This window comes from Methanocalculus alkaliphilus, assembly GCF_024170505.1.
Classification (GTDB): Archaea; Halobacteriota; Methanomicrobia; order Methanomicrobiales; family Methanocorpusculaceae; genus Methanocalculus; species Methanocalculus alkaliphilus.
On record NZ_JALJYG010000014.1, the window covers coordinates 1 to 54686 of the forward strand.

At 56.3% G+C, this 54686-nt stretch carries 59 protein-coding genes and 1 pseudogene; 22 read left to right on the forward strand and 38 right to left on the reverse strand.

Features of this window, described 5'->3' with window-relative positions; genetic code table 11:
* The 14 genes and pseudogenes from J2T58_RS09125 to budA form a co-directional block, all read right to left on the reverse strand.
* Positions 1-149: pseudogene (locus J2T58_RS09125) on the reverse strand (formylmethanofuran dehydrogenase subunit B); the annotation flags it as partial.
* Between the two features lie 180 nt (positions 150-329).
* Positions 330-575: a 4Fe-4S binding protein gene (locus J2T58_RS09130; RefSeq protein ID WP_253489090.1), complete on the reverse strand. Its 246-nt coding sequence runs from the start codon at positions 573-575 to the stop codon at positions 330-332.
* Positions 572-1099 (reverse strand): 2-oxoacid:acceptor oxidoreductase family protein, encoded by a 528-nt coding sequence (locus J2T58_RS09135; protein ID WP_253489094.1) that lies wholly within the window; start codon positions 1097-1099, stop codon positions 572-574. Before J2T58_RS09135 ends, J2T58_RS09130 begins: the two co-directional genes overlap by 4 nt.
* Positions 1099-2208 (reverse strand): pyruvate ferredoxin oxidoreductase, encoded by a 1110-nt coding sequence (porA, locus tag J2T58_RS09140; RefSeq protein ID WP_253489097.1) that lies wholly within the window; start codon positions 2206-2208, stop codon positions 1099-1101. Before porA ends, J2T58_RS09135 begins: the two co-directional genes overlap by 1 nt.
* Positions 2202-3083, reverse strand: a complete 882-nt coding sequence (locus J2T58_RS09145) for a thiamine pyrophosphate-dependent enzyme (protein WP_253489100.1) — start codon at positions 3081-3083, stop codon at positions 2202-2204. The genes porA and J2T58_RS09145 overlap by 7 nt, the downstream gene beginning before the upstream one ends.
* A gap of 56 nt (positions 3084-3139) precedes the next feature.
* Complete coding sequence (locus J2T58_RS09150; protein ID WP_253489103.1) at positions 3140-3709, reverse strand: flagellin; 570 nt, start codon at positions 3707-3709, stop codon at positions 3140-3142.
* The gene (locus J2T58_RS09155; RefSeq protein ID WP_253489105.1) at positions 3710-4252 is read right to left on the reverse strand and encodes a flagellin; all 543 of its coding nucleotides are present in this window, start codon (positions 4250-4252) and stop codon (positions 3710-3712) included.
* Between the two features lie 108 nt (positions 4253-4360).
* Entirely contained in the window at positions 4361-5551 is a 1191-nt protein-coding gene (locus J2T58_RS09160) for an ABC transporter permease (RefSeq protein ID WP_253489108.1), read from the reverse strand.
* A complete protein-coding gene (locus tag J2T58_RS09165; protein ID WP_253489111.1) occupies positions 5548-6219 on the reverse strand; it encodes an ABC transporter ATP-binding protein in 672 nt (223 codons plus the stop codon). Before J2T58_RS09165 ends, J2T58_RS09160 begins: the two co-directional genes overlap by 4 nt.
* Positions 6216-7346 (reverse strand): COG1361 S-layer family protein, encoded by a 1131-nt coding sequence (locus J2T58_RS09170; RefSeq protein WP_253489114.1) that lies wholly within the window; start codon positions 7344-7346, stop codon positions 6216-6218. The genes J2T58_RS09165 and J2T58_RS09170 overlap by 4 nt, the downstream gene beginning before the upstream one ends.
* On the reverse strand, positions 7346-8008 hold the full coding sequence (locus J2T58_RS09175; RefSeq protein ID WP_253489116.1) for a YIP1 family protein: 663 nt from the start codon (positions 8006-8008) through the stop codon (positions 7346-7348). Before J2T58_RS09175 ends, J2T58_RS09170 begins: the two co-directional genes overlap by 1 nt.
* A gap of 63 nt (positions 8009-8071) precedes the next feature.
* Positions 8072-9820 (reverse strand): PAS domain S-box protein, encoded by a 1749-nt coding sequence (locus J2T58_RS09180; RefSeq protein WP_253489119.1) that lies wholly within the window; start codon positions 9818-9820, stop codon positions 8072-8074.
* Complete coding sequence (locus tag J2T58_RS09185; RefSeq protein ID WP_253489122.1) at positions 9817-10224, reverse strand: arsenate reductase ArsC; 408 nt, start codon at positions 10222-10224, stop codon at positions 9817-9819. Before J2T58_RS09185 ends, J2T58_RS09180 begins: the two co-directional genes overlap by 4 nt.
* A gap of 6 nt (positions 10225-10230) precedes the next feature.
* On the reverse strand, positions 10231-11040 hold the full coding sequence (gene budA / locus J2T58_RS09190) for an acetolactate decarboxylase (RefSeq protein ID WP_253489125.1): 810 nt from the start codon (positions 11038-11040) through the stop codon (positions 10231-10233).
* A gap of 127 nt (positions 11041-11167) precedes the next feature.
* Here budA and J2T58_RS09195 point away from each other — a divergent pair, with 127 nt between their 5' ends.
* Both J2T58_RS09195 and J2T58_RS09200 read left to right on the forward strand, forming a co-directional pair.
* Positions 11168-11500, forward strand: coding sequence for an STAS domain-containing protein (locus J2T58_RS09195; protein ID WP_253489128.1), 333 nt, complete (start codon positions 11168-11170; stop codon positions 11498-11500).
* Positions 11501-11517: 17 nt separating this feature from the next.
* Positions 11518-11964 (forward strand): ATP-binding protein, encoded by a 447-nt coding sequence (locus J2T58_RS09200; protein ID WP_253489131.1) that lies wholly within the window; start codon positions 11518-11520, stop codon positions 11962-11964.
* A 3-nt stretch (positions 11965-11967) separates the two neighbouring features.
* Here J2T58_RS09200 and J2T58_RS09205 read toward each other — a convergent pair whose 3' ends face one another.
* Genes J2T58_RS09205 through J2T58_RS09225 form a run of 5 tightly spaced genes read right to left on the reverse strand, consistent with a single transcriptional unit; the run spans position 11968 to position 16104 of the window.
* On the reverse strand, positions 11968-12912 hold the full coding sequence (locus J2T58_RS09205) for a cation diffusion facilitator family transporter (protein WP_253489134.1): 945 nt from the start codon (positions 12910-12912) through the stop codon (positions 11968-11970).
* A 50-nt stretch (positions 12913-12962) separates the two neighbouring features.
* Entirely contained in the window at positions 12963-14096 is a 1134-nt protein-coding gene (locus J2T58_RS09210; RefSeq protein ID WP_253489137.1) for a pyridoxal phosphate-dependent aminotransferase, read from the reverse strand.
* Positions 14093-14500: a 6,7-dimethyl-8-ribityllumazine synthase gene (ribH, locus tag J2T58_RS09215; RefSeq protein WP_253489138.1), complete on the reverse strand. Its 408-nt coding sequence runs from the start codon at positions 14498-14500 to the stop codon at positions 14093-14095. The genes J2T58_RS09210 and ribH overlap by 4 nt, the downstream gene beginning before the upstream one ends.
* Positions 14501-14515: 15 nt before the next feature.
* A complete protein-coding gene (gene ribC, locus J2T58_RS09220) occupies positions 14516-14977 on the reverse strand; it encodes a riboflavin synthase (protein ID WP_253489139.1) in 462 nt (153 codons plus the stop codon).
* Entirely contained in the window at positions 14974-16104 is a 1131-nt protein-coding gene (locus J2T58_RS09225) for a pyridoxal-phosphate-dependent aminotransferase family protein (protein WP_253489141.1), read from the reverse strand. The genes ribC and J2T58_RS09225 overlap by 4 nt, the downstream gene beginning before the upstream one ends.
* Before the next feature lie 52 nt (positions 16105-16156).
* On the opposite strand from J2T58_RS09225, the gene purE reads away from it, so the two are divergent.
* The gene (gene purE / locus J2T58_RS09230) at positions 16157-16546 is read left to right on the forward strand and encodes a 5-(carboxyamino)imidazole ribonucleotide mutase (RefSeq protein WP_253489144.1); all 390 of its coding nucleotides are present in this window, start codon (positions 16157-16159) and stop codon (positions 16544-16546) included.
* A gap of 137 nt (positions 16547-16683) precedes the next feature.
* Here purE and thiC read toward each other — a convergent pair whose 3' ends face one another.
* Entirely contained in the window at positions 16684-17994 is a 1311-nt protein-coding gene (gene thiC / locus J2T58_RS09235) for a phosphomethylpyrimidine synthase ThiC (RefSeq protein WP_253489146.1), read from the reverse strand.
* Here thiC and J2T58_RS09240 point away from each other — a divergent pair.
* Genes J2T58_RS09240 through J2T58_RS09255 form a run of 4 tightly spaced genes read left to right on the forward strand, consistent with a single transcriptional unit; the run spans position 17993 to position 19901 of the window.
* Positions 17993-18595, forward strand: coding sequence for an MBL fold metallo-hydrolase (locus J2T58_RS09240; protein WP_253489149.1), 603 nt, complete (start codon positions 17993-17995; stop codon positions 18593-18595). The genes thiC and J2T58_RS09240 overlap by 2 nt on opposite strands.
* The gene (locus J2T58_RS09245; protein WP_253489152.1) at positions 18588-19013 is read left to right on the forward strand and encodes a GIY-YIG nuclease family protein; all 426 of its coding nucleotides are present in this window, start codon (positions 18588-18590) and stop codon (positions 19011-19013) included. The genes J2T58_RS09240 and J2T58_RS09245 overlap by 8 nt, the downstream gene beginning before the upstream one ends.
* Positions 19014-19022: 9 nt before the next feature.
* Complete coding sequence (locus J2T58_RS09250; RefSeq protein ID WP_253489154.1) at positions 19023-19592, forward strand: flavodoxin family protein; 570 nt, start codon at positions 19023-19025, stop codon at positions 19590-19592.
* 42 nt (positions 19593-19634) lie between these two features.
* The gene (locus tag J2T58_RS09255) at positions 19635-19901 is read left to right on the forward strand and encodes a YunC family protein (RefSeq protein ID WP_253489157.1); all 267 of its coding nucleotides are present in this window, start codon (positions 19635-19637) and stop codon (positions 19899-19901) included.
* Positions 19902-19907: 6 nt separating this feature from the next.
* Here J2T58_RS09255 and pdxT read toward each other — a convergent pair whose 3' ends face one another.
* From pdxT to J2T58_RS09285, 6 genes are all read right to left on the reverse strand, one after another.
* The gene (gene pdxT, locus J2T58_RS09260; protein ID WP_253489160.1) at positions 19908-20483 is read right to left on the reverse strand and encodes a pyridoxal 5'-phosphate synthase glutaminase subunit PdxT; all 576 of its coding nucleotides are present in this window, start codon (positions 20481-20483) and stop codon (positions 19908-19910) included.
* Complete coding sequence (gene pdxS / locus J2T58_RS09265; RefSeq protein ID WP_253489162.1) at positions 20473-21369, reverse strand: pyridoxal 5'-phosphate synthase lyase subunit PdxS; 897 nt, start codon at positions 21367-21369, stop codon at positions 20473-20475. Before pdxS ends, pdxT begins: the two co-directional genes overlap by 11 nt.
* A gap of 125 nt (positions 21370-21494) precedes the next feature.
* Positions 21495-22412, reverse strand: a complete 918-nt coding sequence (gene cbiB / locus J2T58_RS09270) for an adenosylcobinamide-phosphate synthase CbiB (RefSeq protein ID WP_253489165.1) — start codon at positions 22410-22412, stop codon at positions 21495-21497.
* Entirely contained in the window at positions 22388-22936 is a 549-nt protein-coding gene (locus J2T58_RS09275; RefSeq protein WP_253489167.1) for a DUF7524 family protein, read from the reverse strand. Before J2T58_RS09275 ends, cbiB begins: the two co-directional genes overlap by 25 nt.
* Before the next feature lie 9 nt (positions 22937-22945).
* Positions 22946-23131, reverse strand: coding sequence for a methytransferase partner Trm112 (locus tag J2T58_RS09280; protein WP_253489170.1), 186 nt, complete (start codon positions 23129-23131; stop codon positions 22946-22948).
* Positions 23128-24138: an adenylosuccinate synthetase gene (locus J2T58_RS09285; RefSeq protein ID WP_253489173.1), complete on the reverse strand. Its 1011-nt coding sequence runs from the start codon at positions 24136-24138 to the stop codon at positions 23128-23130. The genes J2T58_RS09280 and J2T58_RS09285 overlap by 4 nt, the downstream gene beginning before the upstream one ends.
* A gap of 112 nt (positions 24139-24250) precedes the next feature.
* On the opposite strand from J2T58_RS09285, the gene J2T58_RS09290 reads away from it, so the two are divergent.
* The 6 genes from J2T58_RS09290 to J2T58_RS09315 all read left to right on the forward strand — a co-directional run bounded on the left by J2T58_RS09290 (position 24251) and on the right by J2T58_RS09315 (position 32820).
* Complete coding sequence (locus J2T58_RS09290) at positions 24251-24922, forward strand: S24/S26 family peptidase (RefSeq protein ID WP_253489176.1); 672 nt, start codon at positions 24251-24253, stop codon at positions 24920-24922.
* Between the two features lie 3 nt (positions 24923-24925).
* Entirely contained in the window at positions 24926-26011 is a 1086-nt protein-coding gene (cofH, locus tag J2T58_RS09295) for a 5-amino-6-(D-ribitylamino)uracil--L-tyrosine 4-hydroxyphenyl transferase CofH (protein WP_253489178.1), read from the forward strand.
* Positions 26012-26464: 453 nt separating this feature from the next.
* Positions 26465-28612: a PAS domain S-box protein gene (locus J2T58_RS09300; protein WP_253489180.1), complete on the forward strand. Its 2148-nt coding sequence runs from the start codon at positions 26465-26467 to the stop codon at positions 28610-28612.
* A gap of 59 nt (positions 28613-28671) precedes the next feature.
* On the forward strand, positions 28672-30270 hold the full coding sequence (locus tag J2T58_RS09305) for a sensor histidine kinase (protein WP_253489182.1): 1599 nt from the start codon (positions 28672-28674) through the stop codon (positions 30268-30270).
* Complete coding sequence (locus J2T58_RS09310) at positions 30267-32186, forward strand: YgiQ family radical SAM protein (protein WP_253489184.1); 1920 nt, start codon at positions 30267-30269, stop codon at positions 32184-32186. Before J2T58_RS09305 ends, J2T58_RS09310 begins: the two co-directional genes overlap by 4 nt.
* Entirely contained in the window at positions 32104-32820 is a 717-nt protein-coding gene (locus J2T58_RS09315; RefSeq protein WP_253489186.1) for a PEGA domain-containing protein, read from the forward strand. Before J2T58_RS09310 ends, J2T58_RS09315 begins: the two co-directional genes overlap by 83 nt.
* On the opposite strand, the gene J2T58_RS09320 is transcribed toward J2T58_RS09315, so the two are convergent.
* Positions 32817-33302 carry a chemotaxis protein CheW gene (locus J2T58_RS09320; RefSeq protein WP_253489188.1) on the reverse strand — a complete coding sequence of 162 codons (486 nt, stop codon included), beginning with the start codon at positions 33300-33302 and terminating at the stop codon, positions 32817-32819. The genes J2T58_RS09315 and J2T58_RS09320 overlap by 4 nt on opposite strands.
* 153 nt (positions 33303-33455) lie before the next feature.
* Between J2T58_RS09320 and J2T58_RS09325 the strand changes: the two genes are divergently transcribed.
* Together J2T58_RS09325 and J2T58_RS09330 are read left to right on the forward strand one after the other, a co-directional pair.
* Positions 33456-34772 (forward strand): PEGA domain-containing protein, encoded by a 1317-nt coding sequence (locus tag J2T58_RS09325; protein ID WP_253489191.1) that lies wholly within the window; start codon positions 33456-33458, stop codon positions 34770-34772.
* A 120-nt stretch (positions 34773-34892) separates the two neighbouring features.
* Positions 34893-36932, forward strand: coding sequence for an acetate--CoA ligase family protein (locus J2T58_RS09330; RefSeq protein ID WP_253489194.1), 2040 nt, complete (start codon positions 34893-34895; stop codon positions 36930-36932).
* Between the two features lie 4 nt (positions 36933-36936).
* Here the strand turns inward: J2T58_RS09330 and J2T58_RS09335 are convergent, their stop codons facing one another.
* The gene (locus tag J2T58_RS09335; protein ID WP_253489196.1) at positions 36937-37770 is read right to left on the reverse strand and encodes a nucleoside 2-deoxyribosyltransferase; all 834 of its coding nucleotides are present in this window, start codon (positions 37768-37770) and stop codon (positions 36937-36939) included.
* 76 nt (positions 37771-37846) lie between these two features.
* Here J2T58_RS09335 and J2T58_RS09340 point away from each other — a divergent pair, with 76 nt between their 5' ends.
* Positions 37847-38341 carry a DUF367 family protein gene (locus J2T58_RS09340; protein WP_253489200.1) on the forward strand — a complete coding sequence of 165 codons (495 nt, stop codon included), beginning with the start codon at positions 37847-37849 and terminating at the stop codon, positions 38339-38341.
* On the opposite strand, the gene J2T58_RS11240 is transcribed toward J2T58_RS09340, so the two are convergent.
* The 4 genes from J2T58_RS11240 to J2T58_RS09360 are packed head-to-tail and all read right to left on the reverse strand — an operon-like array spanning position 38342 to position 42500.
* Positions 38342-40252, reverse strand: a complete 1911-nt coding sequence (locus tag J2T58_RS11240; protein ID WP_253489201.1) for an Nramp family divalent metal transporter — start codon at positions 40250-40252, stop codon at positions 38342-38344.
* Positions 40253-40288: 36 nt separating this feature from the next.
* On the reverse strand, positions 40289-40780 hold the full coding sequence (locus tag J2T58_RS09350; protein WP_253489202.1) for a YkgJ family cysteine cluster protein: 492 nt from the start codon (positions 40778-40780) through the stop codon (positions 40289-40291).
* Positions 40781-40794: 14 nt separating this feature from the next.
* Entirely contained in the window at positions 40795-41523 is a 729-nt protein-coding gene (locus J2T58_RS09355) for an SAM-dependent methyltransferase (RefSeq protein WP_253489204.1), read from the reverse strand.
* 29 nt (positions 41524-41552) lie between these two features.
* Positions 41553-42500, reverse strand: a complete 948-nt coding sequence (locus tag J2T58_RS09360; RefSeq protein WP_253489206.1) for an ROK family protein — start codon at positions 42498-42500, stop codon at positions 41553-41555.
* 55 nt (positions 42501-42555) lie between these two features.
* Here J2T58_RS09360 and J2T58_RS09365 point away from each other — a divergent pair, with 55 nt between their 5' ends.
* Positions 42556-42828: a hypothetical protein gene (locus J2T58_RS09365; RefSeq protein WP_253489209.1), complete on the forward strand. Its 273-nt coding sequence runs from the start codon at positions 42556-42558 to the stop codon at positions 42826-42828.
* Here the strand turns inward: J2T58_RS09365 and ablB are convergent.
* Together ablB and kamA are read right to left on the reverse strand one after the other, a co-directional pair.
* Entirely contained in the window at positions 42806-43663 is an 858-nt protein-coding gene (ablB, locus tag J2T58_RS09370) for a putative beta-lysine N-acetyltransferase (RefSeq protein WP_253489212.1), read from the reverse strand. The two genes, J2T58_RS09365 and ablB, sit on opposite strands and share 23 nt — an antisense overlap.
* Positions 43650-44969, reverse strand: coding sequence for a lysine 2,3-aminomutase (kamA, locus tag J2T58_RS09375; RefSeq protein WP_253489216.1), 1320 nt, complete (start codon positions 44967-44969; stop codon positions 43650-43652). Before kamA ends, ablB begins: the two co-directional genes overlap by 14 nt.
* 281 nt (positions 44970-45250) lie before the next feature.
* Here kamA and J2T58_RS09380 point away from each other — a divergent pair, with 281 nt between their 5' ends.
* The 4 genes from J2T58_RS09380 to nadC all read left to right on the forward strand — a co-directional run bounded on the left by J2T58_RS09380 (position 45251) and on the right by nadC (position 48356).
* A complete protein-coding gene (locus J2T58_RS09380) occupies positions 45251-45772 on the forward strand; it encodes a cupin domain-containing protein (RefSeq protein WP_253489220.1) in 522 nt (173 codons plus the stop codon).
* 76 nt (positions 45773-45848) lie between these two features.
* Positions 45849-46607 (forward strand): aspartate dehydrogenase, encoded by a 759-nt coding sequence (gene nadX, locus J2T58_RS09385; RefSeq protein WP_253489223.1) that lies wholly within the window; start codon positions 45849-45851, stop codon positions 46605-46607.
* On the forward strand, positions 46604-47500 hold the full coding sequence (gene nadA, locus J2T58_RS09390) for a quinolinate synthase NadA (RefSeq protein WP_253489226.1): 897 nt from the start codon (positions 46604-46606) through the stop codon (positions 47498-47500). The genes nadX and nadA overlap by 4 nt, the downstream gene beginning before the upstream one ends.
* Before the next feature lie 4 nt (positions 47501-47504).
* Positions 47505-48356, forward strand: coding sequence for a carboxylating nicotinate-nucleotide diphosphorylase (gene nadC / locus J2T58_RS09395; RefSeq protein ID WP_253489229.1), 852 nt, complete (start codon positions 47505-47507; stop codon positions 48354-48356).
* 4 nt (positions 48357-48360) lie between these two features.
* On the opposite strand, the gene J2T58_RS09400 is transcribed toward nadC, so the two are convergent.
* Positions 48361-49194, reverse strand: a complete 834-nt coding sequence (locus tag J2T58_RS09400) for a DUF4349 domain-containing protein (RefSeq protein ID WP_253489232.1) — start codon at positions 49192-49194, stop codon at positions 48361-48363.
* 185 nt (positions 49195-49379) lie between these two features.
* Here J2T58_RS09400 and mgtE point away from each other — a divergent pair, with 185 nt between their 5' ends.
* Positions 49380-50717 carry a magnesium transporter gene (gene mgtE / locus J2T58_RS09405; RefSeq protein WP_253489235.1) on the forward strand — a complete coding sequence of 446 codons (1338 nt, stop codon included), beginning with the start codon at positions 49380-49382 and terminating at the stop codon, positions 50715-50717.
* Positions 50718-50780: 63 nt separating this feature from the next.
* On the opposite strand, the gene J2T58_RS09410 is transcribed toward mgtE, so the two are convergent.
* The 3 genes from J2T58_RS09410 to J2T58_RS09420 all read right to left on the reverse strand — a co-directional run.
* Positions 50781-51572, reverse strand: a complete 792-nt coding sequence (locus J2T58_RS09410; RefSeq protein ID WP_253489238.1) for a methyltransferase domain-containing protein — start codon at positions 51570-51572, stop codon at positions 50781-50783.
* Between the two features lie 167 nt (positions 51573-51739).
* Positions 51740-53764 (reverse strand): sodium-translocating pyrophosphatase, encoded by a 2025-nt coding sequence (locus J2T58_RS09415; RefSeq protein WP_253489241.1) that lies wholly within the window; start codon positions 53762-53764, stop codon positions 51740-51742.
* A gap of 147 nt (positions 53765-53911) precedes the next feature.
* Positions 53912-54686 (reverse strand): tetratricopeptide repeat protein (locus J2T58_RS09420; protein WP_253489244.1); only part of this gene is annotated, 775 nt, incomplete at its 5' end.

Sequence of the window (54686 nt, forward strand, 5' to 3'; positions counted from 1 at the left end):
GCCTGAGCATGAAGGAACTTCTCTGCACCGATGGCACAGGCATGATAGACCTCCTTGATCTTCTTGCCGTCATCGGAGAGCTCGATCTCAAGATCGTCACAGAGCGTCCCGCAGAAGGTGCATATTACATCTGATACGATATTTGCCATAGACTTTCCTCACATCCAGGACCGGCCCAAAAAAAACAGAGAGCAGATGGTGCTCATGACCCGGAACTCCCCGGAGACTGGACCTGGCTTATGTTCGTAAACCAACGAACTGTAAGGATATAGACGAACTAAAAATATTTATACCCTCGTATGGGGGCAGAAGAGAGATTGGGGGGATGATCACCGCTCTTCGCGGTCCATCCGGATTGCCTTTTTGGGGCATTCCTGGGCACAGATCCCACATCCTTTGCAGAAATCGAGATCGATCTCGAAGTCGGCATCGATGCAGGCATCCGGACAGTACATCGCACAGAGGCCGCAGGCGTTACATGCCTCACGATCGACCACCGGCCGGAATGTCCGCCATGTTCCGGTCTTTCCCGCAGCTCCCTGCCGGGGTCTGCTCATCGCAACAGGATCACTCATACCGTCAACTCCTCATATGCAGCCTCAGCCGCCTTCACATTCCGCTCATCCGCAAACATATCACGGATTGCGGCGAGCGCAGATTCATGGGTGATGATACCCATCTTTGCAATCGCCCCAAGCACAGGGGTATTTAAGATCGGGCTCCCCGCGACGACGAGATCAACGGAGAGGGCGATCCCGGTGAGATCGATGGTGAGAGCCTCGACCCCCGGAAGATCAACCGGGTGGGGGCTGTTGATCAGAACACGGCCCCCCGGCTTCATCCCCTGGAGGACATCGACCGCATCCATGATGCTTGCATCGAGGACGACGATGAGATCGGGAGATCGGATCTGGGAGTAGATCTTGATGGTATGATCATCGATACGGACAAACGAGACGACGGGGGCGCCCCGCCGTTCCGCTCCATAGAACGGGGCGGCCGTCGCATGCTTTTTATCAAGGAAAGCCGCCATCGCGATGAGACGGGCGGCAGTGACGCCCCCCTGTCCACCGCGTGAATGGATCCGGATCTCATACATCAGGCATCAACCCCGAACCAGAACTCTTCACCCATCCGGCGATCCCGGACGAACCCGGCGATATCATCATAGGTGACCTCCTGGCCGCCGAGTCCGGCGACGACGGAGTAGATCGAGGCACCCGGATACTTCGACCGGATCTCAGAGGAGAGGACACCGCCATACCCGAATGAGTAACCGCGATCCAGGACGACGAGATCGCGTCCCCCGATATCAAGGTCAGGGAATGGCCTGAACCAGCGGATTCGCATGGATCCTGCCTTGATACCCGCATCCCTGAGAAGATCGACCGCCACTTCGGCCTCCTTGCCGAGTGTTCCGAGTGCGACGATGAGAACCTCGGCATCCTCGCATCGGTACTCCTCGGTCGGGCCATATTTCCGGCCGAACTGCCTGAAGAACTCCTCTTCCGCATCCCGGATGACCGCCGGCGAGTTGCGCATCGCCTTCTCGATCCCCCATCTGAATTTGAAGTGATCGTTTGGCCCGGTCATCGCGCCATAGCCTGCCGGATTCTCCGGATCGATCCTGTGGGGGAGCCGCACCGGCGGGATATAATCGCCCGGCTCCACGGTCTCAAGCGACTGCATGATATGAGAGAGGAGGAACCCGTCGAGATTCACCATCACCGGGAGGAGGATACCATTGTTCTCTGCTATGCGGAATGCCATCAGGGTGGTATCGTATGCCTCCTGGACATCGCCGACAAAGAACTGGAGCCATCCGGTATCCCGCTGTGAGAAGGCATCGGTATGTTCTGCCCAGACATTCCATCCGGGACCGAGGGAACGGTTGATGTTTGCCATCACAATGGGGAGGCGGGCACCTGCCGCCCAGTGGAGCATCTCGTGCATGTAGAGGAGCCCATGGGAGCTGGTTGCCGTGAAGGAGCGGACACCGGTGATTGAGGCCCCGATACAGGCAGTCATCGCCGAGTGTTCACTCTCAACCGGAATGTACCGGGTATCCATCTCACCTGCGGTGACGTACTCTGCGATCTGCTCGACCACCTCACTCTGGGGGGTGATCGGGTATGCCGCGACAACGGCCGGCTTTGCGGCCTTCACCGCAGCTGCAACCGCCTTGTTTCCTGTTGCTACCGTCAGCATTCTCCTGCCTCCTCCTTTGCAAGCCGGGCGAGGTTCTTCTCGACCTGCTGTTCAAGCTCATTCACCTGCTTCTCTGTGATCCCCTTGAACCGGCCCTGAAGCGAGATATACTCCTTCAGCGGGAGCCGCTTCCTCATCGCAGCCTTCGAAGCACCATTGATGGTGAGCTCTCCGTACTTCCTCTCCCAGAGGACCCACATCCCGGTCTTCACCGCCATCTTCCCGACCGTCACCGGCATATCAGAGGGGATACGCCAGCCCGGCGGGCAGGGAACAAGGATATGAATGAACGAAGGGCCGGGCGTGGCAAGGGCGGTCTTCACCTTCTCAAAGAGATCCTTTGGATGCGCCGCAGATGCCGTCGCCTGGTAGGGGATGTTATGAGCGGCAATGATCCGATCGATATCCTTCTTCGTATCGGTCTTTCCACCCGGTGTCGTCGTCGTCCGTGCCCCTATCGGGGTTGCACCCGACCGCTGCATCCCGGTGTTCCCGTATGCCTCATTGTCATAGCAGATATAGAGGAAGTTGGTGCCACGTTCAAGTGCACCAGATAGTGCCTGAATACCAATATCCACCGTACCACCATCGCCCGCAAAGACGATGACGTTCGTCTTCTTTCCTTCACTCGCAAACGCTTCGCTCATCCCTGATGCACATGCCGCAGCGGCAGCAAACGCGATATTATACACAGGAACAGCAAATGCGGTATTTGGGTATATCCCCTGCAGAACACTTGTACAGCATGCCGGAACGACAAGGACCGTATCAGGTCCGGCTGCCTTGAGCACGTACCTGAGTGCAAGCGCAGCGCTGCACCCGGCACATGCCGTTGTGCATTTGAGGAGGTACTCATCCTCTGGTATCTCAGCCATCCGAATCAGGGTACGTTTGTCATTCCTTTATAATGAGGCTTCGGTTTCATGCATCATCAGCCGACCCGGGTATATGTGGTGAGGGAGGGTGGAAAATGGAACGGAATATGAAGCGGGTGGACTCCGGGTGCGATGATCTCAACGGTGAAGCGCGAGTTTGGGGAGAGATCCCATGAGAATACGGGTTTGACCATAAAGACGACCACCTCGCCGGGTTGAAGCACAGGATTCTGATCGTCGCGTATCGGGCGGATGATCGAGAAGCGGGAGGGGGGAGGGGAGGAATTGAAGAGGGGATCATGAGCAGACATCTCTTCGTAATTGTGGAACCCCCTGAACCTGATGGAGACGGTCCTGAGATCCACCGGACGGGATCCCGGTGTGAGCTGAACCGGGATCTCAAGGTGCTCAGCCCTCCTCAGATCATTATTCGTATCAACCGCAAAGATGCTCCCGGCAAGAACAAAGCCCGAGTTTCCCCGATGAACACCTTCGGTAACCTCAGTTCCGACATTCTGTGAGATTGAGAAGCCTGCAGCAAGAATGACCATTGAAAAGGCAGCAGCAATGACGACAAAGGCAATCAGGACGACTGCCGCCTCAAGGCCGGTGAAGCCGTCCTCCACTCATCCCACCTCATAGCGTTTGTTCCCAAGGAGCGTCCCCGGAACGGTGCATGGTATGCTGACCGGAACCCCCCGAGGGGGAATGATGGTGAGGGTGAAATCGTCTCCGGTGGAGAGGCCCGCATCAGTGATGGTCAGCCGGACGCTGAGAAGCTTCCCACGGGAGAGGACCCCCTCAGCCGGATCCCCGGAGGGCCACCTGTAATGAATATCCTTCTTTGGGATCTGGTAGATCATCTCGGTTGTATGGAGCGTGTAGTGGATACCCGACATGGCAACCTCCCCTCCGATAACCTCACAGAAGAAGTTGAGCGATTCCGGGTTGGAAAACGCATCGACACCCAGAATGACCGCCCCGTTCACCACCAGCGAGGAGGGTGTCGTCCCGGCATCCGAGGTGACCTGGCGGGCCTTCTCGGTCGCATAAAAACCTGATCCAAGGACAACATATGAAAATACCGCCGCCACAACGACAAAAGCGATCAGGATGATCCCCGCCTCAAGACCGGTGAATGCCTCTTCATCATCAACAGCAGAGATCAACCCTGTACCCCCCGATGGCAGGCTCTCAGCCGCCACAACATCGGAAAACCCGGCAGTACAATCTGGACAAAGAAGAGATAATGATTGTGTATTTATTCAGACAACCATTCATTCATGCCTGAGAGCTTCGATCGGATCAGCTTCTGAGGCCTTCCATGCCGGGTACAGCCCGGAGAGGATCGAGGTCCCAATGCCAAAAGCCATCCCGATCGGGATATAGATGAGGCTCGAAGGAGCGAGGAGATAGCTGGTATCCTCAAGCATCACAAGGAGGGCAAGGTATCCTCCGGCAACCGAGAGGATGCCCCCGATGATCGATCCCGCGAGGCCGAGGAGGAGGGACTCATAGAAGAACATGCGCCGAATCTCCCGCCTGAGAGCCCCGATTGAACGGAGAACCCCGATCTCCCGGTACCGCTCCATCACCGACATCATCATGACATTGAAGATGGAGACCCCTGCGACGACGAGGGAGATACCCCCGATGGCGATGGTGAAGGTCGAGATCCTCCCAAACGTCTCGAGGATCGTCGCAAGGATGGCACGGGTATCATACACATCCACCTCCGTCTCCCTCCGGTTCAGCGATGTCTCGATGGAGGTCTTTACCGCCTCGATCTCCTCAAGATCACGGACCTTGACGATCACCCGGTCATACCCGTGGGGATTATACCGGGTCTCATACCACCTGTCAGAGACGACGATGGCAGTGTCGGTATTGATATCAAACCCCATTCCCCGCTCCTCCAGGATTCCCGTCACCCTGATCGGTTGTTCATCCGAGCCGATCAGAATCCTGCTCCCTACGTTCAGCGAGTAGGTCTCTGCAAGACGGGATCCGATCATCGCACCGGACGGACCCCGCAGGTACTGGCCGTCCTCCCGTTCAAGAAGAATCGGAATATCGGCTGTCCGCATCCCATAGATGGGGGCAAACCCGGTCTCACCCCCGATCCTGATCCGTTCACCCCCCGAATAGATCGGGATGACGGTATGGGGGGCTGATGCACGGGTGATCCGCTCAAGCTGCCGGGAGGTGATGACATCATCGGTTGAGACCCCCCCGGCGCCACCAGGCCCGCCCCCCATCAGACTTCCGCCGGTATGGGGTACAACGACGATGGTGTCGCCGACCGTCGTCAGGTCTTCTGAGATGGAGAGGACGAGGGAGGAGCCAAGAATACCCATCGAGGTGATTGCAACCACACCGATGATGATACCAAGCATCGCAAGAAGTGATCGGAGCCAATGGAGACGGAGGTTCCGGACCGCGAAGAGGAAGAAGATCGGGCGGTTCATGCGATCCTCCCGTCAACGATCCGTATAACCCGGTCGGCATACTCTGAGGTTATTGGATCATGGGTCACCATGATGATCGTCTTCCCCTCCTCCTTCTGGAGGCGGACGAGGAGGTCCATGATCTGCGCACCGGTCTTTGTATCGAGATTCCCTGTCGGCTCATCAGCAAGCAGAATCTCGGGATCATTGATGAGAGCTCGTGCAATCGCAACCCGCTGCTGCTGGCCGCCGGAGAGTTCAGCAGGGGTATGATCGAGGCGATCCATGTGGATGCCGACCTCGGCAAGGATATTCATACACCGGTCGGTGCATCCCGGATCACCCCCCTTGAGGATGAGGGGGAGCCGGACATTTTCTATCGCAGAGAGGAGGGGGATGAGGTTAAACTGCTGGAAGATGAAACCGAGATGCTCACGCCGGAGCATCGTCAGTTCATCATCGGTCATCTCACCGATATTCCGCTCACCGATGAAGACCTGGCCTTGTGTCGGGGTGTCCAGGCACCCCATCATATTCAGAAGAGTGGATTTTCCGGATCCGGACGGCCCCATGATAGCGATGAACTCGCCCTTCTCGATCGAGAGGGTGATATTACCAAGTGCGGTGACATCCCCACTCCTGAGAGAGTAGATCTTTGAGACGTCCAGAAACCGGATCGCGGGTGTCATCTCTTCTTCTTTCGTGAATAGACGAGTGCTCCTGCGACGATTATGACCGAAAGGAGGATAATTCCGATCATCATCGGAGAGAGGCCGCCATCATGCTCCTGCACCGGCTGTATACCGGATCGAATCGTCGCCATCACCGTCTCCTCATAGAGGTTGCCATCACCATCGCGGTACCGGATGACAAGGGGGATCTCTTCGAGATCCTTTGCGGCAAACGTCACCTCAAAGGAGGAGAAGTCATCGGGATCAAGGGTTCCGACGACATAGACCCGGAACGGATCGATGGGTGCTGCCGGGGCTTTCGTCGTCATCACGACGGACCGTGCAGATTCAAGCCCGGCATTTGAGACATCCCCGGTTATCCGGTATCCGCCTGCAACCGATGTCACCTCGATGTTTGAGACGATCGGATCTGCCGCTTTCTTGGCAATACCCGGAGTGATCGGGATGGTCAGCGGTACGGTATGGGTATTCTGGCCGTTGCGATACTGCACATTGAAGGTGAGATCACCCTCTCCGGTCGGGGTGACGGAGAATGCGGCATCACGTGACTCACCCGGTTCCAGGGATCCGATGAAGAAGGTCGTTGGAACGACATCGGCAACCCCGGTGACGGGGGTGACCGAGACCGAGGATATGGTATTCATTCGTGGGTTGCCGAGGGAGACGACGACATTCTCTTTTCTCCCCTCCATAAAGACATCAGGCCGGGATGAGATCCCCGCATCAAGGGGACGCCTGTCCACCCTGAGAAGGACCGGCTCTGAGAGGGAGCCGCCGCCCATGAAGTTCATGGAGAAGCGGGGGTAGAAGATACCCTCCTCGCCCCGGACACGGATGGTATAGGTAAATGTCATACTGTTCCCGGCACCCAGCATTCCCGAGCCGGTATGTGGGGAGGTGAGGATCTCAACGTTCTGCTCCCCTGTCATGCGGACCGCAGAGAGGCTGATCGGGAGTGTTCCGGTATTCTGAACAGTGACCTGCACCGTTCCGGTATCCCATGGCATAAAGACCCCGGGATCAATGGAGACACCCGTCACCGTCACCTGTGCCGAGCTATCGGCTGCAGCTCCTGTGGAGATGAGGGCCGCACAAAGAACCAGTAGTATGAGATATATCCGCATCAGAGAACCCCGAATGATATGATGGTTATAATCAGGTAGAGACCCACAGGGATAAAAACTGTGTATGCGGCATCCCGCTGGGTCAGCTTCCTGGCATACCGGATCCCTGAGTACCAGATGTTTGCAGCCCAGATCATAAAGACGATCGAGAGGACCGTCTGAAGGAGGGTGTACTCTGCCATCGCAGGCTGGGTCATAAACGCCTCTACGGCGGTATCAATCGCGGCAGGATCCATAAAGTCCCGGATCACCGGGGTGACGATCTGGTCGGCGATCATCGAGAGCCAGACCATGGCAATCCCGACCGATGCGATAAGCGGGGCGAAGCCATATCCGACCGCTTCAAGGACCTTCTTCATCGATCCTTCACCCTTGAAGATCATACTCAGGAGATAGAAGATGACCGATGCGATGATCCAGAATACAATTGCCGAGATAAATCCACCGGCGGCTCCAAAGAAGATGATGATCCCTTCATACCCCTCTGCAATCGAGGCGTACATCGGGGCCATCAGTGTCGTCATCTGATACCCGAGGATCGCAGAGAGGGCTGCATATACAAGGACGATGCCAAACGGAAGCCCGAGTGCAGGCTCCTTTCCTGCCTGCTCTTCAAAGAACTCATCGGGCCGGAAGAGTATTGTCATGATGCTGTCTGCCATAGATTCACCACCAGCACCCGGACAGGGGTGCCTGAGAATGTAAAACATTCGTTACATTTGGACTTAATGCTTCTCATCCTCATGATCGGAGTCGATGGCATAATGGCGCTTCAGAAACCCCCTGACATTCTCAGATTCGATCCAGCCCTGGTCAAGCCTGCTGACGATATCGTTGATTCTCCGGACCTGATCTGAGATCTCCTCTGCATACTCCCCATTACCGAGGATGGTATAGCCTTCGATGACCTGGAGGGGATTTCTGATATGGTCCCCAAGGATCGCAAGCTGGGTGATATTCTCCTCGATCTGCCTGAACGCCTCCTTCTGTTGTGATATAAGCTCCATCCTTTCGGTAATATCCCGGAGGAGCCCCTGGATACCGATGATTTCCCCTCCTTTATACATCGGGAAGAAGGTCGCCTCGATTATTGCTTTCGTTCCATCCTCCCGGAGAAGCGGGAAGGTCAGTGCCTCAATCTTCTCACCCAAAAGGATGGCGTCAAATGCTCTGCTGACCCTCTCCCGATCATCATCCGGAATGAATTCCAAGAGTAGTATTCCTGCAGCTGGCGGGACCGTCATGCCGGCAACCCGCTGAAATGAAGGTGAGAGATACGTCACCCGGCGATCCGGGTCGATGGTGACTATCGGGTCGAAGCTCCGCTCAGTTATTCCACGGTACAACTCCTCCCGCTCCCGGAGCTCCGCCTCCATCCCCCGCTGCTTCTGAAGCTCAGCCTCCTTCATCAGAACGATGGTGACGAGGAAGACACCCCCGATAAGGAGGATTATAAGGATATACATGGGTATCTCAACGATCGGCGGGGGTCTGTTGATGATCGCTGTTCCCGGGGGGAGCTGTTCCGGAGCGATCCGGTGGGCGACGAGAGCCCGGTGGTCGACGATCCCTTTCGTCTCAACCTCTTCGATGATGGGGAGGTCGTCGGGATGAGCACCATCAAGGATCTGCCGGGCAAGATCAGCAGCAATCCTCCCCTGGTCCCTTCCTGTGAAGAAGACTCCCCCGATCACTCCGTCTCCAAGATAATACTCAAAGATACCATACACCGGGGCTTCCGTCCTCGCCGCGATATAGGATCCCACCCTGTCATGCGGGATGAATGCCAGACCATCCGGATCATTGGTCAGTGCCAGGAGGAGGATAACATCCCCCTCGCCATATGATCCGACACGATCCCCAATCCCCGGAATGGACTCTCCTTCGATGTACTCAACAGCCACCGATCCCGGGATCAGGGACCGGACCTCATGGAACGTTTTAAGCGTCTGGGATCCGGTGATACTCTCTTCATTAATGACGACCAGCCGCTTCATTTCGGGATGGAGGGTTCTGATCAACAACAGTGTATCATGGATATTGACCCCCTCGACGACGCCGGTGATTCCCGAATGCCCTTCAATCAGCAGGGGATCATAATGGTTGATCCCGCAGAAGACGATCGGAATTCCGGGGAAGAGTTCTTCCCTGTAATCCAGGAGGAAACGGAGTCCGGCATCATCAGCAACGATGATGCAGTCGGGGGGATCATCATGGTACTTGTACCTGTACATCGCGGCGAGCTGGTCAAGATACGCAGGCGACTCGTACCGCTTCGTATCCATATACTCGGTCCGTATCTGGATCGGGTCCGTTGATGCACCCAGAACCTCCCCGATACCTGCACTGATATCTGTCACCCAGACCATCTCGGGATGATAGGAGTGGAGAACAAGGACCATTTTTTCATCCGCCGAGGCTGCCGGAGAGAGGATGAGCATCAGGAGAAGAAGAGAGACCAGCCATCCTCTCAAAGAAGATTCCCCCTGATCCATGCGGTAATCTCATCCCTCAGAAGACGGAGGGCGGCAAGTTGCTCCCCCTCTTCGCCGGAAAGAGCGGCGGGGTCGGAGAGGGGAACAGAGATAACCTCCCCTGCCGGAGGGAGGAAGGGGGGGACCTCATCTGTCAGGATGATGATACGGTCAAATCGCCGGTCAAGGAGTGCAGAGAGAGGTCCGGGCCTGTGATCCGGGATATTGATCCCCACCTCACCCATCACCCGGGTGACGAGCGGATTGGGCCTTGATGCCGGGCTGATCCCAGCGCTCAGGGCAATGTAGCGGCCAGGTGCCAGGTGGTGTACAAGAGCCGCCGCCATCGGGGAGCGCCCTGCATTCCTGCTGCAGACGAAGAGGATGGAAGGGAGTGCCGCCACCTCTGATCACCCGGCCACCGGCCGTTCAACGGCTGCAAGCTCATGGGAGAGATCCCGGCCCAGTTCCGCCTCAATGAAACCGCCTTCCGATGGAAGGAGCATCATGAAGCGTGGGGTCTCATCAAGGAGGATGGTTGCATCCTCAAGCGAGAAGTCAACGATATGGCCCCCAATCGTCCGATCATCACTGATGAAATGGAGATGATAGCCGGGGACATTCAGACCCCCCATATACTCCGGCAGGAGTGTCCCGACCGCAGTCCCGGAGACGTTGGTATGGGTGGCGATATACTGATCTGCCAGTGCGTCAACAAGGCGTGGATAGGGGCGCTCCTGCCGATGGGGGGCACGGACGGTAAGAGAGGAGAAATAACCATCAATTCGTATCATATAGATCAGGTTCCCTGATCGCACCTCCGCATCGACGAGATCCTCAAAAGCGGCGTACCCGCTCGTCGATGCCCCGGTCAGAATTATATCGGGATCAAAGAAAGAGACCATAGCAAGAGGCGTGAGGAGATCGGATGGTGCAACCCGGACACTCCCGTCCCCCCGTGCCTGATAGACGATCCCATCAACAAGGATCAGCTCACCATCAAGCGAATCGAAGGTTCCAATCCCGGTATCGCCATACCAGACCAGGTCACCGACCGGGATGACCCCATCGTACACACTCTCAAGAAGGGCTTCTATGGTAGAGACCTGGTAGAGCACCTCCCGATCCTCCGGGACGGATGGAGAAGAGAGAAGAGAAGCGGAACCGGCGCCAAGGAGGATGCCGATGATGAGAGTTGCGACGAGGAGGGAATTTCGCATTACTACAAATACACAATCAATGTATATCAACGTTATATATCCCATCACCTTCACAGGAAGAAGACCCTTTTCGACAGGATGCCAGAGAGAAAAGTGCTATCTTCTATCGACGGTAATGATCAGATAGATGCTGGAGATAACCACCGGAATGGAGAATAATATCGGGATCATCAGCCCGTCCGGAAGGCTTGATGCCGTCAGCTCCACGCTCCTTGATGCGGCATTTGAGAGGCTGATTGGAGACGGGGTGAGGATCATCGTCCTCGATGCCGGGAGGCTCCACTATACAAGCTCATCCGGTCTCCGGGTGATCCTCTCTGCACAGAAGCGGCTGAAACAGGCGGGGGGAGAACTCCGGATCGCCGCTCTCAGCCCTGAGATCGAGGCAGTCCTGGCGATGACCGGATTTGCATCCGTCTTCACCATCCGGGAGTCGGTATCCGAGGCGCTGGCAGGGTAGGAGAGGCGATCCAGAAGATGATACAACCCTCTGAGGATGTGGGATCGGTGTATGTGAAGGGGATATTCCGGGCTGATATTCAAAGCCTCCCGGAGATGGTCCTTTTTCTCGAAGGAACACTCTCTTCGATGGGACTCTCAGCCACAGAGATATTTGATCTCCAGCTGGCTGCAGATGAGATCTTCACCAATATCGCCTCCTATGCCTATGGATCGGAGAGTGGTTCAGTGAGTATCGAGGTTATCAGAGATGCGACAACTGTTGTCATCACCTTCACCGATTCAGGCATGCCGTTTGATCCGGAGAGCCTCCCCACCCCGGATATCAGCTCAGGTATAGAGGATCGAGCGATCGGGGGGCTCGGCATCCATCTTGCCCGTCAGCTCACCGACAGGCTCTCCTACAGACGCGATGACGGGAGGAATATCCTCACCATCGAAAAAGCGATAGGGGAGCCGGAGTAACGGCTACTCCCGCCGTGCCGGACAGAGCATCACCCCGCAGTCATTGCACTCCTCATGGCATGGTTCCATGTGAATGGTGATGTGGCTCTTTGGAAATTCAGTCTTCAGATCCGCCTCCAGATGATCGGCGAGATCATGTGCCGTCGTGAGAAGGACATCCTGGTCAAACATCACATGGAACTCGATGAACCGGTCAGGCCCGGACCGCCGGGTCCGAAGACCATGAAAGTTGACATACCGGGTGCAGTGTGCCTTGAGGATCTCCTCTATCCGTACGACATCCTCCTCGGGAAGCCGGGTATCAAGGATCTGTCCAAGCGCTTTTCTGACAAGTTCCACCCCGGTCCTGATGATGACAAGGCCGACCCCGATAGCAATAACCGCATCAAGGAGAAGGATTCCGGTGAAATGAATCAGGATAAGCCCGGCAAAGACGCCCACTGAGGTATAGACATCAGTCCTCAGATGCCAGGCATCACTCTCAAGGGCAATTGATTCGGTTCGTATCGCTATCGCCATCATCCGATGGGAGATGATGATGTTGGCAAGTGCCGAGACACCGACTGCCACAAGGCCAAGGCCGATGAGGTCGGGGTTGAGGGTGCTCTCGCCTGCGATGAGGGCTCCCGCAGCCTCGTAGATAATAAATCCGGCAACGGCAAGGATCAGGACCGCCTCGATGAGGCCTGAGAGCGACTCATACTTCCCATGGCCAAACGAGTGCTGATCATCAGGCGGCCGGGCAGACTTTCTCACCGCAAAGTAGGCAATCGAGGATGCGATGATATCCGTTGCCGAATGGACGGCATCGGAGATGATCGCCACCGATCCGGTGATGAACCCGATGACGAGCTTCAGGATGACGAGGAAGGTATTGCTGAAGACTGCGACAAGGGCGATCCCTGTCTTCTCCCGTGAGGAGTCGTCATGGGGAGGGGAGTCAGACATTGCTATCTCTGGTTTCTGACAGAGCAGGAAAAAGATTTGGGGGGATCCGGTTATGCCCCGCAGATCCGATCCATCGCATCTTCAAGCCGTTCCATCGAGGTTGCATAACTGATCCGGATCCAGCCCGGCGCTCCAAAGGCGGAGCCGGGGGTCGTCGCCACATGCCGCTCCTCGAGCCATTCGGACGCAACAGCGAGATCATCCCCGCCGACATTGGCAAAAGCATAGAATGCCCCGTCAGGAGGTGCACAGGGGTATCCTGCTCTTTGGAGGCGATCGATGACATACCTCCGGCGTCTGGCAAATTCGGTCCGCATCTCCTCGACACAGGCCTGATCCCCGGTCAGGGCGGCGAGGCCGCCATACATCACAAAGGTCGTCGGGTGGGAGACCGAGTGCTGCTGGATCCGGTTCATGTAATTGATCACCGGTGCTGGCCCTGCTGCATAGCCGAGCCGCCAGCCGGTCATCGCATACGCCTTTGAGAAGCCGTTGACCGTCACGGTCCGCTCTGCCATATCCCCAATCGAGGCAAGGGAGATGTGTTCGGCCCCGTCATAGAGGAGCTTCTCATAGATCTCATCCGAGAGGGCGAGGATATCATGATCAGAACAGAGATCAGCGATCATCCCAAGGGATGATCGGGAGAGGATCGAGCCGGTCGGATTGGATGGCGAGTTGATGATGATCATCTTCGTTGCAGGGGTGATCAGATCCGCCAGATCCTCTCCCGGCTGGAATGTCTCCGGATCAAGAGGGGAATGGATCGCCCGGCCGCCCGCCATCTGCACACATGGCTCATAGGAGACCCAGGAGGGATCGAGGATGATCACCTCGTCGTCCTGGTTCAGGACCGCCTGGCAGAGGAGCCGGATCGCATCCTTTGCACCGGCGGTTGCGATGATATCAGCCGATGCGACAGGAATATTGTTCTCCCTTCCAAGCTTTTCTGCTATTGCATCCAGCAGCTCCGGGATCCCGCGTGAGGGGGCATAATGGGTCTCCCCACGCCTCAGTGCCGCAATCGCCGCCTCGGTGATATGCTCAGGGGTCGGAAAGTCGGGCTCACCGATCGAGAGGCTGATGACATCGATCCCCTCGCGGGTCATCTCTTTCGCCCGGTCGGTGATCGCCATCGTTGCCGACGGGGTGATCAACCCAATCGCCGTCGAGAGATGCTTCATGACAATCTCTGGACCAGTTTTACCGCCGATTCGACGGCCCTGCGGGCATAGTCAACCCGTTCCTGTGCCTCAAGACGGGTCATACCCGGACCCGAGATGCCAAGTGCCACCGGCTTCTCAAACTCAAGGGAGAGATCGATGATCTTCCGGGCGGCATGCTGGACGACGATCTCATCATGACCGGTTGCCCCTTCGATGACACACCCGATGGTGACGACCGCATCGACGTTTCCATCCTTCAGCATCTTCTTGATGGCAAGCGGCATGTCATAGGCGCCCGGGACATAGACCCGGTCAATAACCTCCGCACCAAGGAACTTCGCATGCTCCTCTGCCTCGATCTCCATCATGTACGTAATATCGCGGTTAAACTCCGCAACGACCAGTCCAAGTTTTATCGTCATAGTATCATCATCTCCTTACTGTCGTGCCGGGCCGGCATCGGAAAAACCCTGTCTTTTGCCGGTCCCTGCATCCCGTTCAAGCTCCTTTGGATAGAGGAGGAGCTTGACGGCATTCACTGCATGCTCACGGGTCCTCTGTTCAAGCAGCCACGCAAGCTCTTTATCATCCTTCGCCTCGTCCTCGTGGACGAAGACCTCGATGATATGCCTGTTCGTCATCAGCATCGCAAGCTGGAGCCCCTGTGATGCCTCGTGGGCACAGACCTTATCCTTCTCTGCCCCGCCCGGCATCCCAAGCGCCATCACGAGATCACAGCCACGCTCCTCGATCAGTTTCTTGCAGGCGACCGGGAGATCCTTTAATCCCGGAACGGTGTACCGCTCGATTCTGATGCTGGTATGGCGGCGGATCTCATCTGCCGCCGCCGCACCCATATTTGCCCGTGCAAATGTCGTGTCTGCGATCCCGATCTTCATACCAGCACCTCTGTGGCGGCGCTGACGCCATCTCCATCGGATCTATAGCCGAGACGCTTCAGGGTTCCCTGCACCGCCGCAACCGTTGCCAGCACCTCGGAGGGGCCGGTGGCGCCCATCGTCCCGATACGGAAGATCTTTCCTTTCAGGCGATCCTGGCCGCCGGCTATCTCAATACCCATCTTCTTGAGGCTTCCCCGGAGGTCTCCGTCACTGACACCGTCAGGATACTGTATCGCTGTCACCGTATTCGATGGCGAGTGAAGATCGTCGGAGACCGGGAGGAGCGGAAGGCCCCATGCCTCCGCAGCAGCCCGTACTGCGTCAGCAAGCTTCCTGTGCCGTGCGATGCGGTTTTCGATCCCCTCCTCCTCAGCGATGAGGCATGCCTCGCGGAATGCAAAGAAGAGCGGGACGGCCGGGGTGTACGGCGTCTCCATCGGGCTCTTCGATGCGGCCTTCCGGTATGCCTTGAGATCAAGATAATACGGCCGTTTCTCTGATATCCTCTCCCAGGCACGCTCCGAGACCGAGACCGCTGAGAGGCCCGCCGGTGCGGCAAGGCATTTCTGGGAGCCGACGATTGCAATATCAGCACCCCATGCATCACAGGCGACATGCTCTCCACCGATGGAGGTGATCCCGTCCATGATGAAGAGTGCATCGTGCTTCCGTGCAAGCCGGCCAACCTCTGCCGCAGGATTGAGGATACCGGCCGAGGTCTCGTTATGTACCATCGTCACGATACCGGCGCCGTTCTCAAGTGCCTCTGCGAGCGCATCGAGATCATACGGGTGGCCCCATTCGGATTCAATCGCCACTGAAGTTCCGTATCTGCCGCCGATCTCGGCAAGACGCTCACCAAACTTCCCGTTGACGAGCGAGACGATCGTCTGGCCGGAGGCGACGTTGGCGATGGCGGCCTCCATCCCGGCGGTCCCCGACCCGGAGAGGACGAAGAGATCATTCTCTGTCCCAAAGAGTGCCTTCAGCACCCTGACGCAGTCTGCATAGACACCGCCAAACTCCTTCCCCCGGTGGTTGATCGCCTGGCGGGACATCGCATTCCTGACCCGTTCCGGCATCGGGACCGGTCCTGGCATCATGAGTAATAGTTCGTTCTGCATCCTGATCGACCGTACTATAAGAAGATAAACGTCTTAATAGATGGTGAAGCCTATGGTCGACGTAGCTGTCATCGCAGGATCGAAATCAGACGAGGCGATCATTCGCAAAGTCTGCGTAACACTCGAAGAATACGGTATCAGCTATGAAGAGCGGGTTATTTCAGCTCACCGCGATCCTGAGGAGCTCCAGGAGTATATCAGGACAAGTGATGCCCGCGTCTTCATCGGGATCGCCGGAATGTCCGCCGCCCTCCCCGGCGTCATCGCGTCAAAGACGAAAAAACCGGTCATCGGAGTCCCGGTGAGTGGAAAAGTGATGGGCGGCCTCGACGCACTCCTCTCAATCGCCCAGATGCCAAAGGGCGTCCCGGTCGCCTGCGTGGCAGTGGATGGCGGGGAGAATGCCGCACACCTCGCCGCGCGGATACTCGGCGTTGCATGAGGGAGCAGCCGGTCATTGGGGAAGGGGGCATCCCCCTGCCCTATGACCTCTCTGCAGAGGAAACCTAATCCTATATTGGTAAAAAAACCGGAGTCAATAGCCTCTTCCGGAGACCGGGGAGATACTATTGACAAACCCTACTTCTTCTGATCCCCGTCAAAGATCTCCCTTACCATCTTCACGGCACAGAGATCCCCGCACATCGAGCAGGTCTCCCTCTCGCTGTCGCGATCGTGGATGGCACGTGCATGGTCAGGGAAGAGCATCTCGGCATACTGCCCCTCCCAGTCGAGATCACGCCGGGCAATCGCCATGCGTCCCTCTTCAGGGCATCCCGAAACCCCGCCGCGGCGAGAGATATCCCCGACATGGGCGGCGATCCGGGCGACCCGTGTCCCCTCGATGATCTCGCGTTCATCAGGGAGGGCAAGGTGCTCTGCAGGAGAGACCATGCAGAGGAAATCCGCCCCTGCCGATGCGGCAATGGCGCCTCCGATGGCCCCGACGACGTGATCATACCCGGTTGCGATGTCGGTGACGAGCGGGCCGAGCAGATAGAGCGGCGCATGGTCGGTCACCTCCTTGATGACCTTCACATTCCATGCGACCTCATGGATCGGGATATGGCCGGGGCCCTCGATCATCCTCTGAACCCCCGCATTGAGTGCGATGCGGGCCTGCCTGCCGAGCGTCAGGTACTCGGTCGTCTTGGCAAGCCTGTCCGCATCGACGAGTGCTCCGGGGCGCATCCCGTCGCCAAGGCTTAAGGTGACATCCTCTTCGGCAAGGATCTCAAGGAGGTAGTCGAACTCCTGTGCAAGGGGGTTCTCCTCGCCCGTTGCCGCCATCCATGCGACATGGAACGCCCCGCCCCGTGACACGACACCAAGCGTCCTTGGATCGAGCCGGAGTGCCTCGAATGCATCAAGATTCACCCCGGAGTGGAGGGTCATGAAATCAACACCCTGCCTGGCCTGCTCCCTGATGACTGAGAAAAGGATATCGGCAGTGAGATCGGCTGCGGAACCGGCACGGCGGACCGCTTCGTAGATCGGAACCGTTCCAACCGGGATATCGAGGGAGAGGATCTTCCGCCGCATCTCCCGAAGATCACCGGCGGTTGAGAGATCCATCAGGGCATCCGCACCTGCGTCGATGGCGGCGGCAGCCTTGACCATCTCGAGATCGGGATCACATCTCCCCTGTGAGGTCCCGATATTGACATTTACCCTGACGCGGCACCCTTCCCCGATAGGGATCAGACGGGCATTCCGCCGCGGGTTGGCAGGGATGACAATACGCCCTCGCTGAACTGCTTCTGCCATCCTCTCCGGGGAGATACCTTCAGTCCTGGCAACCGCTGTGAGCTCCGGAGGAAGACCAGAGCGGCACTGCCTGATGAGTGCATGCATAAGAACCATCTGTCTGGAGAGCTTATTATCCTGCATGCCCGTCCAGTGGATACCAGGGAGCGGCTGGCAGGCGAACTCCTATCTTATCGGAGACATTCTCATCGATGCAGGGGTTCTCCCGATGGCTCTTGAGCAATACAAAGACCAGATTGAGACGATCATCCTGACACACGGCCACTTCGACCATACCGCCCATCTCGCCCAGATCAAGGCGATGTGCGGCGCAACGGTCTGTATCCATGAGGAGGATGCCGTATCCCTCAGATCCGAGGCGGAAAGCCTCTCGTTTCACTTCGGCGCACGCCCCCCGATGGTCATCCCCGATCGGATCCTCAGCAACGGCGACCAGATCGGGCCGCTCAGGGTCATCCACACACCCGGCCATACCAGGGGAAGCATCTGCCTCTATCATGAGGAGGAGGCGGCACTCATCTCCGGGGATACCGTCTTCCCCGGGGGATCATTCGGGAGGACCGACTTTCCCGGCGGAAACGCCGGAGAACTGAAGCGATCGGTCGAACAGCTTGCAATGCTCCAGGTTGAGTCGCTCTGGCCAGGCCATGAGCAGCCGGTGAAGAGTGGCGCAGGAAGGCATCTCCTCGCCACCCGGCAGTGCCTCCAGTCCTATCATGGATAAGGGGATCTACACCCTCATCCTGAAATCCGAAGGCGCCGATATACGGATTGGGGCGCTGGGTACCCTCGCGATACCCGGAGGGTATCTCATCTATGTCGGATCCGCCCTGGGACCCGGAGGGCTTGGACGGATCAGCCGCCATGAAAAGGCCGCCCATGACGGGAGGCGGCCGCACTGGCATATCGACTATCTCCTCCGTCATCCCTCAACCCGTCTGATCGCATCGGTGGCCGCACCAACGAGCGAACGGCTTGAGTGCACGCTTGCAGATGCGGTGGCCGGAACATCAATACCCGGATTCGGGGCATCGGACTGCCGGTGCAGATCCCACCTTTTTACCCGGGTGGATGATCCGATACCAGAGCTGGCAGCTATCTTCTCGTCACTCGGACTCCTCGCCACGATCAGAAGATATTAGATACCTGAGATGAAGGATACCCCTATGAAGGTACTTGGCATATCAGGGAGTATGCGTCGCGAGGGGAATACCGCGATTCTGGTCCATGAGATCCTTGGGCATGTCGCGCAAAAGGGTGTTCCAACCGAGTTCATCTCTCTCTCGGGGAAGGAGATCAAGCCCTGCATCGGGTGTGAGAAATGCAAGGAAGAGAAGTGCTGCGTCATTAAAAATGATGACTGGCATGAGATCATCGAGAAGGTTGTGGCAGCAGACGTTCTGGTCATCGGATCACCGACCTACTACTTTGATGTCTGCGGGCAGGTGAAGAACCTGATTGACCGGACATACTCGCTCTGGCATGACCGCAAGCTTGCAGGAAAGAAGGCGGTTGCAATCAGCGTCTGTGCGGACAAGGGAGGAACACGGGCACTTGAGACACTTGAGGCGTTCCTCTCGACCCATGAGTATGGCTATATCGGTCATATCATCGGAAGAGGGTTCAATCCAGGGGATGTCCGCGAGGATAGCATCGCGATGGGATCGACAAAGCCGATAGCAGACCGGATCGTCTCCTACTTTGGAACACTCGATGACTGAGGGGGTACAATGCAGCATCTTACGATACCCTTGGAGAACAGAATGGCAGACGGCTACTCGGTCCCGATCGGCGGGGTCCACCTCATCTTCGTGACAGCCGGTGACGGGTTGATCGGATGCGGGGCCTTTGATATCACCGCACTTGAGAAGTTCGGGGTACCTGCGGCAAAGATGCAGGCGATGACCGGCCCTGCCATCACCTCCATCGAAGAGATCCTCTATGCGGAGGTCAAAGAGGCGAACCGATTTGCAGAGGAGAGGGGTATTACAAGAGGAATGATCGGAAAAGAGGCCCTTGAGCTCCTCTGAGGGAGATCAGAGGCCGAGGTTTTCAAGGAAGAGCTGGTGGAGCCTCAGATCCCCACCAAGTTCGGGATGGAACGAGAAGGCCATATGAAGGCCATGCCTGATCGCGATATATCCTTGTGGAAGCTGGGCCAGTACTTCTGTTTTGTATCCGACGCGGGTTGCCACAGGTGCCCGGATGAAGACTGCATGGAATGGATCCAAAAAACCCGCACAGTCGATGTCGGCTTCAAATGATTCACGCTGGCGTCCAAAGGCATTCCGCTTCACCGTCATATCCATGATGCCGAGTGGCTCAAAGAGGCTGTCATCCTGGACCTCTGTTGCCAGGAGGACCATCCCGGCACAGGTGGCAAAGATCCCGCCATCATACTCCTGAAGGGGCCGCTGCATCCCTGCATTCTGGATCAACCGCATAATCGTGGTTGATTCCCCTCCAGGGAGTGCGATGCCGTCAAAGTCCGGAATCTCGGATGCCGTCCGGAAGACAGATACCTCTCCCCGATCACCAAGCGCTACGCGAAATGCCTCCACATGCTCGGAGACGTCGCCCTGGAGTGCAAGGACTCCGATCCTACCAGCCACGGGTCTGCAACACCTCGTCCGGACGGAGCGTATGGATGTCGATGCCCTTCATCGCCTCACCAAGGCCACGGCTCACCTCTGCGATCACTTTTGGATCATTAAAGTGATGGACCGCCTCGACGATTGCCCGTGCCATCTTCTGGGGATTCTCTGACTTGAAGATCCCTGAACCGACGAAGACGCCGTCTGCACCAAGCTGCATCATCAGTGCGGCATCGGAGGGTGTTGCGATACCGCCTGCCGAGAAGTTCACAACCGGAAGACGCCCGCGGGCAGCAGCATCCTCGACGAGTTCGACCGGTGCCTCGATCTTCCGGGCATATGCCGCCCGCTCCTGGGTATCCATCCCGGAGATAAGCCGGATCTCGGACTGAATGGCCCTCATATGCCGGACTGCCTCAACGACGTTGCCGGTCCCGGCCTCGCCCTTCGTCCGGACCATCGCTGCACCCTCGTTGATCCGTCTCAGCGCCTCACCGAGATTACGTGCCCCACAGACGAACGGCACCGAGAAGACTTTCTTATCAACATGGAACTCCTCATCTGCGGGTGTCAGCACCTCGGATTCATCGATCATATCAACGCCAAGCTCCTGGAGCACCTGCGCCTCGACGAAGTGGCCGATCCTGACCTTCGCCATGACCGGGATCGAGACCGCTTCTGTTATCTCAACGATCTTTGTTGGATCTGCCATCCTGGCGACACCGCCCATCTTCCTGATATCGGCAGGAACACGTTCAAGTGCCATGACCGCAACCGCACCGGCCTCTTCCGCGATGACTGCTTCTTCTGCAGAGACGACATCCATAATGACACCGCCCTTCTGCATCGATGCAAAACCACGCTTCAGAAGTTCCGTCCCAAACCTCAGCTCTTCAAGTTTCATCCTTATTTATTTGATCAGGCAAGACTATAAAACATAACATCCCGGAGAAATTTGGAAAAATGCAATTCCAGGCAGCTTATTTTTCCTATACCCCCATACCCCGGTAAGAGATTGCCGGGGTGTAATTAGTTAGAAATGATGAAGGGAGCAAGAAATGTGAGTATAAGAAGGATGAAGAGAAAGATCACCGTCGCTCCCCCTACCGCACCGATGACACATCTCCCCCCATCCTCAAGGCTTCTGGTACTATCCCCAATCCGATAGCTCCCCGGTTTCTCAAACCGGATCCCACACCCCCCTGCGATGAGGGCCATCGGGATCCCGCCATTGAAACCCGGACGCTTCCCTGCATCACGGAGGAGGATCGCAAGCGCCTCCCTTCCTCGCCTCCGGGCAGTGAACCAGAGGAGGAGGAGGCACCCGGTGATCCGTGCCGGAATATAACTGAGGATATCATCGGCACGGGCAGCGAACCACCCGAGCCGCTCACGGTCATCCCGGTAGCCGAGCATCGCATCCATCGTATTTGCGGCACGGTACATCGCGGCACCGGGAAGGCCAAGAAGAAGGAACCAGAAGAGCGGGGCGATGATCGAGTCGACAAGGTTCTCTGCAGCCGACTCGTACGCTGCTGAACGGACCTCCTCATCCGAGAGGAGGGCAGTGTTCCGGGAGACCATCATCCCTGCCGCCTTCTGCCCCTCACCCCCCCCTCGCGAAAGCCCCTCTTCGACCGAGAGGGCATGTTCTTCCAGCGAACGCCATGCAAAGGTTGATTTCAGGAAAACTGGTGCAATAAGGAGATAGAGCCACCAGGGGGCATGCCATTCAAGCAGGAGAAACGGTATCACCGCGAGAGCGACGGTTGCACACCAGAAGATGACACCAGCCCCTCGCTGGAACGAATGGCGGTATGCAGAGGGGCGGCCCCACCATCCGATGAATCTCCCGATGAGGGCCACCGGGTGGTACGGGGTATGGGGATCTCCCACGGCCCGATCCAGAAAGACTGCCAGGATCAGGATGATTCCGGCAAGCGGCATGCGGTGACGACCCCGGCGAGGAGAAGGAGGACGATGAGTGCTGTTGCAAAAGCATCCACAGGCGCCAGGAGGGGCCCCCGGAAGGAGAGCCAGATGAGATAGATGATGCAGGCCAGGATGCAGGGGATCAGGGCGAGCAGTGGAGGAGACCTCTTCAGGAGAGAGTCTTCAACAACGATGATCTCGGGATCCTCACAGACAATAGGGCATGCCTTGCTCACCACGATCTTTACCCGGGTCGTTCTTGCCCCATAGCCGGTGATAATATCAAGGCTAAAATTACCATCGCCTGATGATTCACGAATCGGGATAGCGATCTCGATGACACCATCCACAAAGATATTCTCATGGAAAAAATCGGTGAATGACTGTCCGTTTTGTGTTCTGATGGTCGCATGGGTAGGGGAGCCGTGATTCTCAAACCGGATGGTCAGATCACTCCCGGCATCGACGGGAACCTCACGGGCCGATACCTCGATACTGTTTACTCCCTTCCGGTTCAGATGGACATCAATGACAGTCATACAGCAGGATTACTCCTCTTCTGATTCTGGTGGAAGCAGGTTTGGGATCCCCTCATGAATCGGATAGTCAACAGAACATGCAGGACACCGGAGAGTACCCTCCATAATCTCCTCCCCTTCCTCTTCAGTAACAGAGAGCTCAATATCACCCTTACAGACCGGACAACAAAGAATATCCATCAACCAACGCTTCATTTCTTCTTCCTCAGATCAATGATTTGTGATAGTTCGGGTCCTGTCGAGATGATGGTGACCGGACGTCCCACATCCACCTCGACCTGATGGATGAAATCTTTTGCGGTCTGGCTGAGCGTTTCGTACTCAGTTACTCCATAGCAGTCGGGATCAACCCGGTCGATCCCGGTGATGGCAACCTGGGTGCATCCGTTGATCATCGCTGAATACCGTGCCATGGCACCATCCCAGTTTCCGATCCTCCTCTCCCGGTGTGTGACGGTCCCAAACTCCTGGATACCCATGGAGTGGGATGCCTCAAGGCTCATCTCAGTTGAGAAGGGGCCCTCTCCCACCCGTGTCGGGAATGCCTTGAAGACGACGATGACATCATCGACCCGTGTCGGACCGACACCCGTATCCGCCGCAATCTGGGATGCCGAGGTATCCTTGCTCGTCACATAGGGGTATGTTCCATAATAGAGCGATATTCCAAAACCCTGGGTACCTTCGATGAGAACGGTCTCGCCATTGTCAATCGCTGTATTCACCATCTCTGCAACGTCGGCGATATACGGAGCAAGTTCCGGGATATCCTTCGCCTGCTTTGAGAGACGGAGTACCCGGTCCGAGTTTGCGGGGCCGCATCCGGATCCGGTACTCCCGATCGTCTTTGCCAGATGCTCACTCGATTTATCACGGGCAATATGCTCCTCATCGATGACGCCGCATCTCCCATCAATGAAGACGCGCCCGGCGACACCGACATCATCCACCTCTTTCTGCAGGACTCTGGGGTCAACGAGGACACCCGGGCCAATACAGAGTTTCGCATCAGGATAGACGAAACCGGACGGGACCATCCGGACGCCATATTCCTTCTCCCCTACTTTAACTGTATGGCCGGCGTTTGGACCAACGCCGCCACGAGAAATAACTGTTGGATGGTCCTGATAAGCGATATGGGCAACGATCTTGCCTTTACCCTCATCACCAAAGAAACCACCTACGATGATCGTACAGGACATAATCGTATCATTAGATTTCTGTTTAGATAGGTGATAAAATAGTCCCCCATTAATAACCATACACCCCGGAAGAGGAAACCATCAAGAGAGATTCATACCATATATTTCTTCAATGACGAGATCGACGAAGGCAGATCCGAAAGATGAACCTGACACTTCCCTGATAGAGAGGTTCAGGAGTAGTGACCATCCGGCTGTGTCGCTTGCCCGTGATCTCGTCTGGGTTGGCCTCGTCGTTGGTGGAATCGCCCTCCTTCTCTTCCTCGTCTTTGGAACATGGCCTGCCGTTGTAACCATCGAGTCAGGGAGCATGCTCCCGGAGATGCAGGTAGGGGATCTCGTCTTCGTTGCCGCACCGGATCGGTTCGGATCCCTTGTGACGGCGGAGGAGGGGGCAGAGATCGGGCATACCTCGTTTGGGCGTCCCGGGGATGTCATCATATTCCGGCCAAACGGCAATGACCAGGTCCACCCGATCATCCATCGGGCGATGATATGGATCGATGATGAAACAGCCGCCTCAGAACTTGGACTTGAGAATACCGGCGGAGGGATCATTACTCGGGGCGATAATAATCCGGTCATCGATCAGGTGACGGTGCATCCGGGAATCGGGAGAATAGAACCGATCAGGGATGAATGGATCATTGGAAAGGCGGTCTTCAGAATTCCTCTCATCGGGTATCTTCCACTCCATATCTGGGAGTTTGCAGCCTTCGTTGTCGCCATTATTATTATCCAGGAACTGATCGCATCAAGGAGACGAAGAAGTGAGGAGAGATAATCGATGATACAGACTACGCAATTACTCGACGACTGCCTGGGAGGCCACCGGCTCACCCCTGAGGAAGGGCTCCATCTGCTCAACGTGACGGGAAGGGAGATACTTGAGGTCTCTGCTGCGGCTGATGAGCTCCGCCAGAGGAAGGTTGGCGATCAGGTCACCTATGTCAGAAACCAGAACATCCACATCACAAATATCTGTAAAAATCTCTGCGGTTTCTGTGCATTCGGGAAGAGAAAAGGAGATCCTGATGCCTTCTTCGATGACCCCGAGAGGATCCGCCAGAAGGTACAACTCGCTCTTTCCAGGGATATCACGGAGATCTGTCTCCTCTCCGGCGTTCACCCCGATTATACCATCGATAGCTATGAAGATATCATCCGGACCGTTCATGAGACTGCCCCCGGCATCGACATCCATACCGCAAGCCCTGATGAGGTTGATTACATCGCACGGAAGAGCGGGGTGTCGACCAAAGATGTTCTTGAGCGGCTGAGGGATGCCGGGCTTGGAACCCTCCAGGGAACCGCCGCCGAGATCCTCGTCGATGATGTCCGGAAGGTGATCTGCCCGGCGAAGGTGGATACAGCCACCTGGGTCAGGATCATCAAAGAGGCGCATGGGATGGGGATCATGAGCACATCAACGATCATGTATGGATCCTCAGAGACCCCACGGGACCGGATCATCCATCTTGATATCCTCCGATCCATCCAGGATGAGACCGCGGGATTCACCGAGCTTGTTCCCCTCTCCTACCTCCACCAGAACACAGCACTCTATGAGAAGGGGCTTGCACCGGCAGGAGCAACCGGCCGGGAAGACCTCCTGATGATCGCCGTATCCCGCCTCTTCCTCGATAACGTCGATCACATCCAGGTCCCGTGGGGGAAGTTTGGGATCAAGCTCACCCAGATCGCACTCCTCGCCGGAGGTGATGACTTTGGAGGAACGATGTTCTCCGATGACGTCTCCGTCGAGGCGGGCGGGAGCGAGGCAGGATACCTTGATCCACGGGTGATGGACCGTATCTCGACAGATATCGGGAGACGACTCGTCCAGAGGACGACGAAGTACAGACGTATCTGAAAAGAAATCATTTTTTTTGATCCCCCTTCCGAAGAAGCGTGAAGAGATTATCCGGTCGATCTGAGATAGCACGTAAAAAGGAAGAGAGAGGTGATTGATACATGCCCGCACGGCACAGGAAGTATTGACTGGGAAGGTGGCGTGCCCCCGGTATGATCAAACGTAGCGACCCGAAGTGATCATGGAACAATTGTGTGATCGCTTGAGAGGTGTGTAGCCGGGTCTATGGGTGAATTGTGTGCCTTGAATTCATGTGAAGATCAAGACCGGGGGCAGGACGCACGCCTTCATCTACTGGATGGGCGATATCCGAATCGGATTGATCCGGATTGTCCATTACGATCTTCACCATATGGCCATATAAAAGTATCCCTCAATGCCATGCATTGATGCTCATTGTGACGCCGTGCAATGTCGAAATGGTTTTATCGAAATCCAACGATATCCTGAGTAATGCCATCGTACCCTGCTGAGGTCACCCGTATCACCGAACTGCTGAGAGGCAATCCGCGCGGGATGTCTGTTGGCGAGATCGCTGATGCCATCTCGATCAACCGCAACACCGCGGCCCGGTACCTTGATATGCTCCTCATCGGGGGTCAGGTGGAGATGCGGACATTCGGGAAGGCAAAGGTCTTCTTCCTCTCCCAGAGGGTCCCGATTGGGGCGATGCTCAACATATCCTCGGATCTCGTCATGGTCCTCGATCAGCATGCCTCCCTCATCCTAGCAAATGATCAGATCCTTGGATTCTGCGGTGCAGTGCGTGAGCAGATCATCGGAAAGTGCCTCGATGAGACACCCCTCATCATCTTCTCCCACCCAGCACTGAAGGACTATATCCGGGAGAATAACGGGAGATCGGGATCAGACGAGGTGATCCGGCTGATGAAAGGGGGGAATGAACACCTCTTCCGGCAGAGGGTATTTCCTACCGTCTTTGATGACGGCACACCCGGCATCACCGTCATCCTTGAGGATATCACCGAACAGAAGAGGGCAGAAGAGGCGCTCCGGCAGAGCGAGGAGCTCTTCCGGACGCTCGTCTCTGATATCAGCGATGTGATCTGGTCAACGGATGAGACCGGGACCATCACGTATATCAGCCCGCGATCTGAGGCGGTCTGCGGCCTGGATCCTGAAGAGATGATCGGGAGGAAGTTCACCGATTTCATGGATCCCATCGAGGCACGGGAGTTCCGAAGACGACTCCAGCCATCCATCAATGCAGGGAAACCCTGGCCCCTTATCGAATGCGGTTTCAGGCGGCCGGATGGTGCCGCGATCATCATTGAGCTCTCGGGAGCACCGATAACAATCTCTGATGCAGATGGAAAGCCCGTCTTCCTCGGATACAGGGGTGCCTTCAGAAACGTCACCGAGCGAAACAGGGCCATCAAGCATGTGAAGCAATGGAAGACCTTTCTCACCTCCATCGTTGAGAATATCCCGGATATCGTCATCGTCGAGGAGGTGGAGAATCACACCCTCGTCTTCTTTAACCGTGCTGCTGAGGAGTTCATCGGCATACCACGGGAATTTCTCACCGGCCAGAAGGCTGAGAGGGTCTTCCCGGATCTCCTCGGAGGATCATGGCAGGAGACGACAGCGACCGTCATGGAATCCGGAGAGACCCTTGAACTGGTTGTGGAGATCAGAGACGAAGGGAACGGATCCAGAACACTCAGCACAAAGAAGATACCCATCTTCTCTTCAGGCGGGGAGATGCGCTACATCCTCGGCATCAGCAGGGATATCACCGAAGAGCGGCAGGAGGCCGAACGTATACTGATTGAGAGGAACCTTGCCCTCTGTTTTGAGAGAGCAACCTCCCTCAGAGAAGCGGCCATCCCCTGCCTCAAGGCGTTCCTCGGCGTCTCCGGGATGGATGGTGGCGGAGTCTTCAGGCTGAACGGAAGCGGGGAGGTACGATCACTCGGGACCGCCGGAGAGGAACTCCTCCCGCTCCCCCCTGATGTAGAAGAGTATCTGCATGGGGAGGTGCGGTATCTTTCGGATCCGGCCCCGGAGATCGTCGGATCCGGCACTGGATCACGTCTGATCATCCCGATCATACGCGAGGAGGAGATCTCCCTCTCTGTCATTCTTGGATCAGATCGGGAGCGGGTGATACGGCCCGAAGTGCATTCCAGAATCCTCTCCCTTCAGGCGCTGACAAAGACCGGTTTTTCACGCCTCATTGCAGAAGAGAGGCTGAAGGAGGAGAGAGATTGTGCAAACAGCTACCTCCAGCTTGCCGGTGTCCTGATCGCCGTCATCAGCCCGGATGGAACCGTGCGGATGATCAACAAAAAGGGATCGGCAATCCTTGGGTACTCAGCGGAGGAGCTCATCGGTGCAGACTGGTTCGCAACCGTCGTTCCGGAGGATATCCGTGATCAGCTCCGGGAGAGGTTCGACCGGCTCGTCGAATCCGGTGTTGAGCCACGATCACGTGAGAGGAGCCCCATCATCGACCGAAAAGGGGAAATTCGCGAGATATGGTGGCACAATACAGTCATCAGGGATGATTCCGGGACCATCACCGCTGTCGTCTCGGCAGGGGAGGAAGAGGGAAGAGAAGCTTTTTCTCCGTCTTAATCCAAAAAGAGATCATCAGCGAAGACTTCCCTGGAAACGAGCCATACCATCAGGCAGCCGTGACCACTACCAGCATGGCCGGAGAGGCGGCGATTGATGCCACAGCACTCTATCGTGAGATTTTTCTCTCAGCACCTGAGATTATACTCCTCCTCGACCGGGAACGGATCATCCAGGCCAATACGACAGCCGGTGAGTTCTTCGGTGTGTCGCCAGATCAACTCGTTGGGAGAACACCTGCCGAGCTTTCTCCGGAGTATCAGCCTGACGGGATACGAACAGAAGAGAAGATGTATCATCTCCTTGAGGAGGCCGGGAGGGGACCGATGAAAGGTTTCTGGGTTCACCGTGCTGCCGGCGGAATCGAGCGGGAGACGAGCGTTACCCTCACACCGATCCGGGTTGATGGGATTAGCATGGTCATGGCCACCGTCAGGGATGTGACCCCGCTCCTTGATGCGGGCCGGAGGATTGAATCCCAGAACCGCCTCCTCAGGACGACAAATACGGTTATCAGTGCAATGCACCGTGTGGAGAATATCGAGGATGCCCTGAAGATCATTGCCGATGAACTTGGCAGCATATTCGGAAACTCGATTATTGCTATCTATCTCACAGACCATGATGCGGGTGATGCAGTTCTTATGGCCATACAGGCGCCGGAAAGCTGCCTTGACGGGCTTTCCGGATATCACCTGATCCCTCTTGATAAAGACCCATATGCTGCCGTCTACCAGAGAGGAGAGTCGATCTTCTGTGACATTCTGGACCTCCACTGCCCCGGGGTCACCGGATTTGCAGAATATGCCATGAGAATCGCACCCACGGGAATCTGCATCATCCCCCTCATCGCAGATAAAACGGTCTATGGATCGATCAACATCTACAAAATTGGAGAGGAGGGCATTGATCCTGATGAACAGTCGCACCTCATCAGTATCGGAAGGGAGATAGGAGGCGCTATCCGGACACAGAAGATCAAGGAGGAGGTGAAGGATGCCCATGATATGGCAAACCTCTTCCTCGACATCCTCATCCATGATGTCAATAACGCTCATATGGCAATCGGGGCGGGACTCGACCTAATGATGGATGCCGAGGGAGAGGAGCGGAAGCAGCATGCAGGAATCATCCGTTCAGCACTGAAATCAGCGGCAGAGATCCATCAGAACGTTATGATGATCCGGCGAATCCGGGAAAGCGGTGAGCAGAGCCTCAGACCAGTCGCCCTTGATCCAATCATCAAAGGAGCCGTTCCACCGCGAACAAATTTCAGGTTAAAGGATTCCGGAGTATCCGTCATCGCAGATCACCTCATCTCAGGGATATTTACCAACCTCTTCTTAAATGCGAAGAAGCACGGAGGACCAGATGTCACAATCGAGATCAGAACCGAGGTGATGGGTGACAGGGTTATCATCACCGTGGCAGACGATGGCCCCGGCATCCCGGACCAGGATAAAGAACGTCTCTTTGAGAGATACACCAGGCTATCCACGCGATCCCGCGGACTTGGAATAGGGCTCTTCCTCTGCAGGACCCTTGCTTCACGGTATGGGGGAAGTATCCGGGTAGATGACAGGGTTCCGGGGCATCCGGAGAAGGGATCGGCATTTATCCTCACCCTCAGGTCGGCAGAGATGCGTGATCAGCCATGAACCCGATACCGGAGCCATTGTTCCTCCCGATGACAGCCAGAGAGAAGGAGCAGCTTGGGATCGAGAGATTTGACATCATCATCGTCTCCGGGGATGCCTACGTCGATCATCCCTCCTTTGCCGCCGCGATCCTTGGCAGGAACCTCTGGGCTGCCGGATATACCGTCGGGATCATCGCCCAGCCGGACTGGCGATCAGATCATGACCTTATCCGGCTCGGCATCCCCCGTCTCTTCTTCGCCATATCTGCCGGAAATGTCGATTCGATGGTCAATGCATTCAGCCCGAACAAAAAACGAAGAAAAGAGGATGCCTATTCTCCGGGGGGCATTCCCCGCCGGCCTGACCGGGCGACGATCGTCTATGCCAACCTGCTCCGATCCATCGCCCCCGGCACCGGCATCGTCATCGGCGGGATTGAGGCGAGCCTCCGGCGATTCGGACACTACGACTACTGGTCCGACAACGTCCGCCAGTCGATCCTGGCAGACGCACCTGCCGACCTCCTGGTCTATGGGATGGGGGAGGAGACCCTGATCGCCATCGCGGATCGGATGGCGGCGGGTGAGGCGATCCGATCCATCCGGGATCTCAGGGGAACATGCTGGACGATGCCGGTTGCAGAGTTCAGATCAACCGATACCACCGGAATGGTGCTCCTCCCCGGGTATCCGGAGGTCCGGGATAATCCAGCTGCGTATGCACGGGCATATGCCGCATATGCCGGGGAGCAGGATCCCATCCGTGGCAGGATCATCGCCCAGCCACACCCAAAGACCATCGTCATCCAGAACCCGCCCCGCCCCCCCCCGACGACAGCTATGCTTGATGCCATCTATGACCACCCTTTCACCCGGTCCGCCCATCCCTCCTATACAGAACCGATACCGGCACTTGAAACGGTCCGGTTCTCGGTTATCAGCCACCGGGGATGCTTTGGAAACTGCTCATTCTGTGCACTCGCCCATCATCAGGGGAGGATCGTCGCCTCCAGAAGCGAAGAGTCGGTAGCGGCCGAGGTTGAACGGATCACCCGGATGCGATCCTTCAAAGGAACGATTCAGGATGTCGGGGGACCTTCCGCGAATATGTACGGCCTCTCCTGCCCGAAATGGGCAGAGAGGGGAACCTGTCCTGATCGGGACTGCGGACCGGACTGCCCGTCACTCTCCGTCGATCATACCCCCCTCGTCCGGCTCCTGAAGCGGCTCCGGGAGATACCCCGGGTGAAGCATCTCTTCTGCGGATCAGGGGTCAGGTTCGATCTCGCCGTTGCTGACCGATCAGGATACATCAGTGAGCTTGCAGAACACCATGTCTCCGGCCAGTTGAAGGTCGCCCCCGAACATATCACCCCTCATGTGACGGGGCTGATGAACAAGCCTCATAAAGGCGCATTTGAAGAGTTTCGTACGAGATTTGACGAATCACAACCCAAAGGAAAGGGAAGACAGTACCTGATCCCATACTGGATCTCATCACACCCGGGGTGCACCATTTTGGATATGATCGAACTTGCCGAATATATCAGGCGGACCGGGCTTGCCCCAAAGCAGGTTCAGGACTTTACACCGACCCCGATGACCCGTTCGACCGCGATGTACTTCACGGGAATCGATCCGATGACCGGGGAGAGGGTTCATATCCCAAAAGGGCGTGAACGGCAGATACAGCGTGCATTTCTCAGATATATGGATCCCCCAAATTATCCCCTCGTCCGTGAAGGGCTCATCTCTGCCGGGAGAAAGGATCTCATCGGGGAGGGGAGGGAGTGCCTCGTCCCGCCGGAGAGGAGAGAAAAAGCATTATCCGGAAGAGGCTATATCTCATCATATGCACAGAACAGGAATCGCAGTACTCCTCATCGCCGTTCTCCTGCTCCCAAACGCAGGGGCCATGGAAGCGGTGATAGGTGAGACGGTTACCCTCGCCGGATCAGCAGCAGGGGCAGATACGATCTATCTCTTCATGACCGGCCCAAACCTCGATCCGGGCGGGGTTCCACTCCATGATCCATCACTATCTGCCGCAGCAGGGCAGTTTACGACAGTCCGCGTCTCCTCTGAAGGAAGATGGGAGTACTCCTGGAGCACCGCAGGACTGGGGATTGATGCAGGTTCCTATTCTGTCTTCGCCGTCACCGAGCCACGGGATCGGAGAAATCTTCAGGGTGCAACCTATACGATACTCCCGGTGAGACTCAGCCAGGGGAGCATCACTCTCCGTGAAGAGCGGGGCTCTCTCCAGGTGACAATCGCTCCATACGGTGCACGGGTGGAGATCGACTCCGACTATCGGGGAGAGACACCACTCGGGATATCACTGCCTCCGGGAGGGTATCATCTGGTGGTCACCCATGACGGATACGAACCCTTCATCATGGATATTTCGGTCTATGACGACAGGACGACATCCATTGTAACCAATCTTACACCAATTATGACCCCGGAGCCACCGGAGACGACCGCCCCACCGGCAACCGAGGCGGCAGGATGGTGGGTTGCAGTCGCGGGGGCCGGCCTCCTCATCGGATACAGGCTGAGACGTTAGGCGCGGGCAGCATCGGCAAAGAAGTTCTCAAGGAGGCGCTTCATATCAAGCCAGAGGATGAGGCTGGTCTGCTCATCCTCCTCGCCCACGCCATCCCGCCTGATCCTGATGATGCCCCGGAGATAATCAGTCACCTCATCGCCGTACCCTTCCTTTGAGAGATCGATGTCAGACTCCGGAACATGCATCACCGAATGAACATCATCGACGATCATCCCGACATTGGTTCCCTGCGACGTCTCGGGGACGAGGACGATGATCTTCCGATCCCCGTCTGTCTTTTCAGGAACCGAGAGAAGCTCATTTAAGGAGAGGATCGTCGTTATCTCACCCCTGAGGTTCATGATCCCTTTGATATACGGCGGTGTCCGTGGGATCTCCGTGATCGGCTTCATCTCGACGATCTCACGAACGAGATGGATATCAAGTGCATAATGTTCTCCGCCAAGTTCAAAGTCAACAATCTCGATATATCCATCCATATATAATCACCATACACACCCTCTACCGGGAAAGGTACTGATCTGAAGGTTGGTGAGAAATTGTACACTCCACAATGATATAAATTGATCCTGAGCAGAAAGATGCGATAGCTATATATTTCATTTTTCCCTTCTGTTATAATGGGATATTCGATGCAGAAAGAATTCTCTCTTCTCATGATTGCAATGGCGGTACTGCTCATTGCAACAGTAAGCCCGGCCGCCGCACAACTCGGCGGCGATGTCGGGATCATCTCGGTCACTTCCAGTCCGAGCGGGGCCAGCGTAAATTACGGTGGCCAGTATGAAGGAACAACCCCTGTCGATATCAGGATATACACAACAGGGACTCCGGGTGGACAGATCGTCGTCTCGATGTCCGGATACAAGACGTACTCCACTTCGGCCCCAATGGTCGGTTCAGGGGAGACAGCCTATGTTCATGCCGTCCTCCAGCCGGTAGCACCGACGCCGACACCCTCACCTGACGGGTACTTCGCTATATCATCCTCACCGTCCGGAGCGAACGTCCGGATTGATGGGCATTATGTAGGAAGAACACCACTCACAACATCGGTGAGCCCCGGAACAAGCCACCGTGTTCAGTTTGAGCTTGCCGGATATCAGGCGACCTCCGGAACATACTCGGCATATTCAGGACAGACAACTGAGGTATATGCTGCACTGAGTCCAAATCCCCCATCCACAGGAACCCTCGCAGTCACCTCCAGTCCATCAGGAGCTGATGTTTATGTTGACGGGAACTACCGGGGATACGCGCCGATGAAGGTTGGGAACCTTAATGTCGGATCCCACACCGTTGAGCTTCGCCTTGCAGGATACAGTGTCTACAGGTCAAATATCCAGATTTATGCAGGACAGACTACAAAAGTGAATGCCCAGCTCTCAAGGGCAACCCCGACAACCGGATCAATTGGTGTTCAGTCGTTCCCCTCTGGGGCAGCCATCTACCTTGACGGAAATTACCAGGGAACAACCTTTCAAAACGACTACTTTGATATCATCGATATCCCGGTCGGTACACACTCGGTCTCCCTGAGAAAGCCGGGATACAAAGACTACTCAACAAGCGTCAGCGTGACCGGAGGCACCCTGAAGTATGTCACCGCAACCCTGACACCGGTCTCAGCCCCGGCATCCACCGGCAGAGTGAGCTTCAACTCCGCACCAACAGGTGCCGAGGTCTATCTTGACAACCTCTTCCGCGGATATGCACCGGTCATCGTCCCTGACATTGATCCAGGGACTCACTCGGTGACAATGAAGATGCAGGGCTATAACGACTGGTCGAGCACTGTTGCAGTGAGCGCCGGCGAGACCGCACAGGTCGTTGCGACACTCACCCCAAAAGCAGCACCTGCACCTGAGCCGGCTGCATCGCTTCCGATCACCGCCATCGGGGCAATCGCTCTCCTTGGCATCATCTTCGTCGTTGCACGGCGGAGATAAAAACCTCCAGAACCTTTTTTTCCGATACGGTACCATCAGGGAATCTGAGGACGCCGGCCGGATCCATCTGCCATTCTCAGGATAACCTATAAAGTACTCCCGCCCTATCTCCGTTCAGGTATGGCTGAGAAGATAGTATCCGGGCGTGAGGCATACTCCATCCTTGCAGAGTATGGAATACGGGTACCGGAAGAGGAGCTTGCCGGGGATGAGGATGACGCGGCGGTGATCGCAGGGAGAATCGGCTATCCGGTCGTTCTGAAGATCGAATCCCCCGATATCGTGCATAAGAGTGATGTTGCGGGTGTGATCCTTGGGGTAGAGGATGAGGACCAGCTCCGCAAAGGATACCGGGATCTCCTTTCCCGGGTGGAGAGGCTGCGCCCCGATGCCCGGATCACCGGGGTTCGGATCGAGGAGGAGGTACCTCCGGGCCTTGAGATCCTCATCGGGGGATCAACGGATCCCACCTTTGGAAAGACGATAACCGTCGGTATGGGTGGCAAACTCGTTGAACTCCTCCGGGATACCGCGATCCGGGTTCTCCCCGTCGATCTGGAGGAGATCCGATCGATGATCCGGGAGATACGGGGGTATCACCTCATCAGAGGATTTCGGGATGAGCCTCCCCGGGACGAGGAGGGGCTCATCTCCGTCATCGAAGCAGCCGCCCGCCTCTTCCTGGACCACCCCGGCTATTCAGAATTTGATATCAATCCTCTCATCCTCCATGAGAAGGGGGCTGTTGCCGTTGATATCAGGTTTATCAAAGGAGATCGTGTAACCGAGGGGCGTCAGGAGATCCGGCCTCTTTCAGACTGTATCCTGAAGGCAGGTTCAATCGCCGTCATCGGAGCCTCTCCAAACCAGGCGAAGATCGGCTATACCATCACCCGGAACCTCCTCCCGTTTCCAGGGGAACTCTACCCGGTCAACCCAAAACATGATCGAATCCTCGGGAGAAGGGCATACCCGACGATCACCGCCGTTCCCGGCCCTGTCGATATGGCGGTGATTGCAGTCCCCGCCGGAATTGTTCCCGGCATCATCAGAGAATGCGGTGAGAAAGGGGTGAAGGTTGCCGTCGTCATCTCCTATGGTTTTAAAGAGGCAGGGGCTGAAGGGGAACGGCTTGAAGAGGAGATGCTTGCCATTGCCCGATCATATAATCTCCGAATCATCGGGCCAAACAGCCTCGGCATCATGGTGCCGCCTGCCGGGATCAACACGACGTTTGGGAACAGCTCTCCCGGGCCGGGACCTTTTGGATTCATCTCACAGAGCGGGGCATTGATCACCACCGTCGTCGACTGGGCAGCTGCAGAGGATATCGGATTCTCTGCGGTGATCAGTGTCGGCAACCAGTCTGATATCGGATTCGTCGAATATATCGATCTCCTCTCACGGGATGAGGCAACCGGGGCCATCGTCCTCTATATCGAGGAGATCCGTGACGGACAGAGGTTCCTGGAGACGGTACGACAGGTTGCCGGAATGAAGCCGGTGATCGCCATCAAGGCAGGGAGTTCCCGCATCGGCCGGGCTGCCGCAGCATCGCATACCGGATCCCTTGCAGGAGACTACCAGACCTACAGGGCAGCATTCCGGCAGGCAGGTGTCGTTCCCGCAGAGTCGATCCGCTCGGCATTTCAGATCGGGGGGATCATCGCCGACCAGGGATACCCGAAGGGGAGGAGGGGGGTGGTTATAACGAGCGCCGGAGGGTTTGCCGTCCTCTCATCCGATTATGCGGAGGCCGCCGGAATCGATCTCGTTGACCTCCCCGCAGATGTACGTCGCCATATGGACGAGGTCCTCCCTCCCGGATGGAGCGGGAGAAATCCGGTTGATATGATCGGGGACGCGACGGCGGGAAGATTCGCTGCGGTCCTCGATATCCTCCTCGACCATCAGGAGTTCTGGGATATCGCAATCATCATCTCCGCCCCGACGGCGATTGCCGATCCCAGGCAGGTCGCCCTTGAGATCGTCCGGCTCTCAGATCATACGGAGAATATGATTCTCGCCGCCTTTCCGGGAGGAGACTCGGCCCGGCCTGCTGTCCCCGTCCTGAGGCGGGGGAGCGTCCCGGTCTTCTCCGAGGTATGGGATCTCTTCCGGTCTCTTGGAGAGCTCCCCGGGAATAGGGAACGCTCCTGAAGCCTCAGTGATGGAGGGGGGAGAGGAGTGCCGCCGGAAGGTCCTCTCTTCTCGTCACCACAGTCGATGACTGTTCGAGCATCAGGTTGACATGCTCATTGTGGCCTGCACTCCGAAAGTCGGTCCGGAGCGCAACAACCGGGATGCCAAGGGCATGGGCATACCCCATCTCCCATGCGGTCCCTGAGTCCGCATCCGCACCATCGACGATAGCAACCACCCAGTCGGTATTCCCAAGCGCCTCGGCATGTGATGCAAAGATCTCCTGCATCGTCTGGTGATGCCGGGATGCCGAGTCGTCACCCGCCTCCTGGGGGAGATAGACCTCAAAGCAGTGGGTGGCAAGGATATCGCGGATGAACTCATTGTATCTCCGTTCCGCTTCCGAGAAGAGCGGGGCGGCGAGGTACACCCTGTACCGGGCAAAGTCATAGACATCTGTTGCCGGGATATCAGGGAACCTGGAGAGGAACGCTCCGCGATGCTCTATCCTCCCCTCCGGGCTGTACCAGGTGGTGTTCACCCCGCATGTGGGTGATGAATCCACCCCGACGAAGCAGAGCGGCTCGCCCTTCTCAAGGATCATCTGCCGGACCTCGGATTCGAGCCGGTCGAGGAGGGTAGAGAATTCACGTGTCTCAAGCCGTTCGGTGTATGTCCCGGGGGGGCGGTCCCTGCCAAGGTACAGCGTCTCCGGGCAGGGGAGAGGGACGACCTCCAGCCCGAATGCCGAGCACCGCCTGAGGCACCGTTCATAGGCCCTGAGATCCTCTTCCCGTGTGATCCCCTCTGCCCGGAGGGTGGGATCCAGAATACAGGGAGCAACCATGATGTACATAGATCATATCTGTCCTGATCCCAGATGGATTGATCGCGGCTTTTGATGACAGATGAGAGCAGAGTACTTATCCAGCATGATTCCCCTGATCGCATATCGTGACAACACCTGTGCCCCACGAAAGTGTACAGTGAAGCGGCTGGAGCGTTTCGGGATGATCCGGATCGTCCCCTCGATGAGGCAGGTACCCAAAGGAACCCTCCTCCTCGACCCGACCGCCGGAGTTGTCATCTCGCCCGCCGACCGGGGATGGGTCCGGTCGATAACGGCCCTCGACTGTTCCTGGGAGGTGCTTGAGCGGGAGGAGATGGGGAGGTTCCGGGGCAGGAGAGCACTCCCGTTCCTTGTTGCGGCGAACCCGGTCAATTTCGGGAAGCCGTTTGTCCTCTCCTCGGTCGAGGCGCTGGCAGCCGCACTTATTATTCTGGGAGAGAGGGAGCAGGCAGAAGAGATCCTCGCAAAAGTTCCGTTTGGGATCAGGTTCCTTGAGGTGAATGCCGAACCCCTTGCCGACTATGCAGCAGCAGGTGATAGTGCCGGGGTGCTTGCAGCCCAGGCAGAGTATCTCTGATCACTCTTCCTTTTTTGGATCATAGTCGGGATCAACATCCTGGCGAACCCAGGTGACGAGATCTCTCATATCAGAGAGCCTCCTGAACTGATCCTCGACCATGAGATACATGATCAGCCCCGCCACCATGACAAGCGACATTGCCGGGAAGGTATGCCGGATCACATCAATAACCTGAGACTGCGGATACCCCAGGGTGAAGAGAGGGAAGATGACAAGGATATGGAGGGCTTCCACACCGACACCGAGGATGGCAAGCCGGAGCGGGGTGAGCGTCTCCCAGTACCTTCTGGCAACACCCCCGATGATCCCTGCTGCGACCGTTGCGATCGCACAGGGAAGCGCAGTCCAGCCTCCAAGCGAATACCGGTAGCCTCCACCGATCAGGCCGGCTGCCGCTCCGGCAAGGGGGCCGCCGATCAGGCCGGCAAGGACCGGGCCAAGATCCCGGAAGTTCAGGATGACATCATCTATCTGGAAGCCCCGTAATGTCCCATAAACCGAGAGTATACCAAATATAAGGACCAGCCAGAGGAGATCGGTTCTCGTCGCAACACCCCTCCGGTACGCCTCTGCGAGATCAGACCGAACAAAGAAGTACAGGACAAGTAAGACGATGGCAAGCCTCTCGACGAGTGGGAGTCCAAAATCAAGCAGGCTCTTCTCCTGGAGGAGGGCTATGAGAAGATAGAGACCGGACCCTGCCGCCATCACCGCAAGCCAGATCCGGGAACCCTGGTGCTTTTTTGGAAGCCTGTTATCGATATAGATGAGGCCAAACCCGATGACCGCAAAGAGGATCGAGGAGAAGATCGAGACGTTTTTGATGAGATATTCGGGTTTTGAGATGAAGAATGCAGTAAAGATCATGGCAGAGAAGCCCAGGAGAATGAGACGGTAAAGCCTCTTTGGGGCTACCTGTACACCCCCCGCCTCCCGCAGGATTCCGCAGACCGCACGCGCCCTGCCGTCAATTCCCGATATGACCGTGCCTGCAAGGAGGATGAATGATGAGAAGATGATGAGGGGGGCGGCATAGGGGATCGTCATGAGGATATGGCCGGAGACGGCAACGGCAGAGTTTGCCATCTCAAGGTGAGGCGCCCCCTGGTATGAAGCACCAATCGAGAGGAAGACAAAGCTCATGAATGCGATGAATCCAAAGCCGATGAGGAGATCCCCCCGGATGATCCGCATCTTCTCCGGGAGATCATCGGTACAGGGCTTCCCTCCGGTCTTTTCGTGGAGCCAGACGGAATAGAGGAGGATATTCAGGCCTGCGCCGACGGCACCAAGAAGCGCCATCTTCCAGAGGAGATTGTTCTCATGGATATACGGGATAAAGCCCTCTGCAACCTCAGTAAAGGGGATATGGAGTGCCGTCAGGCTGAAGATGAAGCCGACGAAGAGGAGGAGGACCATCCCAAGGATCAGGTGTTCAAACCGCTCATACGATCCTTTCCAGAGAATGACGATGATGGCAGCAAGCGTCAGGATCGCAATTATCAGGATCGGGATATCGAATGGAATGAGATAATAGAGAAAATGTGCCCCGATGATGAGGAATCCCCCGTACGCAATCATCTCGAGGATATAGATGATCGTGATGAAGGTGACCTCCCAGTTCCGGGGACCCGGAATAGACCGGAGGCCGGAGAAGATCGTCTTTCCTGTGGCGAGGGTATACCGGGCGATACCATATGCAAAGGCATATTTATAGATGAGCGCGACGGCACATATCCAGAGGAGCGAGTATCCCGTCGCCCTCCCTGCCCCGAAGATCTCGACGATCCCGGACTCTCCCGAGACCTCGATTGCAAGGATAAGAACAGGGCCAAGGAAGAAGAGGCGCTCTGCAATTCGTCTGCGGAACGTTGATCCGGTTGTTTCAGAGGCAGATATCTTCTGCACTCAAAAATATGTGTCGTCTTCTGGTATAAGGTACGATTATCTGTATACACGGTAGCCTGCCGTATGAAGCATCCTGAGAACCACCCTCTCCCATGCAGGATCACTCAGTTCTGCATGCTGAGCCATCTCTTCCCGGAAGAGCCGGAGGAGATCGGGATCCTCAGAGGCGAGGTGCCGTGACGCCATGATTCTCCCAACCCGCCTCCCATCCCGATCGAGGATGAGGATCCGCCAGCAGCCATAATCACGGCAGATCTCAGGCCGTGTTGCATGGACAGAACAGTACCCCTTCCCTTCCTCCCCATCAAAGCGGAAGAAGGGGCAGGCTTCAGGGCGGTCTGCAAAGGTCCGGTGGTCATTGAAGAGGGGGAGCATCCCCGGGGCGACGGTAACGGTCGTCCGCTCACCGGTATACTCGTTTCTCACGACATACCGGTGATCACCAAGATCCTTGATAATCCGATGGACGAGGCCGAGGTGGCTGCAACAGTCGCCGCATTGGTTGCATTCAAACGCCAGATGAATCACCCTCCCGATAGCCCTCAGTCCTGCTTCCGGAAGATCCAGCAGGCCCAGCCGAAGGCCTCCCTGCCATAGACGAGATACTCATCCTGGATCCGGGTGAGGTACTCCTCAACAAGGGGACGATCAGGGTGGTCCGGATGGGCATCCATCCAGTCGAGGCAGTTCTGCCAGATGGCGCTCTCGTAGGCATCATGATCGGCCTCGGTTGCCCGGACGAGGCCGGCCAGTGTGAGGCCACATTCCCGGGCTCCTGAGACGAGGCCGTATTCGGTCGGGATCTCCGGCCATTGGACGGCAAATTCCGGGGATACACGATCTGAGCGCCAGTATCGATCACCGATGACGATCACCCCGCCGGGTGCGGTCATCTCTGCAAGCCGGGGGATCGCACCCTCGGCACCACCGAAGATGAAGGCAGAACCGAGGGCGACGGTGCAGTCTGCGGCTCTCTCAGGAGTCCATAGAGCCCCATCCCCTTCGATGATCCGAATCTGCCCGCCCGCACCCGATACCTCGCTCCTGGCTCTGGCTACCGAGCTCGTCCGCTCCTCAATACCGATCCCCGCAATCCCGTATGCCTCATGCCAGAGCGCAAGCAGGGTCCCGTTCCCGCAGCCGATATCATAGACGACCGATCCGGGAGAGAGCCGGGCGAGTGAGCCCGCAAGGAGGAGCATCTCCGGGGTGGTCGGGTTCATCAGGGGAAGGCCTGCCTGGGCGATGGATTCTATCTCAGTCTCATTCATCTGTGGTTTGTGTATGGACGTACTCCGGCTTAAGGAGATGATACCGGGAGAGGATCACAATCCAGCGATCCCTCTCTCCAGGCAACCACCCCTGCACCTATCAGCGGTGCATATCCGCCAAGAGGGCTGACCAGACACTCCGGAACCGGCAGGTACCGATCCACCCTGTTCACCATCGCAGGGACGAAATCAGGGTGGTTCCGTACGACGGGGCCGTCGAAGATGATCACCTCCGGGTTATATGCGGCGATGATGCTGGAGAGCCCCCGGCCGCAGACAGCGGCAAGCTCGTTCCTGAACCGGCAGGCGACGGGATCCATGGAGGAGAGGATCGCATCAGCAGAGTCCAAAACAGGGGCCGTCTCCCCCTCTTCCTCAAGGAACCGTGCATAGAACCGGGGAATCCCGGTCCCGGAGGCATATGCCTCAAAGTGGCCTCTCCCCCCGCAGCCGCAGATGAGGCCATACCGTCCGTCCACATAGAAGTGGCCGACCTCCCCGCCGTTGCCACCCGCACCCGAGAGGAGGCGGCCACCGGAGATGACACCGCCGCCTATCCCGGATGAGAAGGTGATATAGACGAGATCTCCACGACCCCTGCCCGCACCGAACGCCTCTTCTGCGAGAGCAGCGGCCCGGCAGTCATTGATGAGGGTGGCGGGGCGGCCGAACCGCTCTTCAACCGGGGAGACAATCTCGATCCGGTCAAATGCCATATTCGGGGAGGAGACAATCGACCCGGACCTGAGATCCAGGGGACCGGCAGAGGCGATCCCGATTCCTGTACCCGGAGGTGTTTTTGGGAGGATCTCATCGAGGATCGTACTCACCGCCTCTGTCACGACCAGACTTGAGCTGCCGGCAGTCGGGGTCGGGACCCGGAGGAGAGAGGAGAGGGAGCCATGCCGATCGATGAGCCCCCCACGTATCCAGGTCGCACCGATATCGATCCCTGCCCGCAGATCCGCAGTATGCATAAATGACTACTACGATGACCAGTTGTATTATCGTTATGGATTGAGAGTATACTGTATGGAGTTGTATCGTATTCTTTTGATACCCGTTCTCCTCTGTATCCTCTGCACCGGTGTCGTTTCAGCGGCAGAATATCCCTCTGCCCCCACCGGGAGCATGGAAGGGCTCGGGGAGTTCGTCGGCTGGCTCACCGACCTCGGACGGGCCCTGATCGATATATTCAACGATGCGATGGAGATGATCGGCCTTGGCAATGAGACCTGTGTCGGGGAGATGGTGGAGTCGCTTGAAGGTGGTCTGGAGATGGTCAATCAGAGGATGGGTTCGTAAGAAGGGATCGATACCAGACATTCATACTCTCACATCCCTCCCCAATCCGGGTATTGTTCGGGAGCGTGCCGGCAAACCGGTACCCTCCGCGTGCAAAGAGGATATTCACCGGAGGCTCCTCCCCACGGCAGATGGTGTATGCCAGATGATAGCCGTCATCCCGTACAATCACCTCCATATGTCCAAGGAGGACCCCGGCGGCACCGAGCCCCCTCGCCTCCGGGAGGGTCGCAAAATCGGTCATCTCGACCGTTCCGGAGTCCGGGTCGAGTTCTGCGGAGGCGGCGGCGAGGAGAGTCTCCCCGTGCATCATCATGAAGAACCGGGTCTCCCCGCTCTGTATTGAATCTCGTATGAAGCCGGGATCATCTATCGGAAACGGGTAGCTCGGAAAGACCGTTCCATAGAGCCCGGCCAGCGCCTCTGCATCGGAGGCGTCCGCCTCATGAATCAGATATCCCTCCTTCAATGGATGATGGCCTGAATCTGCCCGTTCAAGCGCAGTCCGGACTGTTGCAGCCACCCCCTCCTCATGGTACTCCCTCCGCGAGGGATCGGTGTACTTCCCCATGAAGAGGCAGGAATCGCCATCACTGAAGTAGCCGGGGATCTCCGCCTCAACCCCAAACCCCTCCCTCTCAAATTCAGGTGAAGCAGATTGTGGAATCTTTGCGAAGACCTTGGTATATCCCTCTTCCTCAAGTGTTCCCCGTATCCACCCGATGATGCGATCGGTATCCCCGGGATCAAGTTTCATCAGGTAGATCCGGTTGTTGTATCTTCCATGCTGGATGAGGCTTCGGCCTACCCTGATGACCGGATCACTCCTCGTCATCCTCTCTCCGTGCCATCCGCTCCGAGTCGGCTGGGACGAGCGCCGTCGCCTCGTCATAGTCCGAGAGGAGCTTTGCGATCCCGACGACATGCTGCTCGTCCCCGGACTCGAGTTTCAGCTGGAGTGAACAGTCCTTGCAGTTGCGATCACAGAAGATCGAGGTATAGTTATCAGGCTCCCGGTAGGTGCTGATCACCCCTTCGAAGTTCCTGAGGATCACCTTGTTGGTAGAGTATGATATCAGATATGTCGGCATCACCGGGATCTTCCCGCCGCCCCCGGGTGCATCGATGACGTAGGTTGGAACCGCAAAGCCGCTCGTATGGCCGATGAGATTCTCCATGATCTCAATCCCCTTCCCGACCGGGGTCCGGAAGTGCGAGAGACCCTCAGAGAGATCACACTGGTAGAGATAGTACGGCCTGACCCTGTTTTTGACAAGCTTCTGGACGAGCGACTTCATGATCCTCGGGCAGTCGTTCACTCCGGCAAGGAGAACCGACTGGTTGCCGAGGGGAATCCCGGCATCCGCAAGTTTTGCAAGTGCCTTCTCCGCACTCGGCGTGATCTCCTGGGGATGATTGAAATGGGTATTGAGCCAGATCGGCTGATGTTTTTTGAGGACATTCACCAGACCATCGGTTATTCTGAATGGAAGGACGACAGGGGTCCGCGATCCGATCCGGATCACCTCGACGTGGGGAATCGCCCGCAGTTCGGTGAGGATTCGATCAAGGAGATCATCGGGGAGCATGAGTGGATCACCACCTGAGAGGAGGACATCCCGGACCTCGGGATGCTCCCGAATATAGGTGATGCCCGCCTCCATCTCCTCCCATGTCGGGATTCTGTCCCGATCTCCTACTCTCCGCTTTCGTGTGCAGTGGCGGCAGTACATTGCACAGACATTTGAGACGAGGAAGAGGACACGATCCGGGTACCGGTGGGTGATCCCCGGAACCGGGCTGTCACTATCCTCAGCAAGGGGATCCTCAAACTCGCACTCATCCACTCTGAGTTCATCCGGAACAGGAACGGCCTGCCGGAAGATGGGGTCATTGGCATAGTCCTCGGCCTTGATGAGCGAGAGGTAGTACGGGGTTGCGGCAAGAGGGAACGTATCGATCGTCTTCTGGAGCTTCTTCCGCTCTTCGGGGGGGAAGGTGATGCCAAGAACCTTCTCAAGCATCGAGAGGCTCCTGACGGTGTGGGCTATCTGCCAGCGCCAGTCCCTCCACTGTGGTGCATCCTCACCTATCGAGTTGTGATATTCTCCGGATTTTGGGTTATGTGAAGATAGTTCCATAATACGTTCAACTCACTAGTAGTACGATCTTCGCCTTCTTAAAGGTGATGTAAAAGCCAAATATTAGTCATTTTCAAAAATCATGGTTTATTTGGAATTATATTGATTTAGAAATTTTATTTTGTTTCCCTATCAGAGGAGGTCAAATGGCGGAAAAAGAGATTGAAGGGATCTGGTTTTTCTATATTTGGAATGAGCTTCTCTCATCAGGTAATCATTCCATCAGGGCGAGAAATGGATATATCAGAAGCTTGATATGCGGACAACACCACTTCTCATCTATGTCAGAAGCGAGAGACGACGCAATCATCGGAGTTCCGATCAGGCCCCGTGATATGATCACCTATCAGTCCGAGACGATTGTATCGCGGATGGTGATGATGAGCAGGCAGGGGACGGTAACACTCTTTGCCTTCGATGAAGGCCAGGGCCTCTCAGAGCATACCGCACCCTTTGATGCCCTTGCCTTCTCTCTCGATGGAGAGGCCGAGATCACCATCGCCGGAACAGCCCATCACCTCAGGGAGGGGGAGATGATCATCATGCCGGCGGATATCCCCCATGCAGTCCGGCCGGTTCACCGGTTCAAGATGATGCTCATCATGATCCATGCCAGGAATGGAGAGAAGAAAGAGGAGACTCCTGGAAGTGATGAGAAGATTGTCCTGAAGGAAGAAGGGGAGAAGAGTCCAAAGAAGGATAAAAAGCAGAAGAAGGAAGAGAAGAAGGCAAAGAAAGAGAAGAAGAAGGGTAAAAAGCAGAAGAAGAATGAAAAGAAGGTAAAGAAAGAGAAGAAGAAGTAAAGCCTCCATGATCCCTCCATCCATCGGCTTCAGTGACCAGAATCGTTTATACTGAAAAGAAGCAATACCATAACCAATGATCACCGTTGGACTGCTCGGGTGTGGCAATATCGGGCATATCATCGCAAAACACCAGAAATCATTCAGTATAACAGCAGTCTATGACCAGATTGAGGCACGGGCAGACGAGCTGGCGGCAGCATCCGACGCCCATGCCTATACCGATTTTACAACATTTCTCTCAGCAGACTTTGATATCGTCGTCGAAGCAGCCTCGGTTGCCGCCGCGCAGGAGTATGGGGAGGCGATACTCAGATCCGGCCGTGACTTTGTGGTGATGAGTGTGGGGGCCCTCTCGGATACGGATTTCCGTGAACGGCTTGTCAGGAGAGCAAAAGAGATGGGCAGGAAGATCTATGTCCCATCCGGTGCGGTGATGGGCCTTGACAACATCAAGGTCGGGCAGATATCGGCCATTGATACCTTCCTCCTCAGGACGACGAAGAGTCCGGCATCCCTCTCCATCAGGGCCGATGCACCGACGATGATCTTCTCGGGAAAGGCACATGAATGCATCAGGGATTACCCAAAGAACGTCAACGTCTCTGAGGCATTGACCCTTGCCGCCGGCCATGAGGTCGATGTTGAACTCTGGGTCGATCCCAAAGCGGATCGAAATATCCATGAAATCTTCATCGAGGGTGAATTTGGGGATGCGTATATCAGGGTACGAAATATTCCAAGCCCTGACAACCCTGCAACAAGCTATCTTGCCGCACTCTCGATACTGACACTGCTTGAAAATCTTGATAACCCGCTGGTGATCGGCACATGACAACAGATGAAGAGATACGAAAGCTGAAGGAGGAGAGGAATGCCCTCATCCTGGCACATAATTACCAGCTGCCCGAGATCCAGGATGTTGCGGATATCGTTGGCGACAGCCTAGAGCTCGCAGTAAAGGCATCTGAAGCTCAGGAGTCCGTGCTGATCGTCTGTGGGGTCCTCTTCATGGCCGAGACAGCAAAGCTCCTCTCCCCTGAAAAGACTGTCCTGATTCCGGTCCCGGATGCCGGATGCCCGCTCGCCGATCATCTCACCCCGGAGATGGTGCTGGAGGCGCGAAAGAAGCATCCTGATGCGGCCGTCGTCGTCTACGTCAACTCAACAGCAGCCGTCAAAGCTGTAGCCGATATCACCTGTACATCAGCAAATGCCGCCGATGTCGTCAGATCACTACCGGAGAAGACGATCCTCTTTGGGCCGGATGCAAACCTCGCCTCCTTTGTGCAGAAGCAGGTTCCTGAGAAGGATATCATCCCGCTTCCCCCCGAAGGGCACTGCTATGTCCATACAGCCTTCACCGTCGACCAGGTAGAAGAGGCACGCTCCCATGGGTGCCGGATCGTCTGCCATCCCGAATGCCGCCCCGAGGTTCAGGAGATCTCTGATCTCGTCACATCGACCGGTGGGATGGTGAGGCATGCTGATGAGTGCGATAGCTGGTTCGTCTGTACAGAGCGCGAGATGGGATACCGGCTCAGAAGCCTCTATCCGGATCGGGAATTTCTCCTCCCCGAGGATGCGGTCTGTGAGGATATGAAGAAGACGAAGCGGGAAGATCTCCTCCGTTCCCTTCAGAATGGTGTTCATGAAGTGATCATCGATGAGGATGTCCTTGGGCCGGCGAAACGGGCGGTCGAACGGATGATCCGGATCCGGCGGTGAGAGGATGATGATGGAGGATTCGCTCCGGAGGTTTCTGGCAGAGGATCTCCCCTTCGGGGATATCACATCAGAAGCGACGATCCCACAAACCGAGGGCCGGGCAGTGATCATCGCACGGGAGACGATGGTGATCGCCGGTATTGAGGAGGCGGTATTCCTCTTTAACGAATGCGGTGTCCGGGCAGACGCTGCCATACCCGAGGGAGAATGGGCAGATCCCAACCAGACCATCCTCACCATGACCGGGCCTGTTCATGGGATCCTCGCCGCTGAACGGACGGTTCTGAACCTGATGGGGAGGATGTCAGGGATTGCGACCGCAACCAGCCGGTTCGGGCGGGTGATCGAATCGGCGATGCCCGGAGCACGGATCGCCGGGACCCGGAAGACCGCTCCGGGCCTTCGGTTCTTTGACAAAAAAGCGATCCGGATCGGGGGGGGAGAGCCGCACCGGTACTCCCTCTCGGATGCTATCCTGATAAAAGATAATCATCTCGCCATCGCCGGGATTGATGAGGCGATCCGGCGTGCAAAGGCCTTCTCGGCATTCAGGGTGATCGAGTGTGAGGTGGAGAGGCCCGAGGATGCGATCATCGCCGCATCCGCTGGTGCAGACATTATTCTCCTCGACAACATGAGTCCAAAGACCGTGATGAAGACCATTGACCTCCTCAAAGAAGCAGGGCTTCGTGAGAGGGTGACAATTGAGCTTTCCGGAGGGATCACGCCGAAGAACGCGGGATCCTATGCAGGATGCGAGGTTGATCTCGTCTCCTCCGGATGGCTGACCCATTCCGTCCGGAACGCGGACCTGAGCCTCGATATCAAAAAAGCTGAAAAGATTGTGAGAATTTAGGAGATCATCCCTTCCGACGCCTGAGAATGAGCCAGACGATCCCCCCGATAACAGCAAGCGGGAGGAGGGCGAAGGCGGCGACGATCAGGATGACAATAACCCCCATAAATGCTGCTATACCGGCATTAAGAACTCCTGAAGCGGTAAAGCCCGAATCTACACCGACGCTAGGGGCTTCCCTGATCGATACGGTAATCTTCGCTTCATCGATCCGTGATTCGAGGAGATTGAGCCTCCCTGTCACGATATCCAGGTTTCTCTGAGCGGTGTCACGGGCTGTCTGGACATTCAGTATCTCCTCAACCGTCACTGCCTTTCCAAGGAGATCATCATATCGCTCAACCTGCCGTTGTAGTGATCGCTTCTCGGCATGGAGATCGGTATATTCTGCCGTGACATCCCGCTCCCGTATCTGCCTGTGGGTGAGCGTGCCGGTACCTTCAATCTCCTGCATCACCGCATCAAAGGATTGGGGTGGAACCCTGAGGATCGCCTCGACATAATAGCGCTGTTTTCCATCCCGCACCCCGGCGGAGTTGATGGTGAGGGACTGGATACGGCCGTTATACCGCTCTGTTATATCTGTGATCTCATCTGCCGTCAGCCGTGGATCCCGGCTCTGCAGAGAGATCTCTCCCTCCCGGATCACCTGTGCATCGACAAAGCCTGTCTTTGTATCATAGGCAAATGCAGATCGTTCATTTTGAACTGCGCTCTCATACACCACCATCTCGCTCCACCCATTCTGGACGTACGGGGATGTATCTGCCATCATGCATCCGGCGGTTGCCGTGACGCCAAGGAGAAGAAGAATCAGCATGTAATATGATCGTTTCATGGGGCACCTCTATTATCATGAGAGATTGGGATGCGTGGAAGAAAAAGATGCCCAAGACTTCGAATCGTTCCGCACCTATCGATGATCGTCAATTTGAGCAATAATATCATCCGATATGGCAATCCAGCCTCCAAAACCCTCTTATATCCATACAGCATAATCTCCGGATACCGGAGGACAGGGGAATGCACGGGGACAGAATTCGGGAGTTACTCTCCCTGAGAGACTGGAAAGGGCTTCGGAATTACGCAAAAGAGCTCTCCAGGGTCGAAGCTGCAGATCTCTTCTCTGAGATGGAGGATGCAGACTACGCCATCTTCTTCCGTCTCCTTGAGAAGAATACGGCCCTTGATGTCTTCGAGTCGCTTGATCCCGAACAACAGGCCCGGCTTATCGGCCTGATGGAGGATCCGGAGACACTCAGCCTTGTCGAATCGCTCGATCCCGATGACCAGACACGGTTGTTTGAAGAGCTTCCTGCAAAGATCGCCAAACGAATCCTTGCTGAGATGAAGCCCGGAGATGCGGCAGCAGTCAGCCATCTCCTCGGATATCCCGCAGGGAGCTCCGGGCGGTTCATGACCTCCCGGTACCTTGCATTCCATGAGAATTCAACCATTGGGGAGGTGCTGGCAAGGCTTCATACCAGCCCGCTCCGCCCTGATGAGATGGGCGTCATCTATGTCATCGGTCCGGGGAGGGTATATCGCGGATATATCAGCCTGGGCAGTCTTCTCAAGACGACCCCGGATGTCAGGATCGGAGAGATTGCAACAGAACCCGGCCTCTTCGTCAGAACAACCGAGCCACGGATACGGGCTGCAGACCTCGTTGCTGAATATGACCTCTTTGCAATAGCGGTCCTTGATGGAGAGGACAGGCTTGTTGGATCGATCACCTTCGATGATGTCATCGATCTCCTCGAAGAGGAGGGTACCGAGGACTTCCTCAAGATCGGGTCGGTCCGCGATATCGGGATGAGCGTCAAGGATGCTACCATCGGTATTCTCTATCGGAAACGGCTCCCCTGGCTTCTCGTCCTCGTCCTGATGAATGTTTTTTCCGGGGCAGGTATTGCGTACTTCGAGGAGACGATCGCTGCGTATGTCGTACTCGTCTTCTTCCTCCCTCTCTTAATCGATAGCGGAGGAAATGCAGGATCACAGTCGGCGACCCTGATGGTCAGGTCTCTTGCAACCGGTGATGTCGAAGCAGGAGACTGGGCACGGCTCATCGGGCGTGAGGTATTCATCGCCCTGGCGCTTGGTGTCAGTCTCGCCGGGGCGGTGATGGTACTTGGCATCTTCCGGGGAGGTCCTGAGATTGCCGTTGTGGTCGGGCTCTCGATGATGCTGATCGTCATCGTCGGATCTCTCATCGGGATGACGCTTCCCTTCCTCCTGACCCGCCTGAACAAGGACCCGGCGGTGGCGAGCACACCCCTCGTCACCTCGTTTGCGGATATCACCGGGGTTCTCATCTACTTCTCGATTGCAACCTGGTACCTTGGTATCGCGGCGTGAGACGGGCGTTCATCCATTTTTTTCAGGCCCGCCTGATGTATATCCGGCACCATGCCGGTGATTTCAGTTGCGGGAGACCTCCTCTTCCGGCTTCTGAAAGGAGACCATCCAGAAGAGCCCATCCCATAGCTGGCGAGTCGTCAGATCGACCATCGTATCGGGGATGAACCTCTCAGGGGGATCATAGACCCCTGTATCGGAATCAGGCATGAATCGGCCAAAAAGATGGGATCTCTCCTTAAATTTTGCCGATTCATCACAGATATGGATTCTGCCCCCGGGTTGTGCAACCCGGATCATCTCGTTGATGGCCCTCTCCTTATCATTGAAGAAGTTGATGCCGCCGATATGGTAGACGACCTCAAACAATGCATCTCCAAAGGGGAGTGCTTCTGCATTCCCCTGAACACAGCCAATATCGATCCCCCACCTCCTCTGATTCTTCCTGCACCTTCGCAGCATGCCAAATGAGATGTCATTTCCGTAGAACCGGGCATCGACACCATGGTTGTGGAGATTTCGAAACTGCTGGCCGGTTCCGACAGAGGTCTCAAGAACACGGTCTCCCGGTTGGATCTCAATGATGGCGGCAATCTCATTCAGCCAGTTCCCGATGTTGCCGATATTAAACCGATACATGAAATCATACACCAGGCTCAGCCAGTCATATCCTCTCTGCGCCGTTCTGTTCCACCCGGCCACATCATCGGATCGAAGGATCACCGGTATCCCATCCCGAATGGTGAACTGCTCCCCCGAGACGCGATCTATCAGTCTCTCATCCTCATAGTCGAGGGGCTCTCCGGTTGCGGGATTTCTCAGGAGGGAGAGAAGTTCTTCCTGTCTGGACATCATACCCATCGGTTCCGGGAAGGTTCTCCTGATAGAAAAATTTTCTCGTTGTATGATTGTGAGTGCCCACCCTCGGTGCGCAAAGAGGCAACACGACAAAACAGAGCTTTGGACTGATCGTCATCCGGGATGATGACAGAAGAGAAAAAGAGAAAAATGATGCTTCATCCTCAGAGGAGGATGAGGAGCGGGGCAAAGACAAGAGCCACCATCGACATCAGCTTCAGCAGGATGTTGATAGCAGGACCTGAGGTGTCTTTGAATGGGTCACCGACGGTATCACCGACGACAGCTGCCTTGTGGGCATCTGAACCCTTTCCACCATAGTTGCCCTGTTCGATGTATTTCTTTGCATTGTCCCATGCACCACCGGCGTTTGCCATGGTGATTGCAAGTGAGAAACCTGCAACAAGCGACCCTGCAAGGAGACCACCGAGTGCTGCGGGGCCGAGGAAGTACCCGACAAGAAGCGGGGCAAGGACCGCGAGAACACCAGGTGCGATCATCTCACGAAGGGCAGCGTTTGTGGAGATTGCAATACATGCTGCATAGTCCGGATCGGCTTTCTCCTCCATGATACCGGCGATCTCCTTGAACTGCCTCCTGACCTCGATGACGACTGCATAGGCAGCCTTTCCGACCGCGGTCATGGTGAGTGCACAGAAGAGGAACGGTAGCATTGCACCGATGAGCATACCGACGAAGACCATCGGATTGGTGACATCGATTATCTCAAGCCCGACTGCAAGGGTGTATGCAGAGAAGAGGGCGAGTGCGGTGAGCGCTGCGGATCCGATGGCGAAGCCTTTGCCGATGGCGGCGGTGGTGTTGCCGACTGCATCAAGGGTATCGGTGATGACACGGACCTTTGGATCCTGGTGTGACATCTCAGCAATACCGCCTGCATTGTCAGCGACCGGTCCGTATGCATCGACGGCAAGGGAGAGACCGAGGGTCGAGAGCATACCAACTGCGGCGATGGCTATACCATAGAGGCCTGCGAAGTGGTAGGAGATGGTGATTGCAATTGCCACGAAGAAGACCGGGAAGACGGTCGACTCCATGCCCTTTGCAAATCCGCTGATGATGTTCGTTGCTGAACCTGTCTGACATGACTTTGCAATCGAGAGTGTCGGTGCCCTGTCATAGGATGTGTAATACTCTGTGACGAGACCGATGGCAAACCCTGCGATGAGACCGGCAATGGCGGCATAGAAGATACCGATATATTCAGGTCCGACGAGGGTTGTGACAAGGAAATATGTCGCAAGGACGATAAGGACGATTGCAACGATGAGACCTTTGTTGAATGCCATGTGAATAGCAGTCATATCGGTCTTGTTCGTCCTGACGAAGAACGATCCGATGATAGCTGAGAAGATACCAAGTGCGGCGATCATCATCGGAAGAAGGACGAGCTGCATCGGGTCAAGGCCTGCATACATCTCGGTGTGGACCGCGGTGATACCAAGGACCATCGCGGCGATGATGGATCCGACGTAGCTCTCATACAGGTCAGCGCCCATACCGGCGACGTCACCGACATTGTCACCGACATTGTCAGCGATGACTGCCGGGTTTCGTGGGTCGTCCTCAGGGATGCCTGCCTCGACCTTGCCGACGAGATCTGCACCGACGTCAGCTGCCTTGGTGAAGATACCTCCACCAACACGGGCAAAGAGCGCAATCGATGAGGCACCAAGACCAAATCCTGTCACCGTCGAGAGAACCTCGGCCTGGGGAAGACCCATTGCTGAGAGACCAAGATAGGCGAGGGAGAGACCAAGAAGACCAAGACCGACAACGGCCATTCCCATGACGGAACCGCTTGCAAACGAGACACGGAACGCCTCAGCGATCCCGCGGCGGGCTGCATTGGTGGTTCGTACATTCGCTGCGGTCGCCGTGTACATACCGATATAACCGGCTGTTGCGGAGAGGAGTGCACCAAGGACGAACGTCGCTGCGGTGAGCGGGGATATTCCAACTGCCAATACGATCGCCAGTACAACGACGAATACAGCAATTGCACGATACTGGCGATTCAGATAGACCATGGCGCCGAGATGAATGGCGGCGGCGATCTTCTGCATCACCTCTGTTCCTGTACCCTCTTTCTTCACCGTGATGAAGGAGAAGCCCGCAAATGCAAGGGCGATAAGGGCAGCAAGAGGTGCTAAATAGATGATATCCATGTTTTTTATACCTCCATGTTCGGAATGCCTTCCATAGAAGAAGGTACGAGAAGCATAAATATCATATGGAATGATGCGAGGAAAATACGGCTATTAACGAAGGGCTATTCGTGATCAGCCCGGTTGCGCGCAGAGGAAAAAAGGAGGTCAGAGCGATCCGATGATCATCGAATATGTCTCTGCCTGGGACCGGTACTGCGCCATCACCTTCATGGTGATCACCGGGGTGAGGCGTGGATCGAGCTCCATCGCCTTCTGGTAGTCTTCCATCGCCTTCATATACGCATTCGATGCCTCTCCTGTCAGCCTCGTCGTTCTGCCTGCCATACCGGCTGAGAAGCCGGATCCCGGAGCGGAATGGGCATCCCTCATCTCAGTCTCATAACTCTGTGTTATGTGCATGTACGCATCCCCCCGGTACATCCGTGCCCGTGCACTGTCAGGATATGCTGCAACGAGGGCATCGAGATCTGCAATGGCTTCGGTATAGCGCCCTTCCGCAAGGAGGGTGACCGCCCTGCTATGGAGAGCGGCGGGTTCACCGGGTGAGAGGGAGAGGGCTTTTGTAAAGGCGGCCTCGGCTGCGGAGGGATCCCCGGCCATCAGGTAACAGCGTCCAAGGCCGGTAAGGTAGTCGGGGGAGGTGGGATCAATCGATGCCGCATGCGAGTAGAGGACGGCAGCCTCCTCGTATTCATGAAGCGAGTAGAGGGCCTCTGCCTGTCTCCTGATGATGGTCGTATCATTCTGGTCAAAACGGAGGGCATATGAGTAGCTGGATGCCGCAATCGCACTCTGGTTCATCGAGACAAATCCATCTCCGATGACCTGACTTTGTGATTTTCTAACTTCGAATCCTCCTCTCCCCATACCATCCCGTTGTACATTCTGCCGTTTTTCCTCTTCCTCCTTCAAATAAGAT

Coding starts and splice junctions, on each gene's coding strand:
- J2T58_RS09145 (WP_253489100.1), bottom strand. CDS start 3,083: ATGGCTGAGATACCAGAGGATGAGTACCTCCTCAAATGCACAACGGCA.
- mgtE (WP_253489235.1), top strand. CDS start 49,380: ATGCACGGGGACAGAATTCGGGAGTTACTCTCCCTGAGAGACTGGAAA.
- J2T58_RS09335 (WP_253489196.1), bottom strand. CDS start 37,770: ATGTACATCATGGTTGCTCCCTGTATTCTGGATCCCACCCTCCGGGCA.
- J2T58_RS09175 (WP_253489116.1), bottom strand. CDS start 8,008: ATGGCAGACAGCATCATGACAATACTCTTCCGGCCCGATGAGTTCTTT.
- J2T58_RS09170 (WP_253489114.1), bottom strand. CDS start 7,346: ATGCGGATATATCTCATACTACTGGTTCTTTGTGCGGCCCTCATCTCC.
- J2T58_RS09275 (WP_253489167.1), bottom strand. CDS start 22,936: ATGACTGTCATTGATGTCCATCTGAACCGGAAGGGAGTAAACAGTATC.
- J2T58_RS09160 (WP_253489108.1), bottom strand. CDS start 5,551: ATGAACCGCCCGATCTTCTTCCTCTTCGCGGTCCGGAACCTCCGTCTC.
- ribC (WP_253489139.1), bottom strand. CDS start 14,977: ATGAAGATCGGGATCGCAGACACGACATTTGCACGGGCAAATATGGGT.
- J2T58_RS09165 (WP_253489111.1), bottom strand. CDS start 6,219: ATGACACCCGCGATCCGGTTTCTGGACGTCTCAAAGATCTACTCTCTC.
- J2T58_RS09315 (WP_253489186.1), top strand. CDS start 32,104: ATGCACAGAACAGGAATCGCAGTACTCCTCATCGCCGTTCTCCTGCTC.
- budA (WP_253489125.1), bottom strand. CDS start 11,040: ATGCGAAATTCCCTCCTCGTCGCAACTCTCATCATCGGCATCCTCCTT.
- ablB (WP_253489212.1), bottom strand. CDS start 43,663: ATGACGAGGAGTGATCCGGTCATCAGGGTAGGCCGAAGCCTCATCCAG.
- J2T58_RS09310 (WP_253489184.1), top strand. CDS start 30,267: ATGAACCCGATACCGGAGCCATTGTTCCTCCCGATGACAGCCAGAGAG.
- J2T58_RS09240 (WP_253489149.1), top strand. CDS start 17,993: ATGCCCGTCCAGTGGATACCAGGGAGCGGCTGGCAGGCGAACTCCTAT.
- J2T58_RS09285 (WP_253489173.1), bottom strand. CDS start 24,138: ATGTCCTGTACGATCATCGTAGGTGGTTTCTTTGGTGATGAGGGTAAA.
- J2T58_RS09195 (WP_253489128.1), top strand. CDS start 11,168: ATGCTGGAGATAACCACCGGAATGGAGAATAATATCGGGATCATCAGC.
- J2T58_RS09380 (WP_253489220.1), top strand. CDS start 45,251: ATGTCAGAAGCGAGAGACGACGCAATCATCGGAGTTCCGATCAGGCCC.
- J2T58_RS09280 (WP_253489170.1), bottom strand. CDS start 23,131: ATGAAGCGTTGGTTGATGGATATTCTTTGTTGTCCGGTCTGTAAGGGT.
- J2T58_RS09200 (WP_253489131.1), top strand. CDS start 11,518: ATGATACAACCCTCTGAGGATGTGGGATCGGTGTATGTGAAGGGGATA.
- J2T58_RS09225 (WP_253489141.1), bottom strand. CDS start 16,104: ATGCAGAACGAACTATTACTCATGATGCCAGGACCGGTCCCGATGCCG.
- purE (WP_253489144.1), top strand. CDS start 16,157: ATGGTCGACGTAGCTGTCATCGCAGGATCGAAATCAGACGAGGCGATC.
- cbiB (WP_253489165.1), bottom strand. CDS start 22,412: ATGCCGCTTGCCGGAATCATCCTGATCCTGGCAGTCTTTCTGGATCGG.
- J2T58_RS09355 (WP_253489204.1), bottom strand. CDS start 41,523: ATGAATGAGACTGAGATAGAATCCATCGCCCAGGCAGGCCTTCCCCTG.
- J2T58_RS09255 (WP_253489157.1), top strand. CDS start 19,635: ATGGCAGACGGCTACTCGGTCCCGATCGGCGGGGTCCACCTCATCTTC.
- thiC (WP_253489146.1), bottom strand. CDS start 17,994: ATGCAGGATAATAAGCTCTCCAGACAGATGGTTCTTATGCATGCACTC.
- nadC (WP_253489229.1), top strand. CDS start 47,505: ATGATGATGGAGGATTCGCTCCGGAGGTTTCTGGCAGAGGATCTCCCC.
- J2T58_RS09290 (WP_253489176.1), top strand. CDS start 24,251: ATGACGAGATCGACGAAGGCAGATCCGAAAGATGAACCTGACACTTCC.
- J2T58_RS09320 (WP_253489188.1), bottom strand. CDS start 33,302: ATGGATGGATATATCGAGATTGTTGACTTTGAACTTGGCGGAGAACAT.
- nadX (WP_253489223.1), top strand. CDS start 45,849: ATGATCACCGTTGGACTGCTCGGGTGTGGCAATATCGGGCATATCATC.
- J2T58_RS09410 (WP_253489238.1), bottom strand. CDS start 51,572: ATGATGTCCAGACAGGAAGAACTTCTCTCCCTCCTGAGAAATCCCGCA.
- kamA (WP_253489216.1), bottom strand. CDS start 44,969: ATGGAACTATCTTCACATAACCCAAAATCCGGAGAATATCACAACTCG.
- J2T58_RS09245 (WP_253489152.1), top strand. CDS start 18,588: ATGGATAAGGGGATCTACACCCTCATCCTGAAATCCGAAGGCGCCGAT.
- J2T58_RS09415 (WP_253489241.1), bottom strand. CDS start 53,764: ATGGATATCATCTATTTAGCACCTCTTGCTGCCCTTATCGCCCTTGCA.
- ribH (WP_253489138.1), bottom strand. CDS start 14,500: ATGACGATAAAACTTGGACTGGTCGTTGCGGAGTTTAACCGCGATATT.
- J2T58_RS09360 (WP_253489206.1), bottom strand. CDS start 42,500: ATGCATACTGCGGATCTGCGGGCAGGGATCGATATCGGTGCGACCTGG.
- J2T58_RS09325 (WP_253489191.1), top strand. CDS start 33,456: ATGCAGAAAGAATTCTCTCTTCTCATGATTGCAATGGCGGTACTGCTC.
- J2T58_RS09340 (WP_253489200.1), top strand. CDS start 37,847: ATGATTCCCCTGATCGCATATCGTGACAACACCTGTGCCCCACGAAAG.
- J2T58_RS09130 (WP_253489090.1), bottom strand. CDS start 575: ATGAGTGATCCTGTTGCGATGAGCAGACCCCGGCAGGGAGCTGCGGGA.
- cofH (WP_253489178.1), top strand. CDS start 24,926: ATGATACAGACTACGCAATTACTCGACGACTGCCTGGGAGGCCACCGG.
- J2T58_RS09205 (WP_253489134.1), bottom strand. CDS start 12,912: ATGTCTGACTCCCCTCCCCATGACGACTCCTCACGGGAGAAGACAGGG.
- J2T58_RS09300 (WP_253489180.1), top strand. CDS start 26,465: ATGCCATCGTACCCTGCTGAGGTCACCCGTATCACCGAACTGCTGAGA.
- nadA (WP_253489226.1), top strand. CDS start 46,604: ATGACAACAGATGAAGAGATACGAAAGCTGAAGGAGGAGAGGAATGCC.
- pdxS (WP_253489162.1), bottom strand. CDS start 21,369: ATGAAACTTGAAGAGCTGAGGTTTGGGACGGAACTTCTGAAGCGTGGT.
- J2T58_RS09330 (WP_253489194.1), top strand. CDS start 34,893: ATGGCTGAGAAGATAGTATCCGGGCGTGAGGCATACTCCATCCTTGCA.
- J2T58_RS09135 (WP_253489094.1), bottom strand. CDS start 1,099: ATGTATGAGATCCGGATCCATTCACGCGGTGGACAGGGGGGCGTCACT.
- porA (WP_253489097.1), bottom strand. CDS start 2,208: ATGCTGACGGTAGCAACAGGAAACAAGGCGGTTGCAGCTGCGGTGAAG.
- J2T58_RS09210 (WP_253489137.1), bottom strand. CDS start 14,096: ATGAAGCATCTCTCGACGGCGATTGGGTTGATCACCCCGTCGGCAACG.
- J2T58_RS09400 (WP_253489232.1), bottom strand. CDS start 49,194: ATGAAACGATCATATTACATGCTGATTCTTCTTCTCCTTGGCGTCACG.
- J2T58_RS09250 (WP_253489154.1), top strand. CDS start 19,023: ATGAAGGATACCCCTATGAAGGTACTTGGCATATCAGGGAGTATGCGT.
- J2T58_RS09365 (WP_253489209.1), top strand. CDS start 42,556: ATGGAGTTGTATCGTATTCTTTTGATACCCGTTCTCCTCTGTATCCTC.